General features: G+C 58.9%; 61 protein-coding genes and 2 tRNA genes (1 of these 63 cut by a window edge). 32 read left to right on the top strand and 31 right to left on the bottom strand.

Features of this window, described 5'->3' with window-relative positions:
* Nucleotides 1-111 precede the first annotated feature (111 nt).
* Nucleotides 112-1026: a LysR family transcriptional regulator gene (locus tag AB4P92_RS08265; RefSeq protein ID WP_042558103.1), complete on the top strand. Its 915-nt coding sequence runs from the start codon at nucleotides 112-114 to the stop codon at nucleotides 1024-1026.
* 92 nt (nucleotides 1027-1118) lie between these two features.
* On the opposite strand, the gene AB4P92_RS08270 is transcribed toward AB4P92_RS08265, so the two are convergent.
* Genes AB4P92_RS08270 through AB4P92_RS08280 form a run of 3 tightly spaced genes read right to left on the bottom strand, consistent with a single transcriptional unit; the run spans nucleotide 1119 to nucleotide 2965 of the window.
* Complete coding sequence (locus tag AB4P92_RS08270) at nucleotides 1119-1661, bottom strand: DUF2937 family protein (protein WP_115147718.1); 543 nt, start codon at nucleotides 1659-1661, stop codon at nucleotides 1119-1121.
* A 13-nt stretch (nucleotides 1662-1674) separates the two neighbouring features.
* On the bottom strand, nucleotides 1675-2451 hold the full coding sequence (locus tag AB4P92_RS08275) for a class II glutamine amidotransferase (protein WP_042558101.1): 777 nt from the start codon (nucleotides 2449-2451) through the stop codon (nucleotides 1675-1677).
* 16 nt (nucleotides 2452-2467) lie between these two features.
* Nucleotides 2468-2965, bottom strand: coding sequence for a hypothetical protein (locus AB4P92_RS08280; RefSeq protein WP_042558100.1), 498 nt, complete (start codon nucleotides 2963-2965; stop codon nucleotides 2468-2470).
* A gap of 225 nt (nucleotides 2966-3190) precedes the next feature.
* On the opposite strand from AB4P92_RS08280, the gene AB4P92_RS08285 reads away from it, so the two are divergent.
* Nucleotides 3191-5245 carry a S9 family peptidase gene (locus tag AB4P92_RS08285; protein ID WP_395599233.1) on the top strand — a complete coding sequence of 685 codons (2055 nt, stop codon included), beginning with the start codon at nucleotides 3191-3193 and terminating at the stop codon, nucleotides 5243-5245.
* A 117-nt stretch (nucleotides 5246-5362) separates the two neighbouring features.
* Nucleotides 5363-5836, top strand: a complete 474-nt coding sequence (locus AB4P92_RS08290; RefSeq protein WP_150594359.1) for a cyclic nucleotide-binding domain-containing protein — start codon at nucleotides 5363-5365, stop codon at nucleotides 5834-5836.
* On the opposite strand, the gene AB4P92_RS08295 is transcribed toward AB4P92_RS08290, so the two are convergent.
* On the bottom strand, nucleotides 5833-6117 hold the full coding sequence (locus tag AB4P92_RS08295) for a hypothetical protein (protein WP_042558096.1): 285 nt from the start codon (nucleotides 6115-6117) through the stop codon (nucleotides 5833-5835). The genes AB4P92_RS08290 and AB4P92_RS08295 overlap by 4 nt on opposite strands.
* A 79-nt stretch (nucleotides 6118-6196) precedes the next feature.
* Here AB4P92_RS08295 and AB4P92_RS08300 point away from each other — a divergent pair, with 79 nt between their 5' ends.
* The 4 genes from AB4P92_RS08300 to AB4P92_RS08315 all read left to right on the top strand — a co-directional run bounded on the left by AB4P92_RS08300 (nucleotide 6197) and on the right by AB4P92_RS08315 (nucleotide 8436).
* Complete coding sequence (locus AB4P92_RS08300; protein WP_042558095.1) at nucleotides 6197-6883, top strand: spermidine synthase; 687 nt, start codon at nucleotides 6197-6199, stop codon at nucleotides 6881-6883.
* 48 nt (nucleotides 6884-6931) lie between these two features.
* Nucleotides 6932-7303, top strand: coding sequence for a YajD family HNH nuclease (locus AB4P92_RS08305; protein ID WP_007911336.1), 372 nt, complete (start codon nucleotides 6932-6934; stop codon nucleotides 7301-7303).
* Nucleotides 7304-7506: 203 nt separating this feature from the next.
* Complete coding sequence (locus AB4P92_RS08310; RefSeq protein ID WP_007911337.1) at nucleotides 7507-7977, top strand: RNA methyltransferase; 471 nt, start codon at nucleotides 7507-7509, stop codon at nucleotides 7975-7977.
* Between the two features lie 81 nt (nucleotides 7978-8058).
* Nucleotides 8059-8436, top strand: a complete 378-nt coding sequence (locus AB4P92_RS08315; RefSeq protein WP_042558094.1) for a DUF2892 domain-containing protein — start codon at nucleotides 8059-8061, stop codon at nucleotides 8434-8436.
* A 163-nt stretch (nucleotides 8437-8599) separates the two neighbouring features.
* Here the strand turns inward: AB4P92_RS08315 and AB4P92_RS08320 are convergent, their stop codons facing one another.
* From AB4P92_RS08320 to AB4P92_RS08340, 5 genes are all read right to left on the bottom strand, one after another.
* Nucleotides 8600-9049, bottom strand: coding sequence for a YcgN family cysteine cluster protein (locus tag AB4P92_RS08320; RefSeq protein WP_042558093.1), 450 nt, complete (start codon nucleotides 9047-9049; stop codon nucleotides 8600-8602).
* A 118-nt stretch (nucleotides 9050-9167) separates the two neighbouring features.
* Nucleotides 9168-10100: a D-2-hydroxyacid dehydrogenase gene (locus AB4P92_RS08325; protein WP_042561975.1), complete on the bottom strand. Its 933-nt coding sequence runs from the start codon at nucleotides 10098-10100 to the stop codon at nucleotides 9168-9170.
* A 104-nt stretch (nucleotides 10101-10204) separates the two neighbouring features.
* Complete coding sequence (locus tag AB4P92_RS08330) at nucleotides 10205-10498, bottom strand: YcgL domain-containing protein (RefSeq protein WP_042558092.1); 294 nt, start codon at nucleotides 10496-10498, stop codon at nucleotides 10205-10207.
* Nucleotides 10495-11628: a ribonuclease D gene (rnd, locus tag AB4P92_RS08335; RefSeq protein ID WP_047300092.1), complete on the bottom strand. Its 1134-nt coding sequence runs from the start codon at nucleotides 11626-11628 to the stop codon at nucleotides 10495-10497. Before rnd ends, AB4P92_RS08330 begins: the two co-directional genes overlap by 4 nt.
* 129 nt (nucleotides 11629-11757) lie before the next feature.
* Entirely contained in the window at nucleotides 11758-13407 is a 1650-nt protein-coding gene (locus AB4P92_RS08340) for a phosphoethanolamine transferase (RefSeq protein ID WP_395599234.1), read from the bottom strand.
* Nucleotides 13408-13719: 312 nt separating this feature from the next.
* Here AB4P92_RS08340 and AB4P92_RS08345 point away from each other — a divergent pair, with 312 nt between their 5' ends.
* Together AB4P92_RS08345 and AB4P92_RS08350 are read left to right on the top strand one after the other, a co-directional pair.
* Complete coding sequence (locus AB4P92_RS08345) at nucleotides 13720-14904, top strand: cyanate transporter (RefSeq protein WP_395599235.1); 1185 nt, start codon at nucleotides 13720-13722, stop codon at nucleotides 14902-14904.
* 185 nt (nucleotides 14905-15089) lie between these two features.
* Nucleotides 15090-16025 carry a LysR family transcriptional regulator gene (locus tag AB4P92_RS08350; protein ID WP_210622168.1) on the top strand — a complete coding sequence of 312 codons (936 nt, stop codon included), beginning with the start codon at nucleotides 15090-15092 and terminating at the stop codon, nucleotides 16023-16025.
* Here the strand turns inward: AB4P92_RS08350 and AB4P92_RS08355 are convergent.
* Together AB4P92_RS08355 and AB4P92_RS08360 are read right to left on the bottom strand one after the other, a co-directional pair.
* Nucleotides 16022-16381: a 5-carboxymethyl-2-hydroxymuconate Delta-isomerase gene (locus AB4P92_RS08355; protein WP_047300084.1), complete on the bottom strand. Its 360-nt coding sequence runs from the start codon at nucleotides 16379-16381 to the stop codon at nucleotides 16022-16024. The two genes, AB4P92_RS08350 and AB4P92_RS08355, sit on opposite strands and share 4 nt — an antisense overlap.
* 70 nt (nucleotides 16382-16451) lie before the next feature.
* Nucleotides 16452-17372: a LysR substrate-binding domain-containing protein gene (locus AB4P92_RS08360; protein WP_047300083.1), complete on the bottom strand. Its 921-nt coding sequence runs from the start codon at nucleotides 17370-17372 to the stop codon at nucleotides 16452-16454.
* Between the two features lie 350 nt (nucleotides 17373-17722).
* Between AB4P92_RS08360 and AB4P92_RS08365 the strand changes: the two genes are divergently transcribed.
* Nucleotides 17723-17914 carry a DUF1508 domain-containing protein gene (locus AB4P92_RS08365; protein ID WP_150617663.1) on the top strand — a complete coding sequence of 64 codons (192 nt, stop codon included), beginning with the start codon at nucleotides 17723-17725 and terminating at the stop codon, nucleotides 17912-17914.
* A gap of 151 nt (nucleotides 17915-18065) precedes the next feature.
* Entirely contained in the window at nucleotides 18066-18272 is a 207-nt protein-coding gene (locus AB4P92_RS08370) for a hypothetical protein (protein WP_115147713.1), read from the top strand.
* A 180-nt stretch (nucleotides 18273-18452) separates the two neighbouring features.
* On the opposite strand, the gene AB4P92_RS08375 is transcribed toward AB4P92_RS08370, so the two are convergent.
* The 5 genes from AB4P92_RS08375 to dapA form a co-directional block, all read right to left on the bottom strand.
* A tRNA-Ser gene (locus AB4P92_RS08375) sits at nucleotides 18453-18542 on the bottom strand.
* Nucleotides 18543-18625: 83 nt separating this feature from the next.
* Entirely contained in the window at nucleotides 18626-19339 is a 714-nt protein-coding gene (gene purC, locus AB4P92_RS08380; RefSeq protein ID WP_042558078.1) for a phosphoribosylaminoimidazolesuccinocarboxamide synthase, read from the bottom strand.
* Between the two features lie 28 nt (nucleotides 19340-19367).
* Nucleotides 19368-20129, bottom strand: coding sequence for an MBL fold metallo-hydrolase (locus AB4P92_RS08385; protein WP_042558077.1), 762 nt, complete (start codon nucleotides 20127-20129; stop codon nucleotides 19368-19370).
* A gap of 4 nt (nucleotides 20130-20133) precedes the next feature.
* Entirely contained in the window at nucleotides 20134-21249 is a 1116-nt protein-coding gene (bamC, locus tag AB4P92_RS08390) for an outer membrane protein assembly factor BamC (RefSeq protein ID WP_047300077.1), read from the bottom strand.
* Between the two features lie 17 nt (nucleotides 21250-21266).
* Nucleotides 21267-22145, bottom strand: a complete 879-nt coding sequence (gene dapA, locus AB4P92_RS08395; RefSeq protein ID WP_042558075.1) for a 4-hydroxy-tetrahydrodipicolinate synthase — start codon at nucleotides 22143-22145, stop codon at nucleotides 21267-21269.
* 337 nt (nucleotides 22146-22482) lie between these two features.
* Between dapA and AB4P92_RS08400 the strand changes: the two genes are divergently transcribed.
* Nucleotides 22483-23043 carry a glycine cleavage system protein R gene (locus tag AB4P92_RS08400; protein ID WP_047300076.1) on the top strand — a complete coding sequence of 187 codons (561 nt, stop codon included), beginning with the start codon at nucleotides 22483-22485 and terminating at the stop codon, nucleotides 23041-23043.
* 10 nt (nucleotides 23044-23053) lie between these two features.
* Nucleotides 23054-23527 carry a peroxiredoxin gene (locus AB4P92_RS08405; RefSeq protein ID WP_047300075.1) on the top strand — a complete coding sequence of 158 codons (474 nt, stop codon included), beginning with the start codon at nucleotides 23054-23056 and terminating at the stop codon, nucleotides 23525-23527.
* A gap of 109 nt (nucleotides 23528-23636) precedes the next feature.
* Here AB4P92_RS08405 and AB4P92_RS08410 read toward each other — a convergent pair whose 3' ends face one another.
* Nucleotides 23637-24707 (bottom strand): AI-2E family transporter, encoded by a 1071-nt coding sequence (locus AB4P92_RS08410; protein WP_042558072.1) that lies wholly within the window; start codon nucleotides 24705-24707, stop codon nucleotides 23637-23639.
* A gap of 31 nt (nucleotides 24708-24738) precedes the next feature.
* Complete coding sequence (locus AB4P92_RS08415) at nucleotides 24739-24978, bottom strand: sulfurtransferase TusA family protein (RefSeq protein WP_042558071.1); 240 nt, start codon at nucleotides 24976-24978, stop codon at nucleotides 24739-24741.
* A 99-nt stretch (nucleotides 24979-25077) separates the two neighbouring features.
* On the opposite strand from AB4P92_RS08415, the gene AB4P92_RS08420 reads away from it, so the two are divergent.
* Complete coding sequence (locus AB4P92_RS08420) at nucleotides 25078-26511, top strand: M48 family metalloprotease (RefSeq protein WP_200616668.1); 1434 nt, start codon at nucleotides 25078-25080, stop codon at nucleotides 26509-26511.
* Nucleotides 26512-26591: 80 nt separating this feature from the next.
* On the opposite strand, the gene AB4P92_RS08425 is transcribed toward AB4P92_RS08420, so the two are convergent.
* From AB4P92_RS08425 to rpoE, 4 genes are all read right to left on the bottom strand, one after another.
* Nucleotides 26592-28022 carry a DegQ family serine endoprotease gene (locus AB4P92_RS08425; protein ID WP_042558069.1) on the bottom strand — a complete coding sequence of 477 codons (1431 nt, stop codon included), beginning with the start codon at nucleotides 28020-28022 and terminating at the stop codon, nucleotides 26592-26594.
* A gap of 207 nt (nucleotides 28023-28229) precedes the next feature.
* Nucleotides 28230-29195, bottom strand: a complete 966-nt coding sequence (locus AB4P92_RS08430; protein ID WP_395599236.1) for a MucB/RseB C-terminal domain-containing protein — start codon at nucleotides 29193-29195, stop codon at nucleotides 28230-28232.
* An 8-nt stretch (nucleotides 29196-29203) separates the two neighbouring features.
* A complete protein-coding gene (locus AB4P92_RS08435; protein ID WP_042558067.1) occupies nucleotides 29204-29791 on the bottom strand; it encodes a sigma-E factor negative regulatory protein in 588 nt (195 codons plus the stop codon).
* Between the two features lie 30 nt (nucleotides 29792-29821).
* Nucleotides 29822-30403 carry an RNA polymerase sigma factor RpoE gene (gene rpoE / locus AB4P92_RS08440; RefSeq protein ID WP_003172477.1) on the bottom strand — a complete coding sequence of 194 codons (582 nt, stop codon included), beginning with the start codon at nucleotides 30401-30403 and terminating at the stop codon, nucleotides 29822-29824.
* 558 nt (nucleotides 30404-30961) lie between these two features.
* Here rpoE and nadB point away from each other — a divergent pair.
* Complete coding sequence (gene nadB, locus AB4P92_RS08445; protein WP_042558066.1) at nucleotides 30962-32578, top strand: L-aspartate oxidase; 1617 nt, start codon at nucleotides 30962-30964, stop codon at nucleotides 32576-32578.
* On the opposite strand, the gene AB4P92_RS08450 is transcribed toward nadB, so the two are convergent.
* Together AB4P92_RS08450 and AB4P92_RS08455 are read right to left on the bottom strand one after the other, a co-directional pair.
* The gene (locus AB4P92_RS08450; RefSeq protein ID WP_115147704.1) at nucleotides 32547-32999 is read right to left on the bottom strand and encodes a protein YgfX; all 453 of its coding nucleotides are present in this window, start codon (nucleotides 32997-32999) and stop codon (nucleotides 32547-32549) included. The two genes, nadB and AB4P92_RS08450, sit on opposite strands and share 32 nt — an antisense overlap.
* The gene (locus tag AB4P92_RS08455) at nucleotides 32983-33237 is read right to left on the bottom strand and encodes a succinate dehydrogenase assembly factor 2 (protein WP_042558064.1); all 255 of its coding nucleotides are present in this window, start codon (nucleotides 33235-33237) and stop codon (nucleotides 32983-32985) included. Before AB4P92_RS08455 ends, AB4P92_RS08450 begins: the two co-directional genes overlap by 17 nt.
* Before the next feature lie 150 nt (nucleotides 33238-33387).
* Between AB4P92_RS08455 and AB4P92_RS08460 the strand changes: the two genes are divergently transcribed.
* Entirely contained in the window at nucleotides 33388-34329 is a 942-nt protein-coding gene (locus AB4P92_RS08460) for a folate-binding protein YgfZ (RefSeq protein ID WP_047300070.1), read from the top strand.
* Nucleotides 34330-34364: 35 nt separating this feature from the next.
* The gene (locus AB4P92_RS08465; RefSeq protein WP_273878410.1) at nucleotides 34365-35186 is read left to right on the top strand and encodes an HDOD domain-containing protein; all 822 of its coding nucleotides are present in this window, start codon (nucleotides 34365-34367) and stop codon (nucleotides 35184-35186) included.
* 107 nt (nucleotides 35187-35293) lie between these two features.
* On the opposite strand, the gene AB4P92_RS08470 is transcribed toward AB4P92_RS08465, so the two are convergent.
* Together AB4P92_RS08470 and AB4P92_RS08475 are read right to left on the bottom strand one after the other, a co-directional pair.
* Entirely contained in the window at nucleotides 35294-36679 is a 1386-nt protein-coding gene (locus AB4P92_RS08470) for a sensor histidine kinase (protein ID WP_042558061.1), read from the bottom strand.
* Entirely contained in the window at nucleotides 36672-37343 is a 672-nt protein-coding gene (locus tag AB4P92_RS08475; protein WP_042558060.1) for a response regulator, read from the bottom strand. The genes AB4P92_RS08470 and AB4P92_RS08475 overlap by 8 nt, the downstream gene beginning before the upstream one ends.
* Nucleotides 37344-37579: 236 nt before the next feature.
* Here AB4P92_RS08475 and AB4P92_RS08480 point away from each other — a divergent pair, with 236 nt between their 5' ends.
* The 5 genes from AB4P92_RS08480 to AB4P92_RS08500 all read left to right on the top strand — a co-directional run bounded on the left by AB4P92_RS08480 (nucleotide 37580) and on the right by AB4P92_RS08500 (nucleotide 43022).
* Complete coding sequence (locus AB4P92_RS08480) at nucleotides 37580-38872, top strand: OprD family porin (protein WP_395599237.1); 1293 nt, start codon at nucleotides 37580-37582, stop codon at nucleotides 38870-38872.
* Nucleotides 38873-38984: 112 nt separating this feature from the next.
* Complete coding sequence (locus tag AB4P92_RS08485; RefSeq protein WP_042558058.1) at nucleotides 38985-39962, top strand: tripartite tricarboxylate transporter substrate binding protein; 978 nt, start codon at nucleotides 38985-38987, stop codon at nucleotides 39960-39962.
* Between the two features lie 58 nt (nucleotides 39963-40020).
* Nucleotides 40021-40479 carry a tripartite tricarboxylate transporter TctB family protein gene (locus tag AB4P92_RS08490; RefSeq protein ID WP_210622155.1) on the top strand — a complete coding sequence of 153 codons (459 nt, stop codon included), beginning with the start codon at nucleotides 40021-40023 and terminating at the stop codon, nucleotides 40477-40479.
* 1 nt (nucleotide 40480) lies between these two features.
* Nucleotides 40481-41995, top strand: a complete 1515-nt coding sequence (locus tag AB4P92_RS08495) for a tripartite tricarboxylate transporter permease (protein WP_042558056.1) — start codon at nucleotides 40481-40483, stop codon at nucleotides 41993-41995.
* Complete coding sequence (locus AB4P92_RS08500) at nucleotides 41988-43022, top strand: AbrB family transcriptional regulator (RefSeq protein WP_047300066.1); 1035 nt, start codon at nucleotides 41988-41990, stop codon at nucleotides 43020-43022. The genes AB4P92_RS08495 and AB4P92_RS08500 overlap by 8 nt, the downstream gene beginning before the upstream one ends.
* Nucleotides 43023-43128: 106 nt before the next feature.
* On the opposite strand, the gene ung is transcribed toward AB4P92_RS08500, so the two are convergent.
* Nucleotides 43129-43821 carry a uracil-DNA glycosylase gene (ung, locus tag AB4P92_RS08505; RefSeq protein ID WP_042561972.1) on the bottom strand — a complete coding sequence of 231 codons (693 nt, stop codon included), beginning with the start codon at nucleotides 43819-43821 and terminating at the stop codon, nucleotides 43129-43131.
* A gap of 132 nt (nucleotides 43822-43953) precedes the next feature.
* On the opposite strand from ung, the gene AB4P92_RS08510 reads away from it, so the two are divergent.
* Nucleotides 43954-45066, top strand: a complete 1113-nt coding sequence (locus AB4P92_RS08510; protein ID WP_395599238.1) for an enoyl-CoA hydratase/isomerase family protein — start codon at nucleotides 43954-43956, stop codon at nucleotides 45064-45066.
* 57 nt (nucleotides 45067-45123) lie between these two features.
* On the opposite strand, the gene AB4P92_RS08515 is transcribed toward AB4P92_RS08510, so the two are convergent.
* Entirely contained in the window at nucleotides 45124-45510 is a 387-nt protein-coding gene (locus AB4P92_RS08515) for a hypothetical protein (protein ID WP_042558053.1), read from the bottom strand.
* A gap of 358 nt (nucleotides 45511-45868) precedes the next feature.
* Here AB4P92_RS08515 and AB4P92_RS08520 point away from each other — a divergent pair, with 358 nt between their 5' ends.
* From AB4P92_RS08520 to AB4P92_RS08555, 8 genes are all read left to right on the top strand, one after another.
* On the top strand, nucleotides 45869-47356 hold the full coding sequence (locus AB4P92_RS08520; RefSeq protein ID WP_395599239.1) for a diguanylate cyclase: 1488 nt from the start codon (nucleotides 45869-45871) through the stop codon (nucleotides 47354-47356).
* Complete coding sequence (locus tag AB4P92_RS08525; RefSeq protein ID WP_395599240.1) at nucleotides 47349-47579, top strand: cysteine-rich CWC family protein; 231 nt, start codon at nucleotides 47349-47351, stop codon at nucleotides 47577-47579. The genes AB4P92_RS08520 and AB4P92_RS08525 overlap by 8 nt, the downstream gene beginning before the upstream one ends.
* A 33-nt stretch (nucleotides 47580-47612) precedes the next feature.
* Nucleotides 47613-48305: a pseudouridine synthase gene (locus AB4P92_RS08530; RefSeq protein ID WP_047300063.1), complete on the top strand. Its 693-nt coding sequence runs from the start codon at nucleotides 47613-47615 to the stop codon at nucleotides 48303-48305.
* A 317-nt stretch (nucleotides 48306-48622) separates the two neighbouring features.
* On the top strand, nucleotides 48623-49507 hold the full coding sequence (locus AB4P92_RS08535; RefSeq protein ID WP_047300062.1) for an alpha/beta fold hydrolase: 885 nt from the start codon (nucleotides 48623-48625) through the stop codon (nucleotides 49505-49507).
* 158 nt (nucleotides 49508-49665) lie between these two features.
* A tRNA-Gly gene (locus AB4P92_RS08540) sits at nucleotides 49666-49739 on the top strand.
* A gap of 275 nt (nucleotides 49740-50014) precedes the next feature.
* Nucleotides 50015-50194 (top strand): type II toxin-antitoxin system HicA family toxin, encoded by a 180-nt coding sequence (locus AB4P92_RS08545; RefSeq protein WP_395599241.1) that lies wholly within the window; start codon nucleotides 50015-50017, stop codon nucleotides 50192-50194.
* 34 nt (nucleotides 50195-50228) lie between these two features.
* Entirely contained in the window at nucleotides 50229-50636 is a 408-nt protein-coding gene (locus AB4P92_RS08550) for a type II toxin-antitoxin system HicB family antitoxin (protein WP_210622149.1), read from the top strand.
* A gap of 235 nt (nucleotides 50637-50871) precedes the next feature.
* Entirely contained in the window at nucleotides 50872-51600 is a 729-nt protein-coding gene (locus AB4P92_RS08555) for a bifunctional 2-polyprenyl-6-hydroxyphenol methylase/3-demethylubiquinol 3-O-methyltransferase UbiG (RefSeq protein ID WP_115147668.1), read from the top strand.
* A gap of 66 nt (nucleotides 51601-51666) precedes the next feature.
* Here AB4P92_RS08555 and tam read toward each other — a convergent pair whose 3' ends face one another.
* Nucleotides 51667-52437 carry a trans-aconitate 2-methyltransferase gene (gene tam, locus AB4P92_RS08560; protein WP_395599242.1) on the bottom strand — a complete coding sequence of 257 codons (771 nt, stop codon included), beginning with the start codon at nucleotides 52435-52437 and terminating at the stop codon, nucleotides 51667-51669.
* Nucleotides 52438-52601: 164 nt separating this feature from the next.
* Here tam and AB4P92_RS08565 point away from each other — a divergent pair, with 164 nt between their 5' ends.
* On the top strand, nucleotides 52602-53012 hold the full coding sequence (locus tag AB4P92_RS08565; protein ID WP_042558044.1) for a low affinity iron permease family protein: 411 nt from the start codon (nucleotides 52602-52604) through the stop codon (nucleotides 53010-53012).
* A gap of 83 nt (nucleotides 53013-53095) precedes the next feature.
* Here the strand turns inward: AB4P92_RS08565 and AB4P92_RS08570 are convergent, their stop codons facing one another.
* Both AB4P92_RS08570 and AB4P92_RS08575 read right to left on the bottom strand, forming a co-directional pair.
* Entirely contained in the window at nucleotides 53096-53599 is a 504-nt protein-coding gene (locus tag AB4P92_RS08570) for a DUF4142 domain-containing protein (protein ID WP_042558043.1), read from the bottom strand.
* A gap of 75 nt (nucleotides 53600-53674) precedes the next feature.
* Nucleotides 53675-53767, bottom strand: partial view of a KGG domain-containing protein gene (locus AB4P92_RS08575; RefSeq protein ID WP_080762009.1) — the 3' portion only. 66 nt of this gene lie beyond the right edge of the window; only the last 93 of its 159 coding nucleotides appear in the window; its start codon lies off the right edge, out of view; the stop codon is at nucleotides 53675-53677.

The following is a 53767-nucleotide window of genomic DNA, read 5'->3' on the forward strand; positions in this document are numbered from 1 at the left end:
CGCCTATCGTGGGAACCGGATGCGCCGATTTTTCGTCCCGTAGCCCTGCTGCGTCCAACGAATAAAACCCCGCCTTAGGCATAAGAAAAATTTGTCACCCGAGCCTTGCCCATGAACCTGAAGTTTCTCGAGACCTTTGTCTGGGTCGCCCGGCTGAAGAGTTTTCGTCTGACCGCCGATAAGCTGTTCACCACCCAGGCGTCGATTTCCAGCCGCATCGCGGTGCTTGAAGGCGAACTCGGTGTGAAGCTGTTTTTGCGTGATTCGCGTGGCGTAAGCCTGACGCCCGAAGGCTTGAAAGTGCTGGACTATGCCGAGCAGATGCTCGACACCATGCAGGCACTGAAGCAATCGATCGAGACCCGCTCGAGCAAAGTCGGCCGTGTGCGTATCGGTGTCATGGACACGGTGATTCACACCTGGCTGAGCCCGTTGGTGGCGCAGATGACCGAGCTGTATCCGCGGGTTGAAATCGAGCTGGTGGCGGATACGTCGCTCAATCTCTGCGATCAGCTGCAAAAAGGCTTTCTCGATCTGATCCTGCAAACCGACCTGGTACGCCATGAAAGCGTGCGCAGTCTGGAACTGGCCAGCCATCCGCTGGGCTGGATCGTCGCCAGCAATTCGATCTACAACCGCGAGTACGCCGATCTCGCCGAACTGGCACAGGAGCGGATCATCACCTACTCGAAAAACTCGCGACCGCATCAAGACATTCTGGCGCTGATGCAGGCCAGCGGCGTGTTGGCGCCGCGCTTGAACTGTGTGAATTCGGTGTCGGCGATTACCCGGTTACTGCGTGACGGGTTTGGCATTGGTGCGCTGCCACCGGTGCTGGTAGCCGAGGAACTGGCGCGCGGGGAATTGACCTTGCTCGGCATCGATAAAACACCGCCGGCGTTGCAGGTGGTGGTGTCGTGGCGGGTGGGGGTCGAGTGGGTCGAGGAGATCGTGACGTTGTGTCAGCAGGTGTTGGCGGGGTATGCGCGCAAGGTGGGCACGGGTTACATCAAGCTGAATATTTAGAAGCAAAAGATCGCAGCCTGCGACAGCTCCTACAGGGAAATGCACATCCCCATGTAGGAGCTGTCGCAGACTGCGATTTTTTGATCCTGGGCTTAGAGGCCGCGCACGTCGCGGTCTTCGATCGGCCGGCTCTGGCGCAAGCGCCTGCCACCCAGCACGACCCAGTCGATCAGCCGGAACAGGCATTCGATGCCGAACGACAGCAACAACGCCCCGCTCATGCCCCAGATCATGGCTTCAGGCGTCAGCAGAATCTGGTAGCTGTAGCCATTCCAGGTTTCCTTGCGAATATCCGGATCGGCAGCCAGCACCACTTGCAGGAAGCGGATGTACCAAGGGCCCTGCATCGCCTGGAATTGTTTATCCAGTGCAATCTGACGGTTGAGCATGGTGCTCAGGCTGTCGGCATCGCTGCGAAACACAGGGTCTTCACTGGCGCGGTAATGCGCGACCAGCGCCTGAATGTCGCCCTTGAAGAACTGCTCGGCAGTGCCCTGAAACCCGCGCAGACCGGTCTGCGCCTCGATCAGATGCGCCTCGACCCGCTTCGCGTAATCGTTGATGAATCCCGGCACCTGGACACCGATCAACAGGCCCGCCGCAAACAACACCAGCCGTAGATAACTGAGCAACATGGGATGCAAATCCTTATTCGGTCTTGCCCTGGCTGACGCATTCGCCGCGTCGCCACAGGCTCCATTGGCCCGGTTCGTAGCGGGTCCAGGTTTCGTTTTCGGTCAACGGTTCAGTCGCAATGACCGTCACCACATCGTTTGGCGTGGTTTCGGCCTGAAAATCGACGATCACGTCGACATCCTTGAGCCGCGCCGGACCGAACGGTGCGCGCCGAGTGATCTGTGCCAGTTTGGTCGTGCAATAGCAGAACAGCCAGTCGCCGTCGCTGAGCATGCAGTTGAACACGCCTTTGCTGCGGTATTCAGCGCACGCGGCGACCAGATCCGGCAGCAGCACTTCTATATCGACCGGTTCGGGAAATGCTGCACGCACACGGTTGAGCAAGTCGCAGAACGCCGCTTCGCTGTCGGTATCGCCGACCGGGCGGTAGAAACTTTTGATCGGGGTGAAGTCGGCGAGTTGGCCGTTGTGCGCGAAGCACCAGTTACGCCCCCACAGTTCGCGGACGAACGGGTGGGTGTTGGACAGGCAGACCTTGCCGACATTGGCCTGACGGATGTGGCCAATGACCACTTCACTCTTGATCGGATAGCGCTGAACCAGGTTGGCGACTTCCGACTCGCAACTCGCCGCCGGATCCTGGAACAGCCGCAGGCCACGGCCCTCATAGAACGCAATGCCCCAACCGTCGCGGTGCGGGCCGGTGCGACCGCCGCGCTGCATCAGCCCGGTGAAGCTGAAGACGATATCGGTCGGCACGTTGGCACTCATGCCCAGTAATTCACACATGTGCGGACTCTCGGGATTACAGACGCGGCTCGACCCGCATGCGCTGCGGATTGTTCGGTACCGGCGGGCGACCGTAGCGGTCGTCTCCGGCGGCGCCGAAGGGTTGATCATCGTCACGATCGTCGGCGCGGGCGGCGGCTTTGGCAGCTTCAGCCTGTTCGCGGCGAGCTCTGGACGCGCGCTCGATCGGCAAGCGGATCAGCACGTAAATCAGGTAGATGCCGAAGGCAATCATGCCGTACATGAACAGATCGGAGACCGCCCGCCAGGCGTTGTTGCCCACCTTGAACGCCAGATCCAGCGCAGTGATGGCGATGGCCGGGGCGACCATTTCCTTCACCGGATCAACGATAGTCGGGCTGAACAGCAACACTGCCATCAGTACACGAAGTGGCTCGCGCAACCAGCGCCACATCCAGCGGGTCAGGCGCATCCATACCAACAGGCAGCCTACAGCGGCAAAGCCGTAGAGGCCCCAGGCGATCAGATAGTCGTTCTCGGTCATGGTGTCCATGGCAAGGCAGGCAAAGAGGCGCTTATAGTAACGACTTTTCGCCCGCCAGGCTTGTCACAATAGACACACAACCTGTGAGAGCGAGCCTGCTCGCGAATACGGACGGTCAGTTGAAACATCATTATCTGACCCACCGCTTTCGCGAGCAGGCTCGCTCCCACAGAGGCTGCAGTGATTTCCAGAGCGGCGAAAACCCTGATTCCGTACATTGTCCGAGAGCCTTCCATGCCCCAATCCGCCAACGTCAAGAGTGCCCCGATTGCCCGCAAGGCGGCCGGTGCCGACCCGTATGCCTGGCTGCAGGAACGCGACACCGACGCGGTGCTTGATTACCTCAAGGCTGAAAACGCCTATCAGGAAGCGCAAACCGCCGACCAGGCCGAGCTGCGCGAAACCCTGTTCGAAGAGATCAAGGGCCGCATCCTAGAAACCGATCTGTCCCTGCCCTCGCCGTGGGGTCCGTACCTTTATTACACGCGCACCACGGCGGGCGATGAATATGCTCGGCATTACCGTTGCCCGCGCCCGGCGGACGACAGCCTGACCCTCGACGAAAGCCGCGAACAGCTGCTGCTCGACCCAAACGTGCTGGCCAATGGCGGTTTCTTTTCGCTGGGTGCGTTCAGCATCAGCCCCGATCACCAGCGTCTGGCCTACAGCGTCGATGCCTCGGGCGATGAAATTTACACCCTGTTCGTCAAGGAACTGTCCAACGACAAGGTCAGCGAACTGGAATTCGAAGACTGCGATGGCAGCATGACGTGGGCCAACGACAGCCTGACGCTGTTTTTCGGCGCCCTCGACGACACTCATCGCCCTTACAAACTGTTCCGTTATCGCCTGGACGGCACCGCGGCCGAAGAAGTGTTCCACGAACCGGACGGGCGCTTTTTCCTGCACTGCTATCGCTCAAGTTCCGAGCAGCAATTGCTGCTGTCGCTGGGCAGCAAGACCACCAGCGAAGTCTGGGCGCTGGACGCCAATCAGCCGCATCTGCCGTTCACTTGCCTGGCGCCTCGGGTCGAAGACCATGAATACGATGTCGATCACGGCATGCTCGATGGCGCGTGGACGTGGTTCATCCGCACCAACCGCGACGGCATCAACTTCGCGCTGTATCAAGCGCCGGATACAGGTGTCGCACCGAGCGAGGCCGACTGGCAGAACCTGATCGCGCACAGCGATACGGTGATGCTCGACGGCGTGACCCTCAACACCGAAGCCATGACCCTGAGCCTGCGCGAAGGTGGACTGCCGATCATTGAAGTTCACCCACATGGCCTGACGCCTTATCGCGTGCAATTGCCGGACGCGGCCTACAGCCTCTACGTGCAAAACAGTCTGGAATTTGAAAGCGATCGCATTCGCCTGCGCTATGAGGCCTTGAATCGCCCCGCTCAGGTACGCCAACTGATTCTGGCGACGGGCGAACAAACCGTCCTCAAGGAAACCCCGGTGCTTGGCCCGTTCGACGCCGACGCCTACGTCAGCCAGCGCCTGTGGGCGACCGCTCCGGACGGTACGCAAGTGCCGATCAGTCTGGTGATGAAACGTGAAATGGTCGGCAAACCGGTGCCGCTCTACCTCTATGGGTACGGCGCTTACGGTTCGAGCCTCGACCCGTGGTTCTCCCATGCCCGTTTGAGCCTGCTCGATCGCGGCATGGCCTTCGCCATCGCCCACGTGCGCGGCGGCGGTGAGCTGGGCGAAGCCTGGTATCGCGCCGGCAAGCAGGAGCACAAGCACAACACCTTCAGCGACTTCATCGCCTGCGCAGAGTTTTTGATTCTCAACGGCATCACCACTGCGCCACAACTGGCGATCAGCGGTGGCAGCGCCGGCGGTTTGCTGATTGGCGCGGTGCTTAATCAGCGGCCGGATCTGTTTGGTGTGGCGATTGCCGAAGTGCCGTTCGTCGACGTACTCAACACCATGCTCGACCCGGAGCTGCCGCTGACCGTCACGGAATACGACGAGTGGGGCAATCCCGAAGACCCGGACGTCTATGAGCGGATCAAGGCCTATGCGCCGTACGAAAACGTCAGCGCGCAGGATTATCCCGCAACGCTGGTCATCGCCGGCTACAACGACAGCCGTGTGCAGTACTGGGAAGCGGCCAAGTGGGTGGCGAAACTGCGCGCGAACAAGACTGACGACAATGTGCTGCTGCTCAAGACCGAATTGGGCGCCGGGCATGGTGGAATGAGCGGGCGATATCAGGGATTACGTGACGTAGCGCTCGAATATGCATTTGTTTTCAAGGTTCTGGGGCTTGCCTGAGGAACTCCGTCGGTCACTTGGGTCTTAATTGCAGACCCAAGAGGCCGATACCCCACAAATCCAATGTAGGGTTCATATAGCGCCTGAAAACCGAGAAAACAAAAAGACAGCAATGACATGTCAGAACCAACCTTACTGAACAATGAAATCCGCGACTGGCTGATGGATTGCGGCCTGTTCGATCAATTGCTGCTCGCGGACTTTGCCGCAGCATCCGGCTACTTCAGCATCAGCACCGTGGCTGAGGGCGAGGCGATTTTCCGCGAAGGCGATGCCGGCAGCTTCATGTGCATTCTTCACACCGGCCAGGTCGCCGTGCAGAAAACCGGGCCCGACGGCCAGGTCATTACCATGGCCACGCTGCGCAGTGGTCGGGCATTTGGAGAAATGGCCGTGCTCGATGGCGAGCGACGCTCGGCGACGTGCATCGCGGCGAGCAATTGTCAGTTGCTGAACCTGGGCAAGGATTCGCTGGAAAAAATGCTCAACGACGCACCGAAGATCGCCGCCAAGATCATCCGCGCCCTCGCCGTCTCGCTGTCCAAACGCCTGCGCATGGCTGACGGCCAACTGGCGGCGCAGCAGATTTAACCGCCCGGGGTTTTCGCCTTGGTGCCGGTCGGCTCGATGCCCGGTACCGGTTGATCCTTGCTCGGCGGGCTGGGCATTTCGATCGGCACCAGCGGTGGGCTGCCACTGCCGGCGCCCGATTTGGGAATGTTGATCGGTGTGATCTGCGGGTATGGCGTCGGCGTTGCGGTCCCGGGCGAGCCGGGTTGCGGCGCCGGGCTGACCGGAATGGCCTGCTGTGCCTGCGCTGCAGTAATCGCGAGCGCGGCCAGGGCAATGACCGTTAGAATGGTGCGCTTCATCAAGGGCTCCGTTTGGCCTTAGTCTGCGCTCAGGCTACTCCCAACGGGCCTGCTTGCCTTCCCCCTTGTAGAGATTTCCATGAAACGTTTTGTTCTGCTCGACACCACCCCGATCCCTGAAAGCGGCGGTGCCCTGTGCCTGTTCGAGTATGGCGAGGATTTTGTCATCAAGATCCAGGGCGGCGACGGCGGGCAATTGATGAACACGCGCATGCACGGCTCTGAAGATGCCTTGGCCGAGATCCCTTGCCGCAAGGTCGCCGGACGTCCGGATTCGCGGGTGCTGATCGGTGGCCTGGGCATGGGTTTCACCCTCGCCTCTGCGCTCAAGCATCTGGGCAAAACCGCCGAAGTCGTGGTCGCTGAACTGGTCCCGGGCGTGGTCGAGTGGAACCGTGGTCCGCTTGGCGAAAAGTCCGGCCGCCCGCTGCTCGATCCGCGCACGGTGATCCGCCAGGAAGACGTTGCCAATGTGCTGCAAAGCGAGCCGAACGGTTTCGACGCGATCATGCTCGACGTCGACAACGGCCCTGAAGGCCTGACCCAGAAGGCCAATAGCTGGTTGTACTCCGCCGCCGGGCTGAACGCCTGCGCCAAGGCCTTGCGCCCCAAAGGCGTACTCGCCGTGTGGTCGGCCAGCGCCGATCGGCAGTTTTCCGACAAATTGAAGAAGGCCGGTTTCAAGGCCGAAGAAGTGCAGGTCTTCGCCCACGGCAACAAAGGCACGCGCCACACAATCTGGATTGCCGAGAAGCTCAAGGGCTGAGCTAAACTGCGAACATAACCGTCTTTAGTCTTCTGCAAAGGTGAACCCATGAGTTCGTCCACCCCCACCAACACGTCGAAGCTCGATCGCATCCTCGCCGACAACCAGCGCGACAAGGAAATGGGCTACCGCGACAAGGCCCTGAAGATGTACCCGCACGTGTGTGGCCGCTGCACCCGTGAGTTTTCCGGCAAGCGCCTGAGCGAACTGACCGTGCACCACCGTGACCATAACCACGACAACAACCCGCAGGACGGCTCGAACTGGGAGTTGTTGTGCCTGTACTGCCATGACAACGAGCACTCGCGTTATACCGACCAGCAATACTTCAGCGAAGGCTCGCTGAGCACGCCGAAGATTGCCAAGGCGACGCACAATCCGTTTGCTGCATTGGCCGGGTTGATGAAGAAAGAAGACTGATCTTCATGCCCACACTGGCCCCATCGCTGGCAAGCCAGCTCCCACAGTGATTTGGGTCGATCACAATTTTGTGTACCCCCGAAATACCTGTGGGAGCTGGCTTGCCAGCGATAAGGCCGGATCAGACACGGCAGATATCGAAGCTGCCCGCCCTCCCCCAATCCCCGTATAATCGCGCTCTTTTTCCCGAAGGCTCCCCGCTCGTGGCAGACAAACGTTACAGCTGCATTGGTTTGTACAACCCAAAATCACCGGAGAACGTCGGTTCGGTGATGCGCGCCGCAGGCTGTTACGGCGTGGCGTCGGTGTTCTATACCGGCAAACGTTATGAACGCGCCGCCGATTTCGTCACCGACACCAAGCGCGTGCATTACGACATCCCGCTGATCGGTATCGATGATCTGAAAAAGATCCTCCCGCTCAACTGCGTGCCGGTCGCTGTGGAACTCGTGGAAGGCGCCCGCCCGCTGCCGGAATACACCCACCCGGACCGCGCGCTGTACATCTTCGGCCCGGAAGACGGCTCGCTTGATAAAGAGATCCGCGACTGGTGCGAAGACGTCGTGTACATCCCGACCACCGGTTGCATGAACCTCGCCGCGACGGTCAATGTTGTGCTCTACGACCGCATGGCCAAGGGCCTGAATACCCGCTCCGGGCCAAAATTCCGCTGAAGCGTCGCACATCCGATGGAACAAGCTGACCGCTCTGGCAGTCAGCTTGTTTATCCATTATTCATTGCCTGGAGAAAGATCATGACCGAGCTCAAACGCGTCGAGCGTATCGAATCCACCCCGTTTCAGTCCCCGTCCGACCAGAATGTTCAGGGCTGGGAGCGCATTGGCTCACTGGCCGGCGGCGTAGTGATGGTCGGCAAGGGCCTGCGCCGTGGCGGTGTGTTCGGGTTGATTCAGGTGGCGATTGGCGGTGTGGCCATGGCCCGTGGCATTACCGGGCACAGTTCGGTGAAAAGCCTGTTCGAGAGAAGCCGTCAGGACATGAACAACGTGCGAGCCAAGATCGAGCGCGCCGGTGAAGAACTGAGCAAGCTGAAGGCCAACGCCGAGGCCGCGACCAGCACCGCAACCGTTACTGGCAATGATTCGGTGAAATCGCCGAAAGCCGGGGTTTGAACCAGAGCTGTTGATGAGGCTCCCGGCCTCATCGCTGGCAAATCAGCTCCCGCAGGGTTTTGGAGTGTTCACAGAATTTGTGCCATTCAGATAAACCTGTGGGAGCTGGCAAGCCAGCGATGGCGGTATTAATAAACAACACATTATCCAAGACGTTTGTTCGTTAACCCGCGCGGAAAATCAGATGATCTTCCCAGTCATCCTCTGCCACGCTGCCTTCGGCGAGCATGCGCCCGGACTGGGAAATCCTTTCGTGGTGCACCGCATCTCGATCGCCGCACACCAGGTGATGCCACAACGGCAGATCCTTGCCTTCGCTCACTAGTCGATAACCACAAGTCGGCGGCAGCCATTTGAACTCTTCAGCCTGGCCGGGAGTGAGCTGGATGCAGTCCGGGACAAACTTGATGCGGTTCGGGTAGTCGCTGCACTGGCAGGTTTTCAGGTCCAGCAGTTTGCAGGCGATACGCGTGTAGTAAACGCTGTTGTCTTCCTCATCCTCGAGTTTTTGCAGGCAGCACAGGCCACAGCCGTCGCACAGCGATTCCCATTCCTCCAGATCCAGTTGATCGAGGGTTTTGCGTATCCAGAACGGTTCGACTTTGGCGGCCATGGCTCAAGCATCAACATCAGGTGGTGAAAAGGCCACCAGTCTAGTGCCGAAGGCCCGGCGGGCCAAGCGCTGGCGACTGCCGGTTGCCCCGCACTTGTCAGTTTCTGTGGCAACGCGATCAATAACCGCGATTGAAATCCACTTCCCCGCGCAATGCTTCACCCGCCTGATACGCCTTCAAGTTGTCGACGAACAACTGCACCATCAACGCCGGTGACGTCGGTGCCGAGCTGTGACCGGTGAGCAGCAAGCCCCACGCCGTCCAGAACGGGTGACGTTGCGGCAGTGGCTCCTGACGGCAGACGTCGATCACCGCGCCCGCCAGATGACCTTCCTTGAGGGCCTCCACCAGATCCGCATCGACCACTGCCACGCCCCGCCCGACGTTCATGAACAACCCGGTCGGCTTGAATTGCTTGAACAGCGCCGCGTCGTAGATATCGTGGGTGTGTTCGGTATTGGGCAGCAGGTTGACCACGTAATCCACTTCGCCCACCAGTCGCGGCAGATCCGCCATTGAGCCGACCTCGACAAACGGCGCCTGCTCGCGGGCACTGCTGGCGATACCGTACAACTCAACGCCGAACGGCAGCAGAAACTGCGCCACGCTCTGGCCGATGTCGCCGGTGCCGACGATCAGCACCTTGCGCCCGACCAGACTCTGACCGGTGCGGTTGTCCCATTTACGCTCGACCTGGCTGACCAGCCGTGCCAGCACTTCGCGTTCGTGGCCGAGCATATAGGTCAGCACGTATTCAGCCATCACCTGGCCAAAGATCCCCACCGCGCGGGTCAAGCGATAATCCCGGCAAAGGCCGTCGGCGAGCAGCGGTGTGATGCCAGCCCAGGTCGATTGCAGCCATTGCGGTTGATGCCCCTGGCGCAACAAGGTCGCGAGCAGATCCGGCTGTCCCAGCCACACCGGGCAGTCGGCAGCCAGTTGGGCCAGTTCAGCCGAGTCGCCACTGGTCAGCACTTCGAGCTCCGGCGCCGCCTGTTGCAGCAGTCGGGCGTATATCGCGTGGTCGTGTTCAGCAATCAGAACGCGCATCTTCAAACCTTTCGCAAATCGTGCAGATGGCCACAACATTCATCGCGGCCATCGCGTTAAAAACAGTTCCAGGGTTAACGAGGCCCAGAACAGGGCCTCGCCGATCACATTGGGTCGTTGCGGCGCAACAACTCTTCGGGCAAGTGCTCGATGTACTCGTCCTCGGCCGGTGGCATTTGCAGGTGATAGCCCTGCTTGTCGAGGTTTTCCAGCACCACGACGATATCTTCGCTGGCCAGCTTGCGCTCCGGCGACAGCACCAGATTGAACGAGTGTTTCGGCTTGCCGAACGCCAGCATCAGGGCTTCCGGAACACGCTCAAGCTCATCGCTCTTGAGCACATAGAGGTACATTCCGCTGCGTTTCGAGCTTTGGTAAATGGAGCAAATACGTTTCAAGGCTGTTCTCCGGCGGTGGCCAGGCTGTCGAGCAGCTTCTGACCCATGAGTTCGCGGCGCCAGCCACGCAGCGACTCAGGCAATTGGTAAGGACCCTCGGGGTAGCCGCTTTTGACCAGGGCTTCGAGGGTTTTCTTGCGCAGCATCAGTTCCGGGGCGATGTCCAGGCGCTCGGCCTCGGCTTGCCCCAGGGCGCGCAGTTGCTTGATCAGCGCAGCCGCTTCGATCGGCAATGGCTCCGGCACAGCGGGCGGCCATTGATCAGGACCCACACTGCCAGAGCGCTTGATCAGATCAAGCAGAAATTCGCCGTCCTGACGCACGGTACGCGGGTGCATGTCCTCGATCTTGCCCAACGCACTGAGCGAGTCCGGTTGCGTGCGGGCCAGCGGCCACAGCGAATGCTCGCGGACGATACGGTTGCGCGGCAGGTCGCGCGCGCGGGCCTCGCGTTCGCGCCAGGCGCACAGTTCGCGCAGCACGGCCAACTGCGCACGGGACAGTTTCCACGCCAGTTTGGCGTCGCGATAAACCTCGTACGGATCGGTTTCGCGACGCAGGTTGGCGACCAGTTCAGCGCCATCCTCCAGTACCCAGGCGAACTTGTCGTCAGACAGTTTCGGGCGCAACTGCACGAAAACCTCCGCCAGATGCACGGCATCTTCGGCGGCGTAGCTGATTTGCGTGTCGGACAACGGACGCTGCAACCAGTCGGAGCGGGTTTCGCCCTTCGGCAGTTCGATGCCGAGCACTGATTGCACCAGCCGCGAATAACCCATCGAGAACCCGAGGTTCAGATAAGCGGCGGCCAATTGCGTGTCGAACATTGGCGCTGGCAGGCTGCCTGTCAGGCGCAACAGGACTTCGAGGTCTTCACTGCAGGCGTGCAGGACTTTAAGCACGGCCGGGTTTTCCAGCAGTGCGGCCAGTGGTTGCCAGGCATTGATGCTCAGCGGGTCAATCAGGTAGGCGCGTTTGCCGTCGCCAACCTGTAACAGGCCGGCAATCGGGTAGAAGGTGTCGACCCGCATGAATTCGGTGTCGATGGCCACGAAAGGCAGCTGCTGCCACTCGGCGCAAAATTGCGCGAGGCTTTCGTTGTCGCGAATCCAGTGAATATCGATGGCCACACGGCTCTCCCTTGAAGAATGGCGCGCAGTATATATCGCCACTGGCGGTTTCCGCGCCTCAACTGGACAAGAGCTTGATGAAATCTCCCGCCTGAAGGAAGAATAGTCTTACAAGGTGAGTCTGCTGGCTCACTCTTTGGCCAACACCCCGTCGATCACCGCGCCACGGCAGCCCGCGAACATGTCCAGATCCTGCTGATACACCGAGCTGTGCACTTCCAGCAGGCCCAGCATCGAATGAAACAGATTGTCCTGGCTCAATGGCTTGTCGCGAGTCATTTGCAGGCAATGCGTATCGACCGAGTAGGACTTCTGATAGCTGTCGGAGAACCACGCCAGCATGGCGACATGTTTCTGCTGCTCCGGCGCCAGCATGTAAGGCGTGCCGTGAAGGAACAGGTTGTACTCGCCCAGCGACTCACCGTGATCAGACAGATACAGCATCGCGGTATCAACCTTGTCCTGATTGCTGCGCAACACATCGATCAGACTCGACAGCACATGGTCGGTGTACACCAGCGTGTTGTCGTAACCGTTAACGATACTTTCGCGGCTGCAGTTGTTCAGCGCATTACTTTCACAGACCGGGGTGAAGTGCTCGTACTCCTTCGGATAACGCTTGAAGTACTCCGGGCCGTGACTGCCCATCTGGTGCAATACCAGCACGGTGTCCTTGTCCAGATGATCGATAAAACCCTGCAGGCCTTGCAGGAGAATTTCGTCGCGACATTCGCTGTTGGCGCACAACGTCGGATCTTTCAAGTTGCTGACGTTTTGCACAGTGACGCGATTACAGGTGTCTTTGCAGCCGGACTGGTTATCGCGCCAGATCACGTCGATCCCCGCGCGCTTGAGCACATCCAGCAAACCCTCTTCATTCTTCGCCTTACTGGCGTCATAGTTCTTGCGGCCCATGTTGGAGAACATGCACGGCACTGAGACCGCCGTTTCCGTGCCGCAGGAATGCACATCGGTAAACGCAATCAACCCTGCTTCCTTGTCGAGTGTTGGCGTGGTGTCGCGGTCATACCCCAAAATGCCAAAGTTCTCCGCCCGCGCACTTTCACCCACCACCAATACGGTCAAGGATTTGCGCGGATGATTCTGCGAGGCAACATCGCGCTGAGCATCCTCGCCGATCTTGACGAATGGCTGCTGCGCAGAAGCGACTTGTTCACGCAGATAACCGGCCGATGCGCCGATGTAGTTGCTCGGCACCAGCATCAGGCGCAATTCGTGGTGATTGCGAAACAAGGATGACAAACCCTGGTAGTTGGCCAGCGCCACCCCACCGATGACTGCCACTGAGACAAAGCTCACAATGACCTTGCTGAACAACTCGCGGTGCCAACGGCGGTAGTCGACTGGAACTTTCCACAGTATCCAGGACGGCACCACACCTAAAAAGACTATATAAGCGAGCAACTTTAGAGAGAGCAGGTCACGAACTTCGGTGACATTGGTTTCAGCGAAGTTACGCAACATTCCCGCATCGATCAATACACCGTATTGGCTCATGAAATAAGCCACGCTGGCGCTGATCAGGAACAGCAATATCAGTACCGGTTTCAAGACTCGGCGAAACGCCAGGAAGGTCAGCACAATGTTGAAGGCCGCGAAGATCATCGCCCCGAAAGCGACACGCAGGGCTATGCCCTTGGCATCCGCCGAGGTAATCGCGAACAGGTGCTGCCAAAGCACAAAGTTGAATCCAGCTAACAAAAACGCACTGGCACACAACGTCACCCATTCCGGGCGCACGGCTTTTAACTTCAACATGATTAAGGATATTCCTGAAGAGAAGTGCCATCGCCAATTGTGAAAAGTTCATTGACTCAGACAGCACAAACTTTAAGCAGGCAACCATCAATTTTTTGTGAAAAATAAGATAACGATTAGTTGGTTGATGGCTAAAAGCCAAAACTTGCGAAGTATTTGAGAATGGTTCAGGTCTGGTTCAGCGAATCGCAGGATTCTCCTGCAGGGGGGCGCGAGGTTATTTGATTTTTAGGTGGGGTCGTGGATTTTCTGATTTGCCCCTGTCAGGTGAGTACGCGCCTAATCGTCAGCCTTCGGTTTTAAGGTCTGAACATGGAAAACATCCGCATCACCGCCCGCCCCGCAACCTGGCTCATGCTCGGCATCGTCTTGGTCGGCCTTAACCTGCGCCCATCGATGGCGGCAGTTGGGCCGTTGTTATCGGCGATACGTGGCGATATTACGTTGAGTTTCAGCGTCGCCTCGTTGTTGACGATGCTCCCTGTCATGGCGATGGGATTGGCGATGTTTTTCGCAATGGGCATCAGCCAGCGCCTCGGCGAGCAACGCACGGTACTAATGTCGCTGGCCATCATTGGTCTGGCGACCGTGGCACGCCTGTTTGTTGATTCGGCCGCCGAGCTGATTGTCAGTGCCGTGCTCGCCGGGTTCGGGATCGCACTGATTCAGGCCTTGATGCCGGCGCTCATCAAATCGCGTTTTCCCGACAACGTGGCGCTGTGCATGGGCCTGTATGTAACCTCGACCATGGGCGGCGCGGCCATCGCCGCCTCGTTTGCACCACTGGTCATGTCACGCACTGGCAGTTGGCGCGTCGGTCTGGCGATATGGGCAGGGCTGGCACTGCTGGCATTGTTGTTCTGGTGGGCACAGCGGGCGAATACGCCTCGGGACTCGGCGCCAGCTGTAAGAAAACAATCCTTCTTCACACATTCCCGCGCCTGGTTACTCGCAATCTTCTTCGGCCTGGGGACAGCGTCCTACACGTGCGTGCTCGCCTGGCTCGCGCCGTACTACGTTGAAAAAGGCTGGAGCGAACAAAACGCCGGGCTGTTGTTAGGTTTTCTGACCGCCATGGAGGTGATTTCCGGCCTGGTAGTGCCCGCCATTGCCAATCGCAGCCGTGATCGTCGTGTGGTGCTGATGGCGCTTCTCGGGCTGATCATTGGCGGTTTCTGTGGACTGATCCTCAGCCCGCAATACCTCAGCCTGTTATGGCCGTGCCTGCTGGGTCTGGGGATTGGCGGCTTGTTCCCGATGAGCCTGATCGTTTCGCTCGATCACCTCGACAACCCGCAGCGCGCCGGAGGTCTGACCGCCTTCGTACAGGGAATCGGCTATCTGATTGCCGGGCTCTCGCCACTGATGGCAGGGATGATCCGCGATAATCTGGGCAGCTTCGAATGGGCGTGGTGGTCACTGACCGCAGTGATGGTGGTCATGCTTCTCATGGTGTGGCGTTTCGATCCCCGGCATTACGCACGTCAGTTCCAATGATCGGGCTAGAGGCCTCTGGCCATGTTTCAGCGGTTTGATTGATGAAGTCGTCATACTAAAACTTTCTGTCCCACAACTGTCCGTGAAATGTCCTACAAGGCTTTGTCCTGGAACCATCGTTCCGTTAGGATCGTTCGCACACGTTTGCGCGTATTCAGCGCAAGGAGCACAGCGAGACAGTACGGATGCTGAACAGTAACTTGCTTCGAAAACTCGACATGCAGGATCTCATGGTGTTTGTCGCCGTGTATGAGCAGAGCAGCGTCACCGATGTTTCGGAAACGCTGTTTGTCAGTCAGTCCACCGTCAGTTACTGCCTGAAAAAACTGCGCACCAGTTTCGAAGACGAGCTATTCATCAACACTCGCACGGGCATGCGCCCCACCTACAAGGCCTGCAGCATGTACGGCCATGTGCAGAAGATTCTTGAAAGTATCAACCTGTGCCACGCCGGCGCCCCGGTGTTCAATCCGACCCAGCAAGCGGTCACGTTCAACATCTGCGCACCGGAATATTTCGAGCAACTGATTCTGCCGCGCCTGTTGAAACGTTTCGACTTCGATGACTTGCCGGTGATGGTCAACGTGCACAAGTTCGAAACTGACGTCCCGGCCGACGAATTGCGCGACGGCAGCCTCGATCTGGTGATCAGTTTCGGCCCCAATTTTCACCGCCACCACACTGACCTGAAATCGCGAATGCTGCTGGAGGATGACCTGGTCTGCGTCTTCGACAAACGCGCCACGCCACTGGAGCCGCGATTGAGCCTGCAAGCGTTCACCGAGCGGCGGCATGTGTTCCCGACACCCTGGACGTCCACCACCAATATGGTCGACGGTTGGCTGGCACGGCAGGCACAGAAACGCCAGATCGTCGCGCGCTCGAACAGTTACAGCGCCGCACTGAAGATGATCACCGGCACAGATTTCATCCTCACCCTGCCCCGGCGCATCCAGCGTTTACTCACCAACGATGCGGTGTTTAATCACTGTGAGGCGCCCAATGGCCTGCCGGGATTCACCCTCGATATGCAATGGAGCCAGAACGCCGATCAGGACAGCGCCAACGTGTGGCTGCGCGAGCAAGTGATCAAGGTGTGCAGCGAGCTGGAAGCAGGCTAAATGGCGGCTTTACTGTAGGACTCGCGGTCGATATCCAACAGTTCCACACACAACTGCACCTCGACGCCGGCCGGCCATTCGCAAAGCTCCTGCAACACCGCCAGCAGACTTTGCGACAGCTGCTTCTTGGTCTCCGCCGAACGACCACTGAGCAGCGCCAGCTTCACATGCACAAACGCCCGCTCGCCCATGGCCGTGCCGACCTTGAAGGTTTCCACCTTCACCGCACGGCTCTTGATATCGAACTCGGCGGCGAACTGACCGGAACCCACCAACGTGTTGTTTAGCCGGATCAACGCGAGGTCGGCGTTCAACTGCGGCAGGTTGGCGGTGTATTCCATGTGCAGGTGTGGCATGGGGATGCTCCAGTCAGCGGGTTGGGGGGGCATACATATAACACAGCCAATCGCAGCGCCCTTGGGGGTGTCACGCCGGGATCAGAGGTCTTTCGCTCATGAACGCTTCAAGCCGCGAGCGCAACCAGCGCTCGGCCGGGTCGCTGTCGACGTGGCTGAGCCAGACCATCGACAGGTCCAGCGTCGGCGTCTTGAACGGGAACGGTTCCTTGAACAGCAATCCGGAAGTGGCCATGGCTGCGGCGGTGTAGTCCGGCAGGCTGGCGATCAGGTCGGTGCCGGCCAACAGCGCCGGCAACGCGCTGTATTGCGGCACCGACAGCACCACCTGACGGGTACGACCGAGTTCCGCCAGCCACTCATCGGCGAAGCCGCTGACGTTGGCCGTGTGGGACACCAGCACGTGCGGACGCGCGCAGTATTCATCGAGGGTCAGCGGTGTATCGGAGGCGTCGGCACGCAGGATGCTCGGCTGAATGTGCCGCAGCAGTTTGCGCTTGGCATTGGCCGGCAGGCCACGGGTCTGGCTGATGCCGACGGTGATGTCGCCGGCGGCCAGCAAGTCGGGGATCCGCCAGTAATCGACGTGTTGCACAACGAACACGACGCTCGGTGCTTCCTGACGCAGCGCGCGCAACAGCGGCGGCAACAGGCCGAACTCGACGTCATCGGACAGGCCGATGCGGAAGGTCATGGTGCTCACCGCGGGATCGAAATCGCGGGTCAGGCTCAGCGCCACCGACAGCGAATCCAGCGCAGGTTTGAGGTGGCGAAAGATATCTTCGGCACGGGCCGTCGGCTCCATACGGTGGCCGACGCGAATAAACAACGGATCGTTGAGCATCGTGCGCAATCGGTTGAGCGCCGAGCTGATGGTCGGCTGGCCGAGAAACAGCTTTTCCGCCGCGCGGGTGACGTTGCGTTCGAGCATCAAGGTCTCGAACACCACCATCAGGTTGATGTCAGCCTTGCGAAGTTCATTGCGGTTCATCCATAGCCCCCTGCTCCCCGGAATGCGGGCAGTGTAGAAAGGCCTGGGGGGCGGCGTCCATCGCCATGATGCGTCGGTCCACCGGCAGGCGATTCAAACCCGTCCGGATGACCAACTCAAGATCGAGCAACTGACGAAAAAATATCATGGGGGCGCGGGAAAAGTCTGTCGAGAAAGTACGCCAAACAGCCAATCAACCGGACACACCAGACGCTCTGGCTCAAGCCCTTCAGAAACATCCCCCAACGATTGGAAACAAATGTCCGATGGCCAAAAAAACCGCCTGCGCTAGGCTTGCGTCGATGCGCCACACAGGCTGTCGCACGTATTAATCGCATGGAGCGAACTGAATGTATTTCGAGATTTACAGGCAATCCAGAGGCACCCCCACTACAGGCAAAGGCCAATGGCGCTGGAGGCTGCGCGCGGGCAATCACGAGACCATCGCCAGTGGCGAGTCGTATGTGAACAAGGCGGATTGTTTACACGTGATCGAGTTGATCAAGGGTGCGCAGGGGGATACACCGGTTAAGGAAATTTAACCGCGAGAGTCATTGCGCGACACCGTCCTACAGCCTTTTCCTTTTTTGCTTTAACGACTGGCGGGCCTCCTTTCCTCTCCTACGCTCTGTTGCGTATGGGGCAATCCGGCCCGGTTCCACCCAATCATTGAACTCAAAAGGAGCCGCAGACATGGCTAGAGACAAAGCGAAAGACGACAAGCATTTCAACTGCACACAAGCCCACGAAGCAGACTACGTCGCCAGCCTTTATCCGCACGCCAAGGAGGAAGTCAAAACCTTCCTTGCCTCGGCATGCAAGGACAACTCGCTGCATAACTCGACGCACAAGGAAGTTTATGAACTGATCAAACGGAAGCTGGGGCATTCTCAGCCGTGAGCGGACCGCCGAGGGGTTTGATGTAGACCCGGCTGAAATGCAAAGCCCCACAGGTTCGTCCTGGGGGCTTTTTCTGTGTTTGATATAGAGGCGTCGGCAGATGCAGAAACTGGCCTTGATAGCCTCAACCAGAAACAAAAAAGCCCCGTAGATTTTCATCTACGGGGCTTTTTCTATGTATGGCGGAGAGATAGGGATTCGAACCCTAGGTACCGGTGAAGGTACAACGGATTTCGAATCCGTCCCATTCGGCCACTCTGGCATCTCTCCAACGGCGCGCATCATAACAACACTTTTACCGAAAGCAAACCCTCTTTCGAAAAAATCTGCGTGCTATCAGATGCTTGCGTCGATTAAAGCGGCACGCCCAGACGATTGGCGACTTCTTCGTAGGCTTCGATAACGTCACCGAGGCCCTGGCGGAAGCGGTCTTTGTCCATCTTCTTCTTGGTGTCCTTGTCCCAAAGACGGCAGCCGTCCGGGCTGAACTCGTCGCCCAGGACGATGGAGCCGTCGCTGAATACGCCGAATTCAAGCTTGAAGTCGACCAGCAACAGGCCGGCGTCGTCGAACAGCTTGCTCAGGACTTCGTTGACCTTGAGCGACAGTTCTTTCATGCGAACCAGTTGCTCGGCGGTGCCCCAGCCGAATGCCACAACGTGGGATTCGTTGATGAACGGGTCGCCCTTGGCGTCGTCCTTCAGGAACAGTTCGAAGGTGTACGGATTGAGCTTGATGCCCTCTTCCACACCCAAGCGCTTGACCAGGCTGCCCGCGGCATAGTTACGCACGACGCACTCGACCGGGATCATGTCCAGCTTCTTCACCAGGCACTCGTTGTCGCCCAGCAGTTTGTCGAATTGGGTCGGAATGCCGGCCGCTTCGAGCTTCTGCATGATGAAGGCGTTGAACTTGTTGTTCACCATGCCTTTGCGGTCGAGCTGTTCGATGCGCTTGCCGTCGAACGCCGAAGTGTCGTTGCGAAACAGCAGGATCAAGCGGTCAGCGTCGTCGGTCTTGTAAACCGATTTGGCTTTGCCGCGGTAGAGTTCTTCACGTTTTTCCATGATGGGCTCCGCTTGCTAAGTAGGTGGGCTAGGCGATGTGGCGCCAGTCGAGCCCTGAATCTTGATCGGCCAGTTGCAGCCAGTCCGGGTCGCACCCAAGGGTGTCGACAAAACATTGTCGGGCCAGCTGCGGCAAGTTGTTCTTGCTGCTCAGATGAGCCAGGACCAGATGTTGCAGCCCCTGCCAGCCCAGCTCGGACACCAGGAATGCCGCCTGATGGTTGTTCAAATGTCCCAGCTCGCCGCCCACCCGCTGCTTGAGAAAGTACGGGTAGTGACCACGGGCCAGCATGTCACGGCAATGGTTGGATTCGATCATCAACGCATCGAGATCCCGATAACCCTCCAGCACCCGCTCGCAGTAGGAACCCAGGTCGGTCAGCAGGCCGAAGCGCCGCTGCTCGATGTCACTGAATACATACTGGGTCGGTTCCTGCGCATCGTGGGCCACGGCAATGACCCCAATGTTCAGTGCACCGATCTGCAGTTGCTCGCCGCCGGCCAGAAAGCCTGCGGGTTCAATCGGTTTGCGCATCCCGCGCAGTGTGCCGCGACTGAGGTAGACCGGCAGATTGTAGCGCCGAGACAGTAAACCCACGCCATGCACGTGGTCGGCATGTTCGTGGGTTACGAGTATCGCGCTCAGTTGCGCCGGGTTTACACCCAGGCGCAACAGGCGTTTTTCGGTTTCCCGCAGGGAAAAACCACAATCCACCAGTACATACGTATCAGCACTGGCGATCAGCGTGCCGTTCCCTTGGCTACCGCTGCCGAGAACGGCAAAACGCATGTGATCAGCCCAGGTTGTCCTGAATTACGCTCAACACTTTGCGCGCCACGTCAGCCGGCGCAACGGTGTTGATGTTTTTCTCGACGGTCACCTGAATGTTCTCGCCAACCTTGCTCAGGCGAACCTGATAACGCTCGGCACGGGCTTCAACTTCTTCCTTGCTCGGCGCGCTGCCGAACAGGCTGCTGAAGAAACCAGGCTTGTCGTCTTTCTTCTCGGCTTTTTCGGCCAGGTTGATGTAGTACAGGCCCAGGCTGCGGTTGATGTCTTCAACGCGCCATTCACCTTGTTCCAGTGCACGGCCAACGCTCGACCAGGCACGGTCAAGGTCGGTACCGACGTTCAACACCGGGTTACCGCTGCCATCTTCGTTAAGACTGACGCGGCTCGGGGTATCGAAATCACGGGACGCCAACATCGACACCGAACCGCCCTTCTCGGAGATACGGCTCATGCTCGCGAGCATGTCGTCGACCAGAGCGGCGTCCAGACCCGTGTTGACCGACCGGTTGGTGAAGGCCACATCGGCGCTGCTGCCGGCAGGACGCTCGGCGCTGACCACGTAGATTTCACTGGTGTTGCGCTGCACGCCTGGCTCGATCCGCACACGAACGCGGGTTTCGCTGTCGGTGCTGACGCCGGCTGCGCTCAGGCGCTTGGCCATTGCTGCCGACAGCTCGTCGGAATGCTGCCAGGTGGTGGTGAATTCGCCGGTTTGTGGACGCTGTTCATCCAGACGGAAACCGTTGTCCTGGAAGAACTGCACAGCCACTGGCCAGACTTCGGCCGGTGGATGCTGGGCCACGACCCAACGGGTATCGCCACTCTTCTGCAGCGAGTAGTCGCTGGCATCGGCAACGGCCGACAACGGCTGAGGACGTGGAACCACGTACTCGCCCTTGGCGGTGTCGTCAGCGACGTTGCGCGGGATCGGCAGCAGCGGATCCAGACGCTTGGAAGTGCTGACGTCCGCTGGCAGTTGCATCGGTGCAGTCTGTTGCGCTTGCAGGTAATCGCTACCACGGTCGCGGAAATAACCTTCCGGCCCCCAGACCCATCCGCAGCCGCTGGTGCTGGAGATAATCAAGGCAAGTGCGGAAAGTCCGGCCATTCGCTTCATGCGTTGTACTTCCTCAATTAAACCAGGACGCTGCACTGGCGCAGGGCCGAGCGAAGCGTTTCATGACAAGGAGTGCTCAGCCAGGTGAGTGGCAGGCGGATGCCTTCGTGCATCAGGCCCATTTCAACCAAAGCCCACTTCACCGGAATCGGGTTGGCTTCGATGAACAGGTCTTTGTGCAGCGGCATCAGTTTTTCGTTGATGGCCCGTGCGGTCTCGGCGTCGCCCTTGAGCGCGGCCTCGCACAGATCAGCCATTTCGCGCGGAGCGACGTTGGCAGTAACCGAGATATTGCCCTTGCCGCCCAGCAGGATCAGCTCGACGGCGGTCGGATCATCGCCGGACAGCACGATGAAATCCTTGCTCACGCCATCGATGATCGCTTTGGCACGAACCAGGTCGCCGGTGGCTTCCTTGATGCCGATGATGTTCGGCACTGTGGACAGGCGAATCACGGTCTCGGCCTGCATGTCACAAGACGTGCGGCCAGGAACGTTGTAGAGAATCTGTGGGATGTCGACCGATTCAGCGATGTGTTTGAAATGCTGATACAAGCCTTCCTGAGTCGGCTTGTTGTAGTACGGAACGACCAGCAGGCAGGCATCGGCGCCAGCTTCCTTGGCGTTGCGGGTCAGCTCGACGGCTTCGCGAGTCGAGTTGGCGCCGGTGCCGGCGATGACCGGAATACGGCCTGCAACCTGTTTGACCACGGCTTTGATGACGGCGATGTGTTCTTCTACATCAAGGGTTGCCGACTCGCCGGTAGTACCGACCGCGACAATGGCATGGGTGCCGTTCTTGAGGTGGAAGTCCACGAGTTTGCTGAGGCTGTCCCAGTCAAGACGCCCTTGTGCATCCATGGGAGTGACCAGTGCCACCATACTGCCCGCAATCATGAAACCGCTCCTGCCGGAAAAAGAGAGCGGTAATGGTACTGGCGCCAAGATGCTTGCACAAGCAAAGTACTGCGCTGCCGCCATTCCCCTTGGCGTCGCTTTTCGCTACCCTTCAGACTTTGATCGGTACTGATCAGCTTGTACGCCGGGTTTCAGCCTCCCTTTTCGGCCTCCCAGGCCCCGTTCCAGCGTCGCATCGACGCGCTCCCGTTGAGTGGAGCGAGCCGCGAGCGCTTGCCGGGGCTTTCTGAACGGACAGCCTTAATGGGCACACGGGCACTCTGCGGCGATCAACGCCCGTAAACCTACCGACCGCTCATCGCTTTAGGAATGCTGCATGTCCACCCCCACAGTTCGCGAACAATTCCTTGTCATCAGTGCCCTCGGCGCCAACCCCATGGAGCTGACTAACGTCCTGTGCCGCGCCAGCCATGAAAATCGCTGCGCCGTGGTTACTTCCCGCCTGACCCGCCATGGCGAGTGCAGCGCGCTGATTCTCGAGATCTCTGGCAGCTGGGACGCCCTCGCACGCCTGGAAGGCAGCCTGTCAGGTCTCGCCAAGAAGCACGCGTTCACCGTCAACGTGGTGCGCAGCGCACCATTGGAGAACCGTCCGCAGGCGCTGCCATACGTGGCTTACGTCAGCTCCGCGTATCGTCCGGACATCATCAATGAGCTGTGCCAGTTCTTCATGGATCACAATGTCGAACTGGAAAACCTGACGTGCGACACATATCAGGCACCACAGACCGGTGGCACCATGCTCAACGCCACGTTCACCGTGACCCTGCCGGCCGGCACCCAGATCAGTTGGCTGCGTGATCAGTTCCTGGATTTCTCAGACGCCATGAACCTCGATGCCCTGATCGAACCCTGGCGCCCACAAAACCCAATGTAAGGAAGCTTTCATGGCCGTTGTCATCGACCAACCGGTTGCGGATTTCGAAGCCCCTGCCACCAGCGGGCAAACCGTCAGCCTGTCTGCCCTGAAGGGCAAGCAAGTGGTGATCTACTTCTATCCGAAGGACAGCACCCCGGGCTGCACCACCGAGGGTCAGGGCTTTCGTGATCAGTACGCGGCGTTCAAGGCCGCCAACACGGAAATCTTCGGCATCTCCCGCGACAGCCTGAAGTCTCACGAGAACTTCAAGGGCAAGCAGGAGTTTCCGTTCGAGCTGATCAGCGACAAGGACGAGGCTGTCTGCCAGTTGTTCGACGTGATCAAGCTCAAGAAGCTTTACGGCAAGGAATACCTGGGTGTTGATCGCAGCACGTTCCTGATTGATAAGGACGGCGTGCTGCGCCAGGAATGGCGTGGCGTGAAGGTGCCGGGGCATGTCGATGCAGTTTTGGCTGCTGCTCAAGCGCTGAATAAAGCCTGAGGATCAAGAGATCGCAGCCTGCGGCAACTCCTGCGTGTTCGATGTTCGATCGCATATTGTGCGGTGACACCGAAAACTGTGGAGCTGCCGCAGGCTGCGATCTTTTGTTTTAAAGCAGCGGCGCCACCACGGGTTCCTTACGCGGCCAGGCATCGAGCACTGCCTTGAACAGCGTCGCCAGAGGAATCGCAAAGAACACACCCCAAAAACCCCACAACCCACCGAACAGCAGCACCGCGCAAATAATTGCCACCGGGTGCAGGTTGACCGCTTCGGAAAACAGCAACGGCACCAGCACGTTGCCATCCAGTGTCTGGATGATTCCGTAGACCGCCATCAGATAAATGAATTGATCGCTCCAGCCCCACTGGAACAGCGCAATCAGCAGCACCGGCACGGTCACCACTACCGCGCCGACATACGGCACCACCACCGACAAACCGACCAGCAGCGCCAGCAGCGCGGCATAGTTGAGCCCGAGTGCGACGAAAGCGATGTAAGTCACACCGCCGCAAATCACGATCTCGATGCCTTTGCCACGAATGTAATTGGCGATCTGCCGGTTCATTTCCTGCGCCACTCGCGTGATCAGCGCCCGCTCACGCGGTAAATAGCCGCGCACCCACTCGCCGATCATTGCCCGATCCTTGAGGAAAAAGAACACCAGGATCGGTACGAGCACCAGATAGATCATGATGTTCACCAGCAGCGGCAGACTCGACAGCGAAAACGTCAACGCCCACTGGCCGAACTTGCCGATCTCGCCGCGCGCCGCCTCGATCGCCTGCAACACTTGCTCATCGGAGACCAGATGCGGATAGCGCTCCGGCAGCAGCAACAGCAAAGATTGCCACTTGGCGAGCATGCCCGGCAGCTCATTGAACAGCGTAATCAGCTGGTGCCAGAGCAGCGGCAACACCACGACAATGAACAGCATCAGCGCGCCCATGAACAGCGCAAACACCAATCCCACCGCGACAGCGCCTGGTACGCGCAGACGCTCCAGCGTCACCACCAGGCCCTGCATCAGGTATGCCAGCACCATGCCGGCCAGTACCGGCGCGAGCATGCCGCCGAGGGTGAGCACCGCGGTAAACGCCAGCACCAGCAGCACGGCAAGTACCACGGCTTCTTCATCGGAGAAGTAGCGCTGAATCCAGTCGCGTAACACTTTGAACATCAATAATCCTTAGGTTTTGGCGCTGTCGGTTTCAGGCTTTTTTCAACCAGTAACGGTAGACGCCCGCTTCGTCTTCTTCGCGCAGCAGCGTATGACCGGCCAACCTGGCAAAGGTGCGGAAGTCGCGCTGGGAGCCCGCATCGGTGGCGATCACCTTGAGCACCGCGCCGCTTGCAAGCTTGTTGAGTTCCATTTTTGCCTTGAGCAACGGTAACGGACAATTCAGGCCGCTGGCGTCCAGTTCTGCGTCATGGGCTAAAGCGTCAGTCATTGCGTCACTCCGGATCAGGTCAGTCGAGCAGCCTAGAATATCTGGTCGCAAGCCCGGTGTCCGGCTACAGTAAGGTCTTTGTCTTCTAAGGCTTTGTGCATGACTTTTCTGCGCCCTACCCTGCTGACGCTCGCTTGCCTGCTCGCCTCACCAGGCTTTGCCGACGATCTGCCGTCACTCGGCGACGCCAGTTCTGCCATTGTCTCGCCACAACAGGAATACCAGCTCGGTCGCGCCTGGCTGGCCATGTTGCGCAGCCAGGTTTCACAGCTCAATGATCCGCAACTCAAAGACTATGTCGAATCCAGCGTTTACAAGCTGGTGGAGACCAGCCAGGTCAGCGACCGACGCCTGGAGTTCATCCTGATCAACAGCCCTCAGCTCAACGCCTTCGCTGCGCCGGGCGGCGTGGTCGGGGTCAACGGCGGTTTGTTCCTCAACGCACAGACCGAGGGCGAATACGCTTCGGTGCTGGCTCACGAATTGGCTCACTTGTCGCAGCGCCACTTTGCGCGCGGCGTCGAAGCTTCCCAGCGCATGCAAGTGCCGATGATGGCGGCGCTGCTGGCCGGCATCGTGATTGCAGCGGCCGGCGGCGGTGACGCCGGGATCGCGACCATTGCCGGTACTCAGGCAGCGGCGCTTCAGGAGCAACGGCGTTTCTCCCGCCAGAACGAGCAGGAGGCCGACCGTATCGGCATCCTCAATCTGGAAAAGGCTGGATACGACCCACGCTCGATGCCAACCATGTTCGAGCGCTTAATGCGTCAGTACCGCTTCGACGCCAAACCACCGGAATTCCTGCTGACTCACCCGGTGACCGAATCACGGATCGCCGACACCCGCAACCGCGCCGAACAGGCCAGGCCCGGCGGCATCGAAGACACCAAGCGTTATCAGCTGATCCGCGCCCGCGTGCAGTTGGTCTACGAAGAAACACCAGGACTGGGCGCCAAGCGTTTCCGTGCGCAACTGGACGAGAACCCTCAAAACGACGTGGCCCGCTATGGTCTGGCCATCGCGCAGATCAAGGGCGGTCAGTTGAACGAGGCTCGGGAGAACCTCAAACAGTTACTGGCCAAAGCGCCGAACGAGATCATCTACAACCTCGCTCAGGTCGATCTGGACATCACCAACAATCGCCTGCCCGATGCCCAGTCGCGGGTTGATCGAATGCTCACGCAATACCCCGGTAACTATCCACTGAATCAGGTTCGAGTCGATCTTCTGCTCAAGCAGAACCGCGCGGCGGATGCCGAAAAAGCGCTGGAGGGATTGCTCAAGACTCGCCCGGATGATCCGGATGTCTGGTATCAGGTTGCCGAAACCCGTGGTTTGTCTGGCAACATCATTGGCCTGCACCAGGCGCGTGCCGAATACTTTGCCTTGGTCGGCGATTACCGTCAGGCGATCCAGCAACTGGATTTCGCCAAGCGCAAGGCTGGCAGCAACTTCCCGCTGTCCTCGCGGATCGATGCCCGCCAGCGCGAGCTGATGGAGCAGGAGCGCATGGTCAAGGACATGATGGGCTGACGCTTCTTCGCGATTGAAATGCTTCAGGCATAAAAAAACCGCCTCTTTCGAGGCGGTTTTTATTTACCGCTCAATCCGGATTATTCAGCCAGCTTGAAGGTGATGAAGCTCGCACGGCCTTGACGCAGAACGCGCATCGACACCGAACGGTTCTTCGGCAGCGCCTTGGCGATCTCGGCGAACTCCTTGCTGGAGCCGATGGCCTGGTTGTTCAGGTGAGTGATGACATCACCCGGTTGCAGACCGATCAGGGCGGCAGGGCCGTCCTGCACTTCCTTGATCACCACACCACCTTTGAGGTCGTAGGTTTTCTTCTGCTCAGCCGTCAGCTCGGCCACGGCGACGCCGAGACGGTTGCTGCTGGTTTCAGCGCCGGACTTCGGCAGCGCATCCAGCTCTTTTTCTTCATCCGGGATAGCGCCAACCGTCAGCTCGACGTTTTTGCGCTTACCTTCACGGATCACTTCCAGATTGGCTTTCGCGCCAGATTTCAGTGCGCCAACCAGATGCGGCAAATCGGCAGACATGACGATCGGTTGACCGTTCATGCTCAGGATCACGTCGCCCACTTGCAGACCACCCTTGGCTGCCGGACCGTCATCCTGAATCTGAGCGACCAGTGCACCGGCCGGTTTATCCAGCCCGAACGATTCGGCCAGATCCTTGTTCACTTCCTGGATGACCACACCCAGCCAGCCGCGGCTGACCTTGCCACCACTCTTCAATTGATTGGAAACGTCCATCGCCACATCAATAGGGATCGCGAACGAAACGCCCATGAAGCCGCCGGAACGGGTGTAGATCTGCGAGTTGATCCCGACCACTTCACCGTTCAGGTTGAACAGCGGGCCGCCGGAGTTGCCCGGGTTGATCGGCACGTCGGTCTGGATGAACGGCACGTAGTTTTCGTTCGGCAGGCTGCGTCCAACGGCGCTGACGATGCCTTGGGTAACGGTGTGGTCAAAGCCGAATGGCGAACCGATTGCCACTACCCACTGACCAGCTTTCAAATCCTGGGATTTGCCGAGTTTGAGTACTGGCAGATCCTTCCCTTCGATTTTCAGCAGGGCCACGTCGGAACGCGGATCGGTGCCGACCAGTTTGGCTTTCATTTCGCTGCGATCAGCCAGACGGACGAGAATCTCGTCTGCATCGGCAATCACGTGGTTATTCGTCAGGATGTAGCCATCCGGGGAAATGATAAAACCCGAACCCAGCGACTGTGCTTCACGCTGACGATCGCCACGCGGTGAACGCTGCTGAGGTGGCATGCCGCGTTCGAAGAACTCGCGCAGCATTGGCGGCAAGCCTTCAAGGTCAGGCATCTGCTGGTTGACTTTGCGATCCGGCAGTTTCTGCGTGGTACTGATGTTCACCACCGCCGGCGAAGCCTGTTCGACCAGTTGGGTGAAATCAGGCAGATCGGCCGCTTGCGCAGCAGGGATCGCCTGACCGAGCAACAGCACGGTGGCGAAAATGGAGAGATAAGACTTCAAGCTAGGTATCGACATACAGCTCCCGTTACGACGAGCAGGGTTAAGCGATATGGAGCAAGGAACACCGGAAACCACCGTCCGGCATTTTTGTTCCGGGAACAACAAACAAGGCCAGAGCCGTGAGGCTCTGACCTATAAAAAACTTTTGGAGTATTTGCAAATGAAAATGCTCAGCAAACATTTCCAGCTCTCGACGACGAAGTGGAAATGAATGTAATCAGCTCACTGCTTGCTGGTTGCAGAGACATCTTGATTACGCATCGACAGCGCGATTCGTTCGGCGGTGCCAATCGGAATCTCGCCGACAACCGTCACCATTATTTCGCCTTCGGGTGTCGTCAGGCGTCGGGATACCGCGACAGTCGGGCCTAACTGGGTCCGGGTGTCGGTAACGGTAGCGCCGTTCAAAGGCTCGAGGAAAACCGAAAAACGCGCCAGACCATCGTCATACATCAGGCTGTTAACCTGAACCTTGGTTTTTGGGTCTTTGTGCGACGTGCTGCTGGTCAGTTCGAAACCCGGCGGTAGCCAGTCCGAATGCCACACCTGAGCAGTCTTGACGGCAGAGGACTTGTCACTGTCGAGGGTAATAACCTTGCAATCGGCATCTGCCAGCAAGTCTTTATCCGTCGGGACATTGTCAGTATCGAGGCTGGTGAACTGGAAACGTTCGAGCAATTGCCCCTTGTCGTTCAACAGCAACGATTTCAGCGGCAAACCGGTTTGCTTGTCCAGGTGTAACTCAAAGCCATAACGGTGCTGGTCACGAGGCGTCAGCGATACGATCACTGCGTCTCGACCAGCCACACGCGACTTGCCAACGACGGCAAGCTCATACCAGTTTTTCAGCTTTTTGGGATCGAGAGGACGAGCGGCAGCGTTCGGAGAGTCTCCCAGCCCTGCAATCAGGGTGCCGCTGACGCATTGAGTATGTCCATCAATGCGCACGACTTCCTGTGCCGAACCGTCGAGCTGAAGCAAACGCTCGCGAACCTGACCATTCTGGACACGATGCCAGATGTTATGGGTAGAAAAACTACCGTTACGCTCGTAAACGAAAGTACCGTGAAAGCTTTGCTGCTGCTCGGCCTGGCCCAGACGGATCAACCAGTCCTGGGCCTCATCAGCGTGGGCTGGAACAACGAACCAGCCACTGAGCAGAAGCGAAAGTAGAGGTATGGCGCGCATGATCCTCCTTATTGGTTTTCCAGGCTTGCGGCACGTGCATAAGGCAACGCGCTTTCAGTCCCCTTGAGCGCAGCTTGCTGAGCATGCTGGCGCAGGTAGCTTGGCAGACGCTGATCATGCCAACCCGGTTGACCTTGCAATACACCGTTGGCCATAGGGCCGGTGGCTTCGGAGCTCTCACTGTAGCCTGCCAGAACAGCCGGGCCTTTGACCTGCGGAGTGGCCAAGGTTGGCTGGTTGGACTGCTGGGCCAGTTCAACACCGGCAATTTCGTCCTGGTTGTACAGGCGAACACCAGCCAGAACGGCAACAGTTACCGAGGCTGCAACAGCCAGACGACCGAGGTTGCGCCATGGGCTGCGAGATACTTTGGCCGGAGCCGTTTCGTCTTCCAGCGCAGCAGACACTGCCGCAGCGATATCCAGACGTGGCAGCAGCAGATCCTTGTGCATGGCTGCCCGAGCGATCTGGTAACGAGCCCAGGTTTCACGGGTTTCAACGTCGTCCAGCGCATTGATCACTCGACGCAATTCCAGTTCGTCCGCTTCGTTATCCATCACTGCGGACAGCGATTCCTGCAGGGCTTCACGACTCATGGCGTTCCTCTCTTGGCTGTCGCCGCTGTCTCAGTTTTCCTGCAACAACGGCTGCAGGGCTTTATCGATGGCTTCCCGAGCGCGGAAAATCCGGGAGCGCACGGTACCCACCGGACACTGCATGACGCTCGCAATGTCCTCGTAACTCAGACCATCGAATTCACGTAAAGTTAAAGCCGTACGCAAATCCTCTGGTAGTTGCTGAATGGTTCGATGGACGGTGCCTTCGATCTCATCCCGCAACAGTGCTCGTTCTGGTGACTCGAGATCCTTGAGGCCATGATCGCCGTCGTAGAACTCTGCATCCTCAGAACTTACATCGCTATCCGGCGGCCGACGGCCGCGTGAAACGAGGTAATTCTTTGCCGTGTTGATGGCAATACGGTACAGCCACGTATAAAACGCACTGTCACCGCGAAAGTTTCCAAGTGCTCGATACGCCTTGATAAAGGCTTCCTGAGCTACGTCCTGGGCTTCATGGGTGTCGTGCACAAAACGCACGATCAACCCGAGAATTTTGTGCTGATATTTCAGCACCAGCAGATCGAAAGCTCGCTTGTCGCCACGTTGAACGCGCTCGACCAGCTGCTGATCCTCTTCCTGGGTTAGCATGAACACTCCTCGATAGGCCCGGAGGAGACTTGCATAACTAAACGACCAGACTTGCAAACATAGACTCGGGCTTTTCGCAAAAGTTCTCCCCCTCCAAGCAAGTTTCCTGCGGGCTCTGATTTGGCACGCACGAAAAACGCAGCGCGGGATAAACCGGCTGCGCGAATAATCTTGTCATCGATTTCGCCGGTAGAAACCCAGATCGCAGATTCCTCACTGAAACCGACACTGTCCCTTTTTCTGGCACGGTCTATTGATCTTGGGCCTTTGGCAAAAGTTCCAATTATTTATAGCCGCACCTGCCCGACATTGGGCAACACTGGACGGAAAAAGGCTGTTTCAGCGCCGATACAGTCGCCTTCCCCCGAAACCGACGAAAAATTCTTCCGACGAAGTACCCGGCTTTTTCCGTCACAGTAGTTTCACAATGCCATCTGGGCACGGCTATTGTGCCGACCTGCCCCTCTATATACTAGTGGGCTGTGTGGCTGTCTTGACTCGCCGATCCAGGTGTCATGCGCCAACCCCGACCCGGGTCGCTTTGAGCGGAATGCTGAAATGAGCCAACAGTTCCAACACGATGTTCTGGTCATTGGCAGCGGTGCTGCCGGTCTGAGTCTTGCGCTGACCCTGCCAGGTCATTTGCGCATTGCCGTATTGAGCAAGGGCGATCTCGCCAACGGCTCGACGTTCTGGGCCCAGGGCGGAGTCGCTGCCGTGCTGGACGACACCGATACTGTCGAATCCCACGTCGATGACACCCTGAATGCGGGCGGCGGCCTGTGCCATGAGGACGCCGTACGCTTCACAGTCGAACACAGCCGCGAAGCCATCCAGTGGCTGATCGACCAAGGCGTGCCGTTCACTCGCGACGAACAGTCCGGCACTGAAGACGGCGGTTTCGAATTCCATCTGACCCGCGAGGGCGGCCACAGTCACCGGCGCATCATCCATGCAGCCGATGCGACCGGCGCTGCGATCTTCAAAACCTTGCTGGCCCAGGCCAAAGAGCGCTCGAACATCGAACTGCTGGAACAGCGGGTCGCGGTCGATCTGATTACCGAACGACGTTTGGGCATGGACGGCGATCGCTGCCTCGGTGCCTATGTGCTCAACCGCGCGACCGGCGAAGTCGACACCTACGGCGCGCGCTTCGTGATTCTGGCCTCTGGTGGTGCGGCCAAGGTTTACCTCTATACCAGCAATCCCGACGGCGCCTGCGGTGATGGCATTGCCATGGCCTGGCGCTCGGGCTGCCGGGTGGCGAACCTGGAATTCAACCAGTTTCACCCCACCTGTCTGTATCACCCGCAGGCCAAGAGCTTCCTGATCACTGAAGCCCTGCGTGGTGAAGGCGCGCATTTGAAGCTGCCGAACGGCGAACGCTTCATGTATCGCTTCGACAAACGCGCCGAACTGGCGCCGCGCGACATCGTCGCCCGGGCCATTGACCATGAAATGAAGCGTCTGGGTGTCGACTGCGTCTATCTCGACATCAGCCACAAACCCGAAGCGTTCATCAAGACTCACTTCCCGACTGTTTATGAGCGCTGCCTGGGCTTTGGCATCGACATCACCAAACAACCGATTCCGGTCGTTCCCGCCGCGCACTACACCTGCGGCGGCGTAATGGTCGATCAGCATGGCCGCACCGATGTGCCGGGCTTGTACGCCATCGGCGAAACCAGCTTCACCGGCCTGCACGGTGCCAACCGCATGGCCAGCAACTCGTTGCTGGAGTGTTTCGTCTACGCCCGCTCGGCGGCGGCAGATATTCTGGCGCAACTGGATGACGTCACAGCGCCAAGCACCCTGCCCGTCTGGGACGCCAGCCAGGTGACCGACTCTGATGAAGACGTAATCATCGCGCACAACTGGGATGAACTGCGGCGATTCATGTGGGACTACGTTGGCATCGTGCGAACCAACAAGCGCCTGCAACGGGCTCAACATCGCGTGCGTCTGCTGCTGGACGAGATCGACGAGTTTTACAGCAACTATAAAGTCAGCCGCGATTTGATCGAGCTGCGCAATCTCGCGCAAGTGGCGGAGCTGATGATCAGCTCGGCCATGGAACGCAAGGAAAGTCGCGGCCTGCATTACACCCTCGACTACCCTGACCTGCTGCCCGAAGCGCTCGACACTATTCTGGTGCCGCCCACCTACGTCGGCTGAACTTGAGCCGCACTCGCAGGCGTCGATGCAAATCCGTCGCCTGCGAGTCACGTGGCACGCAGATCGATCTGACGCGCCACTCACCGCGCAAACGAAAACGCAGCACCACGATCAGCGGCAGTGCAAGGCTGTCCGGTCGCAACTGCACCGCTTGCCAGCCATCCGCCTGATTCCACAATTGCCAGCCGTCGCCGTCTCGACGCAAACCGCGCATTGCCTTGGGATGACTGAGCAGAATCTGCCGCGGCAACACCCAAAACCCGTGAAGCAGGCAAACGAAAGCCCCGAGCAAGCTCGCCCATAAGGGAATGGAAAGCACAAACAAGGCGCCCAGAGCGAATGCCTGGGCCAACAGATACGCCGCCAGCAACTGCCGTGAGGCATGCCAGCGGCATTCGAACGTATTACTTGGGCTGAACACGATCCAGGATCATGCGAACCATGCGTTGCAGCTCCGGATCTTCGGACTCGTTGCGCTCCATGAACCAGCCGAACATGTCCTGATCCTCGCAAGTCAGCAGACGGACATACAGATCGCGATCGACTTGATTCAGGTTTGCGTAAACCTCCTGAACAAATGGCACCAGCAACACGTCAAGCTCAAGCATGCCGCGACGGCTGTGCCAAAAGAGGCGATTCAGTTCAACTTGTTCGACCATGGGGCCCTCCTCAAATTTGGCGGCAAGTATACAGCCCCAATGCCGCTCGCACAGTCGGCTTTGGTCGGGCACCACCGATCCTTTATCAACTACCCATTTCAACAACGCGCCCTTATGATGTGCCCCAGTCTATTTACCCTGCGAAGACCCATGGCCGATTCTGCTTTTTTCTGCACCCTGTCTCATGAAGGCGTTCTCGCGGTCCGCGGCGCGGATGCCGGAAAATTCCTGCAAGGCCAGTTGACCTGCAATATCAATTACCTGAGCGAAACAGCGTCCAGCCTGGGCGCTCGCTGCACGCAAAAAGGCCGGATGCAATCGAGTTTCCGCATTCTGCTCGAAGGCGATGGTGTGCTGCTGGCGATGGCCAGCGAATTGCTTGAGCCGCAACTGGCGGACCTGAAGAAGTATGCGGTGTTCTCCAAGTCGAAACTGACCGACGAAAGCGCCGCCTGGGTGCGTTTCGGGCTGAGGTCGGGCGATGCAGCGCTGAGCAGTCTCGGCCTGGATCTGCCCATTGAGACCGACAGCGTGGTACGCAACGACGGCCTGATTGCAATTCGCGTCTCGCCGGATCGTGCCGAACTGTGGGTACCCGCCGATCAAGCGCAAACCATCAAACAAACGCTGTCGATAACCCTGCCTGAAGGTGAACTGAACCAATGGCTGCTAGGCCAGATCCGCGCCGGTATCGGTCAGGTCATGCCCACCACCCGCGAGCTGTTCATCCCGCAGATGCTCAACCTGCAGGCCGTCGGCGGCGTGAGTTTCAAGAAGGGTTGCTACACCGGCCAGGAAATCGTCGCGCGCATGCAGTACCTGGGCAAACTCAAGCGCCGTCTGTATCGCTTGAGCCTCGACGCCACACAATTGCCGGAACCCGGCACGCCATTGTTCGCGCCGAGCCACAACAGCTCAATCGGCGAAGTCGTACTGGCTGCTGGCGCCGGGCAAAACATTGAACTCCTGGCAGTGTTGCAGGCCGAAGCTGCAGAAGCGGGTGATCTGCATCTGGGCACCCTTGAAGGGCCTGCGCTGCATCTGCTCGATTTGCCCTACGAACTGGATCGCGACCGCGAAATCCAGCGCTGATCGCAGCATTTGTTGCAACACCCTAGAGAGCCTAAATGAACGAACTGGCGGATAAGATCCAACAGGATTTGGTTGAGGCCATCGATAAAGATGAGCTGGTTCTGCCAACATTGCCGGAAGTAGCCTTGCAAATTCGCAAGGCTGCTGAAGATCCGGAAATCAGCGTCAGCGAGCTGAGCAAAGTCATCGGCCGTGACACGGCGCTGTCGGCGCGCCTGATCAAAGTGGTCAACAGCCCGCTGCTGCGCGCGGCGCAGGAAGTCACCGACCTGCATACCGCCATCACCCGCTTGGGAATCAACTACAGCAGTAATCTGGCGATCGGCCTGGTGATGGAGCAGATTTTCCACGCCAGTTCCGAAGTGGTGGAACAGAAAATGCGCGAAGTCTGGCGCAAGAGCCTGGAAATCGCCGGGGTCAGTTATGCGTTGTGTCGTCGTTACACCCAACTCAAGCCGGATCAGGCGGCGCTGGGTGGACTGGTGCATCAGATCGGCGTGCTGCCGATTTTGACCTACGCCGAAGACCACTATGAACTGCTCTCGGATTCGGTCAGCCTCAACCATGTAATCGATCACCTTCATCCGTTGCTCGGCGACAAGCTCTTGCGCGTCTGGGATTTTCCGGAACGACTGGTGGAGCTGCCGGGGCTGTATCAGGATCTCAAACGCGACTCGGTAAAGATCGATTACGTCGATCTGGTGCAGGTGGCGAGCCTCTATTGCCACAAGGGCACTGACCATCCGTTTGCGCGGATTGATCCGCTGAGTGTTCCGGCGTTCAGGAAGCTTGGGATTGATCCGGAGAACAAGGCGCTGTGCGCGGATCTGGAAGAATCGCGCTCGATGTTTTACTGATCAAGAACCGCGACGCGCCCTTCGCGAGCACCTCGCTCCCACATTGGAATGCATTCCCCCTGTGGGAGCGAGGTGCTCGCGAAAAGGCCGGCAAGAACACCGCAGAATCACCCGGCAATAAAACTCACCCGCACCTTCAGCCCCGCCTGTTCACCATCATGCAGCGTGATCTGCGCCAGATGTGCCCGGCAGATCTCGCCGACAATCGCCAGCCCCAACCCCGATCCCGCCACCTGCTGATTACGCCGGTAGAAGCGCTCGAACACTCGATCGCGCTCTTGCAGCGGAATCCCCGGCCCGTCGTCTTCAACCTCAAGCACTGCCGGGGTCAGCACGCGCAAGATCACGTTGCCGCCCGGCGGCGTATGCGCCAGGGCGTTATCCACCAGATTGCTCAATAACTCATTCAGCAGCGTCGGCTCGCCGCGCAGCCACACCGGTTCATCGGCCTCCAGCGCCAGCGCCACCCCGCGCTTGTGCGCCAGTGGCGCCATGGCCATGCCCAACTCGCGGGCCAACTGGCTCAGATCGAGCAACTGCGCACCGCCCTCGGCAATCGCTCGGGCGCCATTTTCGACGCGCGCCAGCGACAGCAATTGATTGGCCAGATGAGTCAGGCGATCGGTGCCTTGGGCCGAAGATTCCAGCGTCGTCCGCCAGACCTGCGGGTCATTTGAACGCAGCCCCAATTCCAGCCGCGCCTTCAACGCCGCCAGTGGTGTGCGCAACTCATGCGCCGCATCGGCGATGAACTGCGCCTGGCGCTCGAACTGACCCCGCAGGCGCTCGGTGAAATGGTTGAGCCCGCGCACCAGCGGCCAGAGCTCATGTTGCACTTCCACCAGTGGCAATGGCCGCAAGTCATCGGGTTGGCGTTCCTCGACTGCCGTGCGCAAGCGCTCCAGCGGACGCAGTGCGGCGCTGACGGCAAACCAGACCAACAGCAAGGCACCGATCGCCAACATGCCCAATCGCAACAACGTATCGGCCGCCAGACTGCGCGCCATGCTGACGCGGGCTTCGTCGGTTTCGGCCACGCGGATTTCCGCCATGCCATTCATGTTCGGCTCGCTCACCGCTTTGAGCAGACTGACCACACGCACGTTCTGTCCTTTGTAAGTGGCATTGTAGAAACGCGCCAGCGCCGGATAGCTGTCAGTTCTTGGTGTACCGGGCGGTGGCCCGGGTAGGTTTTCGTAGCCGGAAATCAGCTTTTGATGGATGTCGTTGACCTGGTAGTAAATCCGTCCGGCGCTGTCGTAAGCGAAGGTATCGAGGGCCACATAAGGCACGTCGGCACTGAGGCTGCCATCACGTTGCGACAGGCCAGCGGCGATGGTTCGCGCCGACGCCAGCAACGTGCGGTCGTACGCCGTGTCAGCCGCCTCGCGTCCATTCCAGTAAGCACTCAAACCGCTGGCGAGCATCAACACCACCAGCAACAACGCCAGGTTCCACAGCAACCGCCAGCGCAGGCTGCTGGGCTTATGCATCGCGGCTTTCCAGCAGATAGCCGAGGCCGCGGAAGGTCACGATCGCGACCGGTTGACCGTCGAGTTTCTTGCGCAAGCGGTGCACGTAGATTTCGATGGCATCGGGGCTGGCCTCTTCATCAAGGCCAAACACCTGCGCGGCCAGTTGCTCTTTGCTCATGACTCGCCCCGGCCGGGCGATCAGCGCTTCGAGTACGGCTTGTTCGCGGGACGTCAGCGTGAGCAGTTCCTCACCGAGGGAAAAGCGTCGGGTGTCCAGATCATAGGCCAGCACCCCACAGCGCTGCTGGCGTTCACCGCCCAACACACTGCGTCGCAACAGCGCTTTGACCCGGGCTTCCAGTTCGGTCAGTTCGAACGGCTTGGCGAGGTAGTCGTCGGCGCCAAGATTGAGGCCATGCACCCGATCTTTCACATCGCTGCGCGCCGTCAGCATGAGCACCGGCAGATTTTTTCCGCGAGCCCGCAGCCGCGCCAACACCTCAAATCCGTCCATGCGCGGCAGGCCCACATCGAGGATCGCCACGGCGTATTCCTCACTGCCCAGTGCCAGATCGGCAGCCACGCCATCGTGCAACACATCCACGGTCAGACCGGTGCTCTTGAGCGCCTGGGCGACGCTTTCGGCCAGTTGCAGATGGTCTTCGACGAGCAGAACACGCATGGATTTTTACCTCGTTCAGGGATGGCCGACGCCACTCTTTGCCGCGGAGTTTACAGCCGCAACCGCCACTGTGAAGCCCGAAAACATTGAAAGTCAGCTGAAAGGTTAGCGAAAGGTTAGGCCGTTAGAGTCGGGTTACGGACAGTTTCGACTGCCGTCGCTGCTGCCACACAGCGCTACGAAAAACGCCACGAAGCGTTTTCGACCAATAAGAACAATAATCGGAGTACACCCGCATGCCGTCCATGCAGCCCCAGGTCCTTGTGCCTGTTCGCCGTTCCCGTATCAGCCACACCGCCCTCGCCAGTGCAGCCGCCCTCGCGGGTTTTTCGCCGTTGAGTTTTGCCGACTTCATTGAAGACAGCAGCGCCACCTTCGAAACCCGCAACATGTATTTCAACCGCGACTTTCGCGATGGCACCAGCGCCCAGCAATCCAAACGCGATGAATGGGCTCAGGGCTTCATGCTCAATCTGCAATCGGGCTATACCGACGGCACCGTGGGGTTCGGTGTCGATGCGTTGGGCATGCTTGGTGTGAAACTTGATTCGAGCCCGGACCGCACCGGCACCGGCCTGTTGCCGACCCACGACGACGGGCGCGCAGCGAACGAGTACTCGAAAGTCGGCTTGACCGGCAAAGTGAAAATCTCTGCCACGGAACTGAAAATCGGCAGCCTGATTCCCGAACTGCCGATCCTCAAGCCCAACGACGGACGCATCCTGCCGCAGACATTTGAAGGTGGCTTGCTGACCTCCAAAGAAATCAGGAATCTGACCTTCACCGGCGGCCGTCTGGAGAAAGCCAAGGACCGCGACAGCACCGATTTCGAGGACATCGCCCTCAACAACAAGAACAGCCGCTTCGCCGGCACCGCTGCCGGCAAGCACTTTGACTTTGGCGGCGTTGATTACAAGTTCACCGACAAGATCACCGGCAGTTACCACTTCGCGCAACTCGACGAAGTCTACAACCAGCACTTCTTCGGCCTCGTTGCCTCGCGCCCGATGGGCCCCGGCACATTTGCCACCGACCTGCGTTTTGCCGTCAGTGACGATCAAGGTGCGGCCCGTGGCGGCGAGATCGACAACCGCTCGCTCAACGGCTTGGTCAGCTACGCCCTGAGCGGCCACAAGTTCAGCGCCGGTTATCAGCACATGTCCGGCGATAGCGCCTTCCCTTATGTCGATGGCAGCGACCCGTACCTGGTCAACTTCGTGCAGATCAACGACTTCGCCGGTGCCGAAGAACGCTCGTGGCAAGCGCGCTACGACTTCGACTTCGGCAAACTTGGCATCCCCGGCCTGAGCTTCATGAGCCGTTACTTGAGCGGTGACAACATCAAGCTCAAAAGCGGTGAAGAAGGCAAAGAGTGGGAGCGCAACACCGAGATCAAATATGTAGTACAAAGCGGCGCCTTTAAGGACGTCGCTGTGCGCCTGCGCAATGCCACTTACCGCTCCAATTACTCCGCTCGCGATGCAGACGAAGTGCGTCTGCTGGTGAGCTATAGCGTTGCCCTTTGGTAATTGATTGAAATGCCGGGGTGCTGTGATCGGAAGATCAAAAGATCGTCCGATCGCGGCCCAGCCTGCGGCAGCTCCTACATAAAGCCTTACAACAAGAACCGTGGAGAATCGAATGAAATTGTCACTGCGTAAAGTTGCACTCGCCGCCAGTTGCGTGTTGTTCGCTGGCCAACTCATGGCCGAACCGAAGCGCCCGGAATGTATCGCTCCGGCGTCGCCCGGCGGTGGTTTCGACCTGACCTGCAAACTGGCGCAGAGCGCGCTGGTCAACGAAAAACTGCTGTCCAAACCGATGCGCGTGACCTACATGCCCGGTGGTGTTGGCGCGGTGGCGTACAACGCAGTGGTTGCGCAGCGGCCAGCCGATGCCGGCACGCTGGTGGCGTGGTCGAGCGGTTCGCTGCTGAACCTGGCGCAAGGCAAGTTCGGGCGCTTCGATGAGACCAACGTGCGCTGGCTCGCGGCAGTCGGCACCAGCTACGGTGCCATCGCGGTGAAAAGCGATTCGCCTTACAAGACTCTCGACGATCTCGTTCAGGCATTGAAGAAAGATCCCGGCTCCGTGGTCATCGGTTCCGGCGGTACCGTCGGCAGCCAGGACTGGATGCAAACCGCACTGATCGCCAAGGCTGCCGGGATCAACCCGCGCGAACTGCGTTACGTCGCCCTCGAAGGTGGCGGCGAGATCGCCACCGCCCTGCTCGGCGGCCACATCCAGGTTGGCAGCACCGACATCTCCGACTCCATGCCGCACATCCAGAGCGGTGACATGCGCCTGCTCGCAGTCTTCTCCGACAAGCGTCTCGACGAACCGGAAATGAAAGACATCCCGACCGCTCGCGAACAAGGCTACGACATCGTCTGGCCAGTGGTTCGCGGTTTCTACCTGGGGCCAAAAGTCAGCGATGAAGACTACGCCTGGTGGAAAGATTCGTTCGACAAACTGCTGGCCTCCGACGAGTTCGCCAAGCTGCGCGATCAGCGTGAACTGTTCCCGTTCGCCATGACCGGCCCGGAACTGGACACCTACGTGAAGAAGCAGGTTGCGGACTACAAAGTGCTGGCCAAAGAGTTCGGCCTGATTCAGTGATCGCCTCTGTCTAGCGGCCGCAGCCCCCGTTCGCGGGGCCGCGGCACAGGAGTTTCCCATGCTCTTACAACGCATTTTCGCTTCGGTGCTATTGCTGGCCTGTGTCGGCCTGGCACTGATGGCGTGGCCGTACCAAGCGGCTTTTTCCTACGAACCGGTGGGCCCGCGCGCCTTCCCTCTGCTGATGCTCGGCCTGATGGGCGCAGCGCTGCTGTACATGGTGTTCCGCCCGACGCCGATCGAACACACTGAAGACGAGCCGCCACTGGATCGCCAGACCCTGACCAAGATCAGCATCTGCGTCGTGCTGTTGCTGGTGTTCGCCGGCCTCTTCGAACCGTTGGGCTTCATTCTCAGCAGCATGCTGATCGGCATTCCGATGGCGCGCCTGTATGGCGGTCGCTGGATGCCAAGCGTCGTGGTGACCACCCTGATGGCCATCGGTCTTTACCTGCTGTTCGACCGTGTGATGGACGTTCCGCTGCCCCTCGGCCTGCTCGACGTTCTGGAGAACTGATATGGATACTCTTGGCTATTTGGGTCAGGGCTTCGGCGTCGCGCTGAGCCCCTACAACCTGGTGACCGCGCTGTGCGGCACGCTGATCGGCACCGTTGTCGGCCTGTTGCCGGGCCTGGGCCCGATCAACGGCGTGGCGCTGCTGATCCCGATCGCATTCGCCCTCGGCCTGCCGCCGGAGTCGGCATTGATTCTGTTGGCGGCGGTGTATCTGGGCTGCGAATACGGCGGCCGTATCAGCTCGATCCTGCTGAACATTCCAGGCGAAGCTTCCACCGTGATGACCACCCTCGACGGCTACCCGATGGCCCGCAAAGGCATGGCCGGTGTGGCGCTGTCGTTGTCGGCGTGGAGTTCGTTCATCGGCGCCTTCATCGCCACGTGCGGCATGGTGATGTTCGCCCCGCTGCTGGCGAAATGGGCGATTGCCTTCGGCCCGGCGGAATACTTCGTGCTGATGGTGTTCGCGATTGTCTGTCTCGGCGGCATGGCCGGTGATCGACCGTTGAAGACATTTATTGCGGCGTTGATCGGCTTGTTCCTGTCGACGGTCGGCATCGATGCCAACAGCGGCGTGTACCGTTTCACCGGCGATAACATTCACTTGACCGACGGCATTCAATTCGTCGTGCTGGTGCTGGGCCTGTTCTCGATCAGCGAAATTCTGTTGCTGCTGGAGAAAACCCATCGCGGCCAGGAAGCGGTGAAAGCCACCGGTCGAATGATGTTCAACTTCAAGGAAGCGGCGTCGGTGTTCACCGTGAACATCCGTTGCGGCCTGCTCGGGTTCATCATGGGCGTGTTGCCGGGTGCCGGTGCGACGCTGGCCAGTGCCGTGGCCTACATGACCGAAAAACGCATCGCCGGTACCAGCGGCAAATTCGGTGAAGGCGATGCCCGTGGCCTGGCCGCCCCGGAAACCGCCATTGGTGCTTCGGCTTGCGGCGCACTGGTGCCGATGTTGACGCTCGGCGTTCCGGGTTCGGGTACCACGGCGGTGATGATCGGCGCGCTGTCGCTGTACAACATCACTCCGGGGCCGCTGTTGTTCCAGCAACAACCGGACATCGTCTGGGGCCTGATCGCTTCGTTGTTCATCGCCAACATCATGCTGGTGATCCTCAACATTCCGATGATCCGCATCTTCACCCGCATCCTCGCCGTGCCGAACTGGGCACTGGTGCCGGTCATCGCGATCATCACCGGCATCGGCGTCTACGCGGTACACGCGACCACCTTCGATCTGTTCCTGATGGTCGGCATCGGCATCTTCGGTTACATCCTGCGCAAGCTCGACTTCCCGTTGTCGCCGGTTCTGCTGGGGTTCATCCTCGGTGGTCTGATGGAGCAGAACCTGCGTCGCGCGCTGTCGATCTCCAACGGCGCACTGGAAATCCTCTGGTCGAGCCCGATCACCTTCGGGGTCTGGGTACTGACCGCAATCATGTTGCTCGTGCCGCTGCTGCGCATCTGGCGCAAACGTTCGGTCGCTCGGCGCGCTATCGCCGATGTTTGATCGGCTGTCGCTAAAGTCCTGGTGGGGAACCCCGCTGGTCGGTCTGCTTGGCGGTTACCTCGCCAGCCAGATCGGCTGGCCTTTGCCGTGGATGGTCGGCTCGTTGCTGGCGATCATCCTCGTGCGCTGCCTGACCCCGTGGCAACTGACGGAAATCCCCGGCGGGCGCAAATGCGGCCAGTGGATCGTCGGGATCGGCATTGGCCTGCACTTCACCCCGGTGGTGATGGAGCAGGTGCTGAGTCATTTCGGTTTGATCTTCTTCGGTGCGCTGGTCACCAGTTTGTCGGCGGTGGTTGGCGTGTGGTTGATGCGCCGCACCGGTGAGGACCGCGCCACGGCGTTTTTCTCCAGCATGCCCGGTGGCTCCGGGGAGATGGTCAACCTCGGCGCACGCAACGGCGCGATGCTCAGCCATGTCGCGGCGGGGCAAAGCTTGCGAGTGTTGGTGGTGGTGTTGTGTGTGCCGGCGGCGTTCAAGTACTTGCTTGGCGACGGCACGCCGATTTCTCATGCCGGCAGCGTCGATTGGCGCTGGCTGGCGATTCTGTTTCCGGCGGGCGCCCTGCTCGCCTGGGTCTGGCAGCGTCTGCGCCAACCCAACCCGTGGTTGTTCGGGCCGTTGCTGGTGAGCGCGGCGGTGAGCATCGGCTGGGATCTGCACATCGGTTTGCCCGATGGCGGCAGCCAGATTGGCCAATGGTTGATCGGCAGCGGATTGGGTTGTCACTTCAACCGGCAGTTTTTCAGGCGTGCGCCGTCATTCATGGGCCGCACATTGATCGGCACGGCACTGACCATGTTGATCGCAACCCTGGCGGCGTTGGGACTGAGCGCTTTAACGCATCTGGATCTGCGTTCGCTGACGCTAGGCATGATGCCCGGTGGTATCGCCGAAATGAGCCTGACGGCGGAAACCCTGCAACTGTCGGTGCCGCTGGTGACGGCGATGCAGGTGATGCGGCTGTTGTTTGTGCTGTTTCTGGCGGAGCCGTTGTTCAAGTACTGGAATCGTAATCCCGAGTAAGACCGAGTTGACTTCATCGCTGGCAAGCCAGCTCCCACAGATTATGTGCACACCGCAAAACCCTGTGGGAGCTGGCTTGCCAGCGATGAGGCCCTTCAGGCCAACATCAAACCGGCGGCAACCGCCACTCAATCGGCGTCTCGCCATTCTGCTCAAGAAACTTGTTGGTCCGGCCGAAGTGCCCGCATCCCAGAAAGCCACGATAAGCCGACAGCGGCGACGGATGCACCGAGGTCAGCACCAGGTGCTTGGTCGCATCGATCAGCTTCTGCTTGCTCTGCGCATGAGCGCCCCACAGCATGAACACCAGATGCGGTTGCCGCTCGCTGACCAGCTCAATGATCCGGTCAGTGAAAAACTGCCAGCCCTTGTCCTTGTGCGCATTGGCGTTGGCGCGCTCGACGGTCATGGTGGTGTTGAGCATCAACACGCCCTGATCCGCCCAGCTCTGCAAGTAACCGTGGCTGGGGATGTCGATGTTCAGGTCGCGCTTCAACTCTTTATAGATGTTGACCAGCGACGGCGGCGCTGGCACGCCCGGTTGCACCGAGAAACACAAACCGTGGGCCTGGCCCGGGCCGTGGTAGGGATCCTGGCCGAGGATCACCACCTTCACTTTATCCAGCGGCGTGGAGTTCAGCGCATTGAAAATCAGCGGGCGTGGCGGATAGATTTCCTTGCCGGCCGCCTGCTCCTGCTGCAGAAAGTTGCGCAACTCTGCCATGTAAGGCTGGTCGAATTCAGCACGCAGTGCCTCCTTCCAGCTCGGTTCGAGTTTGATACGGTCGTCAGCAGTCATGGTCATACCCGGCAAAAACAATGGGGCGAACCCTAGGAAAGCCGGCCACGCTTGTCAATTGATCTGACGCAGATCCGGCACTTTCCCACGCAGCGATCATACTGATCGTTCAAATTTCCGATCGAGGTCACGATGAATCTGCACTTCGAAGAACTCTGCGGCACCGCCGGCGCCCGCATCGGTATCGCCAGCCTGGATGCTGAAAAATCGCTCAACGCGCTGTCGCTGCCGATGATCAACGCGCTGGGCGACAAACTGAACGCCTGGGCCAAAGACCCGCAAATCGTCTGCGTGCTGTTGCGCGGCAACGGCGCCAAAGCCTTCTGCGCTGGCGGTGAAGTGCGCAGCCTGGTGGAAGCCTGTCGCGCGCACCCCGGCGAAGTCCCACCGCTGGCAGCACAGTTTTTTGCGGCCGAATACCGATTGGATTACAGCCTGCACACCTATCCGAAACCACTGATTTGCTGGGGCCACGGTTATGTGCTGGGCGGCGGTATGGGTTTGTTGCAAGGCGCCAGTACGCGGATCGTCACGCCGAGCAGCCGTCTGGCGATGCCGGAAATCAGCATTGGACTGTATCCGGATGTCGGCGCCAGTTGGTTTCTGGCACGGTTGCCGGGCAAGCTCGGTCTGTTCCTCGGATTGACCGGCGCGCACATGAACGGCCGTGACGCGATCGATCTCGATCTGGCCGACCGCTTTCTGCTCGACGAGCAACAACCGGAGCTGATTGAAGGCCTGCTGCAACTCAACTGGCAGGAACAGACCGCCATGCAACTCAACAGCCTGCTCAAGGCCTTGCAGCAGGAAGCTGCGGCGCAAATGCCCGAGGCGCAGTGGCTGCCGCGTCGTCAGCAGATCGACGAACTGCTCGACGTCAGCGACGTGGCCTGCGCCTGGAAAGCCATCAGCTTGCAGCGCGACAGCAGCGATCCGCTCATCGCCCGGGCAGCAAAAACGCTTAGCGAAGGCTCGCCGCTGACCGCCCATCTGGTCTGGGAACAGATTATCCGCGCACGGCACCTGTCGCTGGCTGAAGTCTTCCAGATGGAATACACCCTGAGCCTCAATTGCTGCCGGCATCCGGAGTTCAGCGAAGGGGTTCGGGCGCGGTTGATCGATAAGGATCAGAAACCGCACTGGCATTGGCCGGACATCAGCAGCGTGCCGAATGCGGTGGTTGAGGCGCACTTTCACAAGGTGTGGGAGGGGCGGCATCCGTTGGCGGATTTGACGGCTTACTGACTAAATCGCAGGCACAAAAAAGCGGCGCATCATGCGCCGCTTTTGTTGGCGGGTCAGTTACCAGCGATTGCCACGTCCGTTGTGGTCGCGCCGACCGCTGTGGCGGTCGTAATTGCCGCGACCGCGGTGGTCGTTGTCCCAACCGCCGCGACGGTGGCCGTCCCAGCGACCCCGATCATTACCGTGCCAGCGACGGCTCTCGTAGTACCGCGGGGCCGGTTGATAATAGCGCGGCGCCGACTGGTAATAACGTGGTTGCTGATAGTAACGCGGCGCTGGCTGGTAGTAGCGCGGGGCCGAGTAATACGTGCCGCCAGTGTTGTAGTACGCCGGTGCGGGTGATGTGTAGACCTCAGACCTGTAATAAGTGTCCGCGTACGAATACGGGGCACAACCGGTGACGGAAAACATCAACGCAGCAAGCAGAAGAATTCGTCGATACATGGCGGCCTCCTGGACCGCGGGTAGCCACACCAGCGACGCTGGCAGGCGTCAGTCTTTTATTCGGTGACTGACGAAAGATCAGACATCGATTTCCGAATCTGGTGCGATTCCGCAACAAGTTGAAACAAGTGATTATTAAACGCCGCTATCCCCTTCAGGAGTGAATTTCCTCGCGATAGCGATTCACCGGCCAAATCGACATTGACTGACCTGCTGCATTCGCGAGTAAGCTCGCTCCCACAAGGCCCTGCGCAATTTGCACGACTACAGGAACGAACATTCGCGCCGCCCATGGAGCAGTTATTTCCGCACAGTGCCACTAGAATGCTGCCATCGGGCCATTATCAACGGAACTGCCATGCCGCTTCGTTCTCCGCTGTACTCCCAACGTTCGTTGGTACTGACGCTGATCGCCCTGCTCGGCGCTGGCTTCCTCGCCACCTCGCTGCTGAGCTACTACGCCTCGCGCGCCTCGATCCGCGACAACATCGTCAACACCGAGTTGCCGCTGACTTCCGACACCGTCTATTCGGAAATCCAGAAAGACCTTGTCAGACCTATCCTGATTTCCTCGATGATGTCCCGCGACACCTTCATGCGTGATTGGGTGGTGAACGGTGAGCAAAACCCCGAGCAGATGACCCGTTATCTCAATGAGGTCATGACCCACTACGGCGCCTACACCGCGTTTTTCGTCTCCAATACCACCCTCACTTACTACCACGCCAAAGGTGTACTCAAGCAGGTCAGCGTCGATGAGCCGCGCGACGCCTGGTACTTTCGCGTGAGGGACATGGAAGATCCGTACGAGATCAATGTCGACCCGGATCTGGCCAACAAGGACAACCTGACGTTCTTCATCAATTACAAGGTATACGACTACCACAACCGCTTCATTGGCGCGGCCGGCGTCGGTCTGACCGTGGACGCGGTGATCAAACTGATCGACAAGTATCAACAACGCTATCAACGCAGCGTTTACTTCGTCGACACCTTCGGCCGACTGGTACTGACCGGTGCCGAAGGCGGGCCTGAAGGCGCGAATATCGGGCAAAGCCTCGCTGAAGTCGACAGCATGAAAAGCCTGGTCAGCCTGTTACCCAAACCCCACAGCGGCAGCTACGAGTATTCGACCCATGGCCAGGGGCACTTCCTCAACGTGCGGTTTATTCCGGAACTCAACTGGTACCTGTTTGTTGGTAAACGCGAGGATGGCGCGCTGATTGAAATCCGCCAGTCGCTCTATCTCAATCTGCTGATCTGTCTGCTGGTAACGCTGATCGTGTTGGCGCTGCTCAATCGCGTGATCAAACGGTTTCAATCGAAGATCCAGGCCCAAGCCACCCTCGACAGCCTTACCGAACTGCCGAACCGCCGCGGTTTCGACCTGCTTGCCGCTCAGGCATTGCACGAAGCGCAGCGTGAAACCAAACCGCTGACGGCGCTGCTACTGGATCTCGATCACTTCAAGGTGTTGAACGACACTTATGGTCACATGGCCGGCGATCAAGTGTTGATCGGGTTTGCGCGGGATCTGCAAAGTTGCCTGCGCCATGCCGACATCGTTTGCCGCTGGGGCGGCGAGGAGTTCATCGTTTTGCTCAAGGACACCGACGGCGACACCGGCCAGAAAATTGCCGAGAAGATTCGCCAGCACATCGAACAACAGGAATATGCCTACAACGGCCACGCCCTAAATCTGACGGTGAGCATCGGCGCCACCACCCTGCAGCGCGATGATACCTTGCACAGTCTGCTGTCGCGGGCCGATCATGCGATGTACCGGGCCAAACAAACCGGCCGCAACCGCACCTGCGTGGAAATGCCTCACTCGACCTATGCCTGAATCTGACGTTAAACCCGACCTCTGCCCGGCCTGCGGCGCCCGCAACGATTGCAGCCTGGCTGACCCGCGCACCGCCGACCGCGCCTGCTGGTGCTACGGCGTGAGCATTGATCCGGCGGTGCTCCAAGCCTTGCCGCCAGCACTGCGCGACAAATCCTGCCTGTGCCCGCGATGCGCGCAGGTCGAGGCGCAACTGCAGGCGGCCGCTCAGCCGATCCCGTAAGATGCGTGCCCCTTGATCCGTTGAAACCTGAACATGCGCGTCGACCGCTTCCTCAGCAATCTGCCCCGCTACAACCGTAAGCAGGTTCGCCTGTTGCTGGTGGAAAAGCGCGTGCGCGTTGACGGAAAAGTCGTCAGTGACCCGCACAGTGAAGTTCTTGAATTCAGCCGTGTCGAAGTCGATGACGAAGTGCTGCAACTCGGCAAACCGGCGCGCTACTTCATGCTGCACAAGCCGCCGGGCTGCGTCAGCGCCACTCGCGATCCGCAACATCCGACCGTGCTCGACCTGATCAACGAACCGGACAAGGACGAACTGCACATCGCCGGGCGCCTGGACTTCAACACCACCGGGCTGATGCTGATCACCAACGACGGCGCCTGGTCGCGGCGCCTGACCCAGCCGCGAACCAAATTGCCAAAGGTCTATTACGTCGAGACCGAGCAGGAAATCGGCGCGCAATATGCGAGCACGTTTGCTGAAGGCATCTACTTCGCCTTCGAAGACCTGACCACGCAACCTGCGCAGCTGGAGCTACTCGGATCACGCTCGGCACGCCTGAGCATCGTCGAGGGCCGCTACCATCAGGTGAAGCGCATGTTTGGCTTTTTCAACAACAAAGTGCTGCGTCTGCACCGCGAATCCATGGGCCCGCTGCGGCTCGATGACGCGCTAAAACCGGGCGAGTATCGCGCTTTGCGCACCGAAGAGATTCATTTGTTCTAAGCAGCCGACCGCTCAGCAGAAGTTGTCGAACAATTTACCTGCGGCACTTGCGCGATCCTGCTCCCCCTGCTTGAATCAGGACGTCGGCCGAAATGTGACCGATGAGTCACACCATACCTCTAAGAAACTTTTTGCCGGTCGTCAGCCCTCAAGGGCTGCGCCTCAGCCGGCAGACTGCCCGCCAATAACAATACCCGTCGACCGTAGTCATGGATCGACATGGGCCAAGCAAATTCCAGGCGTATGCCTACCTGTCACAAAGCTCGTGCAATGTCTATTTGCGCGCATACCCGCTTGCTTGCCAGGAGTCTTATGACATGAGGCCAGAAATCGCTGTGCTGGATATACAGGGTCAGTATCGGGTTTACACGGAGTTCTATCGCGCAGACGCCGCAGAAAAAACCATCATTCTGGTCAACGGCTCGATGGCCACGACTGCGTCGTTTGCACAAACCGTGAAAAATCTGCACCCGCAATTCAACGTGGTCTGCTACGACCAGCCCTACGCGGGCCGGTCAAAAGCCCACAACCGTCACGAGAAACATCTGACAAAGGACGTTGAAGGGCAAATTCTGCTGGAGCTGATCGACCACTTCGCCGCCGAACACGTGCTGTCGTTCTCCTGGGGCGGCGCCGCGACACTGGTTGCCCTTGCTAACCAGCCAAGGCGCATCGAAAAAGCGGTGATCAGCTCGTTTTCGCCGGTGATCAACGCGCACATGCTTGATTACCTCGAGCGCGGCGTCGATTACCTCGGCCAGCGTGACGGTGATCGGGTCGGGCATCTGGTCAACAGCACTATCGGCAAACACCTGCCGTCATTGTTCAAACGCTTCAATTATCGCCACGTCAGCAGCCTGGCCGAGCACGAATACGGGCAGATGCACTTTCACATCAGCGACGTGCTGCACAGCGATCGTCAGTGCTATTTAAACGCGGCGAAGAAGATCAACGTGCCGGTACTGTTTCTCAACGGTGAATGGGACGAATACACAGCCGCCGAAGATGCGCGTCTGTTCGGCAACCACGTGGCACAGAGCACCTTCACCACCGTGCAAGCCACCGGGCATTTTCTCGACATGGAGCACAAGGCTGCGTGCCGGGACAGCCAGAACGCCTTGCTGGGCTTTTTGAAACCGGCACCGCAGGCGAGCCGAACGCGGTACTCGTTTGTTCAGGATCACCATGCATTGGCCATTTGAAAGAGCGTCATCGCGAGCGAGCCTGCCGGGCTAACCGTTTTGTTTACGCCCCCCGCAGTGCTCGCTCGCGATTGACCGATTCAGCGCTGTAATGCCTTGCGCAAAAAAGAAAAACTTCAAATTCTCCGCCGAGTCTGGTACAAAGTCAGCCGCTCTGAGCGGGTATAGTTTAATGGTAGAACAGTAGCTTCCCAAGCTTCCGACGAGGGTTCGATTCCCTCTACCCGCTCCACTCAAATTTTGTCTCACGTTGTTTTTGACGTGGGATGCAGAACAGAAAAAACCGGCCTTGATGGCCGGTTTTTTTGTGCCCGAAAAAAGGTTACATCTGACATTTGAAACAACGCAAAAGCCTGCAACACACTCTCCATGCCTTCGTCACCTCCCTATCTAGACTGCTTCAAACCACTGAGCGGATTAGCCGCGGATGACCGCGCGGTGAATACATTGTTGCCCCCAGATCACCGGTAGGTATAGTACCCACCAAGCACACCACAAGGAGGTGTTGTGAATAGCCGTTTTTTAATCGGTCAGCTCGTCGCAGACGGTTGGTATTTAGCGAGGATCAGAGGCAGTCACCACCACTTCAAGCATCCGACCAAGCCTGGACTGGTCACGGTGCCACATCCGACGAAAGATCTGCTGAAGAGAACGGCCATCAGTATTTTGAAGCAGGCGCTGCTTTGACTGGCTCAGTCAGTAACCATGGAGATCAACAAATATGCTCTATCCGATCGCGATTTCAATAGGCGATGAAGAACACGCCTGGGGCGTAGAGGTGCCGGATATTCCCGGCTGTTTTTCGGCTGGCGACGATCTGGATGATGCCGTCGCCATGGCTCGCGAAGCCATCGAGGGGCATTTCGAGATTCTGGCCGAGGACGGCGCGCCGATTCCGGCTGCCAGTAAACTGGGGCTGCATGTGGCCAATCCGAAATACGCCGGATGTGCGTGGGCAGTGGTGGATATTGATGTCGTGAAGTATTTGGGAAAAGCCCAGAAACTGAACATCACGCTGCCTGGGCATTTGCTCAACCGTATTGATGAGTATGTGCTGCATCACCCGGAGGAGAAGAGTCGTTCAGGGTTTCTGGCTTCGGCTGCCTTGAAGGTGTTGCAGCAGGGCTGAGACGGTGATCGAGGCCGCCACCGGCGGCGTCGTGAATTTACACTGAAATCGTGCGCCAACATTACAGTTCTCCAACACTCAATCGGTTCTCACCTTGCGCCCGCGCCGCTAGCATTTACCCATCGACCACCACCCTCCCCCTGCGCGGCCATCGACGAATACGCGTCATCACTTTCGAGGGAACCCCATCGCGGCCACTTTGCCGCTGACGACCGAACTCAAAAGAGCACTCCCAATGACTCAAAACATCTACGACGATCCCGAATTCTTTCAGGGCTACAGCCAGATGAACCGCTCCATCGGCGGCCTCGATGCCGCGCCGGAATGGCCTGCGCTCAAGGCGTTGCTACCCTCCATGCACGGTTTGCACGTGGTGGATCTGGGTTGCGGTTACGGCTGGTTCAGCCGCTGGGCCAGCGAGCACGGCGCGGCCAACGTGCTGGGGCTGGACGTTTCGGAGAAGATGCTGGAACGCGCACGCGAAACCACTTCGGCGACGAACATCCGTTACGAGCGCGCCGACCTGGAACAACTCGACTTGCCCGCGTGCAGTTTCGACCTGGCCTACAGCTCGCTGGCGTTGCATTACATCAAGGATCTGCCAGGACTGTTTGCTCACCTCTACGCAGCGCTGAAGCCGGGTTCGCATTTTGTGTTTTCCATCGAACATCCGATCTTCATGGCCCCGCGCAACCCCGGCTGGCTGATCGACAGCGAAGGTCGCAAGCGCTGGCCGCTGGACAGTTATCAATTGGAAGGGGAACGGGTGACGAATTGGCTGGCAGACGGGGTGATCAAGCAGCATCGTACTGTCGGTACGTTGCTCAATTCACTGATTGGCGCTGGATTTACTATTCGTCATGTCAACGAGTGGGGGCCAAGCGATGAAGAAGTGGCGGCGCAACCAGCGCTGGCTGAAGAGCGGGAGCGGCCGATGATGATGCTGGTGGCGGTACAGCGCTAAGCCTGGAGGGACAATTTAAATGTGGCGAGGGACTTTGCTCCCTCGCCACAGGTTTTGAACGCGCCTTCAGCGCGTCGCCACAATAAACAACCGCGGAAACGGCAACAGCACCGAGCCATCCGCCAACGCCGGATAAGCCTTCTCAACCTCAGCCAGATACTGCTCCAGATACTGTGCCCGCTCGCTTTCAGTCAACGGACTCAGAAACGGAATCAGCCCACTGCCCTTGAACCACTCGACCACCCCGGCAGCGCCATCCGACAGTTGATGGTGATACGTGGTGCGCCACACATCGACCCGCGCGCAGTGCGGTCGCAGCATAGAGAAATACTCGCTGGCGCTCGCCATGTCCGTACGCTGCCCGGCAGCGTCAGCGAGTTTGCTTGCCCACGGGCCATTCGCCGCGATTTCACGCATCAAGCGGTGGGAGGGTTCATTGAGATTATCCGGCATCTGAATTGCCAGACTGCCGCCCTCCGCGAGCTTGCTCGCCAGCGCCGGCAGCAACGCCGCGTGATCGGGTACCCATTGCAATACCGCATTGGCAAAGATCACATCGAAAGGGTCTTCATCGGCCCATCGATCAATCTCGGCGACATCGAACTGCAACTGCGGCAAGCGCTTGCGTGCGGCCGCGATCATGTCTGCCGAGCTGTCCAGCCCACTGACTGTCGCCCCAGAAAAACGCTGCACCAGCAGCTCAGTCGAATTACCCGGACCGCAACCGATATCGACCACCGATCGCGCTTCAGCCGTGGGAATCGCAGCAAGCAAATCACGAGCCGGGCGGGTGCGTTCATCTTCGAAAGCGACGTACTGTTTGGCGGACCAACTCATTGCGTTCTCCTGTCATGGCGAAAAGCGGGTGCTGACACGATACCGTTACCCACGAAAACTGGCTCCCCTACCAACGTCGCGCATGCTTCCTGGATTTGTAAGTAGAATTTTCATCAAGCCGTCAGTGTCTGAATTTCAGGCACCACACAACAAGGAACACGGCTATGAAATTTGCGAAGATTTCCCAGAAGCTTGCCCTGTGGGCCGGTAGCCCCAAGACCTTTATGGGGGCGTTGATCCTGATCGGTCTTTGGGGAATGAGCGGGCCGATTTTCAGTTACAACGACACTTGGCAACTGATCATCAACACCTCGACGACGATCATCACGTTCCTGATGGTGTTCCTGATCCAGAACACGCAGAACCGCGACACCGACATCCTGCATCTGAAGATCGATGAATTGCTGCGGGTGACCAAAGAGGCGCAGAACGCAATGTTGGGGCTCGAGGCGCTGGATCTGAAACAACTGGAAGCCTTGCGCAGGCACTACCGGACGTTGGGCGAAGGTGAGGTTTTCAATCTTGAGGGGCTGGGCGAGCAGAGCAAGCCGAAGCAGGATTTGAACGAGTGCTGATTTAAAAGCAAAAGATCGCAGCCTGCGCCAGCGCCAACACAAAGCACTGCCGAAGGCTGCGATCTTTTGATCTTTAACTCAAATCAGCGGCTGGCTTGCAGCGACCGAGCCATTTGCAGATGGTTTTGCAGTTTGGGCAAGGTCTCATCGGCGAAGGCTTTGATCTCCGGCACGGTGGTGGTTTGCGCCTCCTGCTGAATCTGCTGGATCGCCTCTTCAGTGGCTTTGACCTGACTGGCGGCGTACGCCTGATCAAAGGTTGCGCCGTCTTTCACTTCAGGAATCAGTTCCTTGGCCTTGTCGGCCATTTCTTCACGCGGGGCGACGGGCAGGTCGAGTTTTTTCGCAATCTTCGCCAAATGTTGATTGGCCGTGGTGCGGTCGTTGATGACGACGATGGTGAAATCCTTGACCTCTTTGGATTCGGTCTTCTGATGCGCCAAACGGCTGGCTTCGATGTCGGCCATGCCTTTGGCCGAAGCATCGTTGATGAATTCGGCAGGCGACTGGGCAAAAGCACTGCTGGCGAACAATCCCAACAGCGTGACAAAACTTAAACGACGTACCTGGGTGGCCATCCGGCTCATGGTCGCGCCCTCCTTCTTGCTGAATTCAAGCGGGAGCTTGCGCCCCCGCCTCTCAATCAAAACTACCTTCACCGACTACTTCGATTTCTGAGCAGGCTTGCGGCCCGTTTCTGTTTTCGCAGGCTCTTTATCGACCGTCGTCGTGGTGGTTTTCCCACCTTTGCGACC

Source organism: Pseudomonas sp. A0308, assembly GCF_044218815.1.
Taxonomy (GTDB): Bacteria; Pseudomonadota; Gammaproteobacteria; order Pseudomonadales; family Pseudomonadaceae; genus Aquipseudomonas; species Aquipseudomonas iridis.

Excerpts from the sequence above, each read along its gene's own strand:
- AB4P92_RS08480 (WP_395599237.1), top strand. The coding sequence starts at position 37,580 with ATGCCGTCCATGCAGCCCCAGGTCCTTGTGCCTGTTCGCCGTTCCCGT.
- AB4P92_RS08455 (WP_042558064.1), bottom strand. The coding sequence starts at position 33,237 with ATGGTCGAACAAGTTGAACTGAATCGCCTCTTTTGGCACAGCCGTCGC.
- AB4P92_RS08475 (WP_042558060.1), bottom strand. The coding sequence starts at position 37,343 with ATGCGTGTTCTGCTCGTCGAAGACCATCTGCAACTGGCCGAAAGCGTC.
- AB4P92_RS08340 (WP_395599234.1), bottom strand. The coding sequence starts at position 13,407 with ATGTTGAAGTTAAAAGCCGTGCGCCCGGAATGGGTGACGTTGTGTGCC.
- AB4P92_RS08500 (WP_047300066.1), top strand. The coding sequence starts at position 41,988 with ATGTTTGATCGGCTGTCGCTAAAGTCCTGGTGGGGAACCCCGCTGGTC.
- AB4P92_RS08315 (WP_042558094.1), top strand. The coding sequence starts at position 8,059 with ATGACCGAGCTCAAACGCGTCGAGCGTATCGAATCCACCCCGTTTCAG.
- AB4P92_RS08565 (WP_042558044.1), top strand. The coding sequence starts at position 52,602 with ATGAAATTTGCGAAGATTTCCCAGAAGCTTGCCCTGTGGGCCGGTAGC.
- purC (WP_042558078.1), bottom strand. The coding sequence starts at position 19,339 with ATGGAAAAACGTGAAGAACTCTACCGCGGCAAAGCCAAATCGGTTTAC.
- AB4P92_RS08355 (WP_047300084.1), bottom strand. The coding sequence starts at position 16,381 with ATGCCACACCTGCACATGGAATACACCGCCAACCTGCCGCAGTTGAAC.
- AB4P92_RS08305 (WP_007911336.1), top strand. The coding sequence starts at position 6,932 with ATGAGTTCGTCCACCCCCACCAACACGTCGAAGCTCGATCGCATCCTC.
- AB4P92_RS08265 (WP_042558103.1), top strand. The coding sequence starts at position 112 with ATGAACCTGAAGTTTCTCGAGACCTTTGTCTGGGTCGCCCGGCTGAAG.
- AB4P92_RS08515 (WP_042558053.1), bottom strand. The coding sequence starts at position 45,510 with ATGTATCGACGAATTCTTCTGCTTGCTGCGTTGATGTTTTCCGTCACC.
- AB4P92_RS08370 (WP_115147713.1), top strand. The coding sequence starts at position 18,066 with ATGGCTAGAGACAAAGCGAAAGACGACAAGCATTTCAACTGCACACAA.
- AB4P92_RS08430 (WP_395599236.1), bottom strand. The coding sequence starts at position 29,195 with ATGCGCGCCATACCTCTACTTTCGCTTCTGCTCAGTGGCTGGTTCGTT.
- AB4P92_RS08290 (WP_150594359.1), top strand. The coding sequence starts at position 5,363 with ATGTCAGAACCAACCTTACTGAACAATGAAATCCGCGACTGGCTGATG.
- AB4P92_RS08320 (WP_042558093.1), bottom strand. The coding sequence starts at position 9,049 with ATGGCCGCCAAAGTCGAACCGTTCTGGATACGCAAAACCCTCGATCAA.
- AB4P92_RS08435 (WP_042558067.1), bottom strand. The coding sequence starts at position 29,791 with ATGAGTCGTGAAGCCCTGCAGGAATCGCTGTCCGCAGTGATGGATAAC.
- AB4P92_RS08365 (WP_150617663.1), top strand. The coding sequence starts at position 17,723 with ATGTATTTCGAGATTTACAGGCAATCCAGAGGCACCCCCACTACAGGC.
- AB4P92_RS08420 (WP_200616668.1), top strand. The coding sequence starts at position 25,078 with ATGACTTTTCTGCGCCCTACCCTGCTGACGCTCGCTTGCCTGCTCGCC.
- AB4P92_RS08555 (WP_115147668.1), top strand. The coding sequence starts at position 50,872 with ATGACTCAAAACATCTACGACGATCCCGAATTCTTTCAGGGCTACAGC.
- AB4P92_RS08485 (WP_042558058.1), top strand. The coding sequence starts at position 38,985 with ATGAAATTGTCACTGCGTAAAGTTGCACTCGCCGCCAGTTGCGTGTTG.
- AB4P92_RS08465 (WP_273878410.1), top strand. The coding sequence starts at position 34,365 with ATGAACGAACTGGCGGATAAGATCCAACAGGATTTGGTTGAGGCCATC.
- nadB (WP_042558066.1), top strand. The coding sequence starts at position 30,962 with ATGAGCCAACAGTTCCAACACGATGTTCTGGTCATTGGCAGCGGTGCT.
- AB4P92_RS08520 (WP_395599239.1), top strand. The coding sequence starts at position 45,869 with ATGCCGCTTCGTTCTCCGCTGTACTCCCAACGTTCGTTGGTACTGACG.
- AB4P92_RS08535 (WP_047300062.1), top strand. The coding sequence starts at position 48,623 with ATGAGGCCAGAAATCGCTGTGCTGGATATACAGGGTCAGTATCGGGTT.
- AB4P92_RS08415 (WP_042558071.1), bottom strand. The coding sequence starts at position 24,978 with ATGACTGACGCTTTAGCCCATGACGCAGAACTGGACGCCAGCGGCCTG.
- dapA (WP_042558075.1), bottom strand. The coding sequence starts at position 22,145 with ATGATTGCGGGCAGTATGGTGGCACTGGTCACTCCCATGGATGCACAA.
- AB4P92_RS08280 (WP_042558100.1), bottom strand. The coding sequence starts at position 2,965 with ATGGACACCATGACCGAGAACGACTATCTGATCGCCTGGGGCCTCTAC.
- AB4P92_RS08285 (WP_395599233.1), top strand. The coding sequence starts at position 3,191 with ATGCCCCAATCCGCCAACGTCAAGAGTGCCCCGATTGCCCGCAAGGCG.
- bamC (WP_047300077.1), bottom strand. The coding sequence starts at position 21,249 with ATGAAGCGAATGGCCGGACTTTCCGCACTTGCCTTGATTATCTCCAGC.
- AB4P92_RS08470 (WP_042558061.1), bottom strand. The coding sequence starts at position 36,679 with ATGCATAAGCCCAGCAGCCTGCGCTGGCGGTTGCTGTGGAACCTGGCG.
- rpoE (WP_003172477.1), bottom strand. The coding sequence starts at position 30,403 with ATGCTAACCCAGGAAGAGGATCAGCAGCTGGTCGAGCGCGTTCAACGT.
- AB4P92_RS08325 (WP_042561975.1), bottom strand. The coding sequence starts at position 10,100 with ATGCGCGTTCTGATTGCTGAACACGACCACGCGATATACGCCCGACTG.
- AB4P92_RS08510 (WP_395599238.1), top strand. The coding sequence starts at position 43,954 with ATGAATCTGCACTTCGAAGAACTCTGCGGCACCGCCGGCGCCCGCATC.
- AB4P92_RS08270 (WP_115147718.1), bottom strand. The coding sequence starts at position 1,661 with ATGTTGCTCAGTTATCTACGGCTGGTGTTGTTTGCGGCGGGCCTGTTG.
- AB4P92_RS08295 (WP_042558096.1), bottom strand. The coding sequence starts at position 6,117 with ATGAAGCGCACCATTCTAACGGTCATTGCCCTGGCCGCGCTCGCGATT.
- AB4P92_RS08525 (WP_395599240.1), top strand. The coding sequence starts at position 47,349 with ATGCCTGAATCTGACGTTAAACCCGACCTCTGCCCGGCCTGCGGCGCC.
- AB4P92_RS08400 (WP_047300076.1), top strand. The coding sequence starts at position 22,483 with ATGTCCACCCCCACAGTTCGCGAACAATTCCTTGTCATCAGTGCCCTC.
- AB4P92_RS08350 (WP_210622168.1), top strand. The coding sequence starts at position 15,090 with ATGCTGAACAGTAACTTGCTTCGAAAACTCGACATGCAGGATCTCATG.
- AB4P92_RS08410 (WP_042558072.1), bottom strand. The coding sequence starts at position 24,707 with ATGTTCAAAGTGTTACGCGACTGGATTCAGCGCTACTTCTCCGATGAA.
- AB4P92_RS08300 (WP_042558095.1), top strand. The coding sequence starts at position 6,197 with ATGAAACGTTTTGTTCTGCTCGACACCACCCCGATCCCTGAAAGCGGC.
- AB4P92_RS08530 (WP_047300063.1), top strand. The coding sequence starts at position 47,613 with ATGCGCGTCGACCGCTTCCTCAGCAATCTGCCCCGCTACAACCGTAAG.
- tam (WP_395599242.1), bottom strand. The coding sequence starts at position 52,437 with ATGAGTTGGTCCGCCAAACAGTACGTCGCTTTCGAAGATGAACGCACC.
- AB4P92_RS08490 (WP_210622155.1), top strand. The coding sequence starts at position 40,021 with ATGCTCTTACAACGCATTTTCGCTTCGGTGCTATTGCTGGCCTGTGTC.
- ung (WP_042561972.1), bottom strand. The coding sequence starts at position 43,821 with ATGACTGCTGACGACCGTATCAAACTCGAACCGAGCTGGAAGGAGGCA.
- AB4P92_RS08275 (WP_042558101.1), bottom strand. The coding sequence starts at position 2,451 with ATGTGTGAATTACTGGGCATGAGTGCCAACGTGCCGACCGATATCGTC.
- AB4P92_RS08425 (WP_042558069.1), bottom strand. The coding sequence starts at position 28,022 with ATGTCGATACCTAGCTTGAAGTCTTATCTCTCCATTTTCGCCACCGTG.
- AB4P92_RS08405 (WP_047300075.1), top strand. The coding sequence starts at position 23,054 with ATGGCCGTTGTCATCGACCAACCGGTTGCGGATTTCGAAGCCCCTGCC.
- AB4P92_RS08460 (WP_047300070.1), top strand. The coding sequence starts at position 33,388 with ATGGCCGATTCTGCTTTTTTCTGCACCCTGTCTCATGAAGGCGTTCTC.
- AB4P92_RS08495 (WP_042558056.1), top strand. The coding sequence starts at position 40,481 with ATGGATACTCTTGGCTATTTGGGTCAGGGCTTCGGCGTCGCGCTGAGC.
- AB4P92_RS08570 (WP_042558043.1), bottom strand. The coding sequence starts at position 53,599 with ATGAGCCGGATGGCCACCCAGGTACGTCGTTTAAGTTTTGTCACGCTG.
- AB4P92_RS08385 (WP_042558077.1), bottom strand. The coding sequence starts at position 20,129 with ATGCGTTTTGCCGTTCTCGGCAGCGGTAGCCAAGGGAACGGCACGCTG.
- AB4P92_RS08345 (WP_395599235.1), top strand. The coding sequence starts at position 13,720 with ATGGAAAACATCCGCATCACCGCCCGCCCCGCAACCTGGCTCATGCTC.
- AB4P92_RS08550 (WP_210622149.1), top strand. The coding sequence starts at position 50,229 with ATGCTCTATCCGATCGCGATTTCAATAGGCGATGAAGAACACGCCTGG.
- AB4P92_RS08360 (WP_047300083.1), bottom strand. The coding sequence starts at position 17,372 with ATGAACCGCAATGAACTTCGCAAGGCTGACATCAACCTGATGGTGGTG.